Origin of the sequence: Acinetobacter sp. 3657, from assembly GCF_031456775.1 — a bacterium.
GTDB lineage: Bacteria > Pseudomonadota > Gammaproteobacteria > Pseudomonadales > Moraxellaceae > Acinetobacter.
This window is the reverse complement of the sequence record NZ_JAVDVH010000017.1, coordinates 1-56,591: the sequence shown is the minus strand read 5'-3', so window position 1 is coordinate 56,591 and position 56,591 is coordinate 1. Positions and strand designations below refer to the sequence as shown.

The following is a 56,591-nucleotide window of genomic DNA, read 5'->3' as shown; positions in this document are numbered from 1 at the left end:
TTCGCGGTTGTAAGTGCAGATTGAACATTTGTTTGAGTAAGACTCTCCCCCGAAAGTGAGATTAATTTATCATATGATTTAACATGTACAACTTGGCCCAGTTGGTCGTATTGCTTTTCTACAACAAAGCCTAACGCATCAATTTGATAAATCTGTTGTCCATCTTTATTGTAGATAAAGCGAGTTAGATTAGCTGTCGTTTTACTTACCGTAATCTCTGATGCAACAATGCTATCTTTACTTTCCCAAGTAGCCACATTCTGCAATGTCGTAAAATCATACCGTGCAACACTTCGTCCATTTAGATCATAGACATAACTCGTTGTAGCTCCCATACTATTTACAGTGTGGGTGAGTTGGTTTACAGCATCGTAAACATACCAAGTACTGTTGCCAGCTGGATCGATCTTTCGGGTCAAATTACCATTTTGATCATAACGGTATTCAATTTTTAACGCTTCTCCTGTCGGGTCTTTTAGCTCAGAAATCCGACGCCCCAATGCATCATAAGTATAAAGTGTCGTGATCCCTTTATCGACCACACGAATCTCACGCCCCATCTCATCATAGGCATATGTGGTTATGAATTTAAGACCCGTTGCATCTTGAATGACTGAAATCAAACGCCCTGCTTTATCATAATTGTATTGCGTCGAACGTTGATTAATCGTCCCATAAGCTTCTATAACGTCTAAACGTCGCCCTTGTCCATCATAACGATATTGCGTTTCGATGACTTCATCGTCTGAGATTTTAATGCGTTGAGATTGAATTCGATTAGCATCATCATAAATGTATTCTGTTTTAAGCCCTACAGCATTGGTTGTCTCTTTTAACAGCCCTGTGTTTTTATCATAGATATAGCTAGTAGATGCGCCAACAGCATTGGTTTCTTTAGTTTTTTGTCCATCTTTGTTATAAAGATATGAGGTTTTACCATTATTCGCTTCTGTGATATCTATTACATCGCCAAACTCATTGTAGCGGGTAATCGTCTGTAAACCTTCTGGGCTTTTTAAGGTTAAAGTTCTCGTTTTATCGTCATAGCTATACGTGGTGATGTTGTTATTGGTATTTACCGTGAGGATACGGTTCCACGCATCATAAGTGGTTTTAGTAAGACTGTTATTTGCAGATTTAACCTGTATGGTTCGCCCTTGATCTGCAACATAGTCATAGCTGGTAATATTACCTTTGGCGTCTGTTTCTTTAGTCACACGACCAAAGGCATCATACTCTTTACTCGTTGTCTGACTTAATCCACCCTGATCTGAGATAACACTTTTTAGTTCGCCGCGTTTGGTATAAAGGTAATTTGTCTGTACCAGTTTTTTAGTACCATTTAGGGTAATTTGTCGAGTTTCTAGCTCTAATTCACCATACTGATTGTAGCGATAATCAACACTATTTAATAAAGCATCCGTTTTCTTGCTGATATTACCTAATTTGTCATATTCGAAATTTTCAACTTTATCTTTCGTTGTATTCTTAATTGCTGTTACTAAACTCGTAAGGGTGGTCGTCAGCTCTCCACCTTTTAAGCGCTTACCCACCCCAACTGCATTTGTAAAAGCAGCAGGAATAGCAGCACCTGCTAAATCCGTTACATTCTCATTGGTTTTAGACAAACTATTCACATATTGAGTAGTTGTCTTCACTTCACCAAACAAGGTATAACTGGTTTCAACCACATTACCTTCAGCATTAATACTATGTGTCAGTCGACCAGATTTGTCATAATAAAAAGTCGTTAATTGACCTGCTGGATTGAGTACATGGCTCTTACGTCCAGCCGCATCGTAATAAGACTTAATCCCATATTGTTCATAAACCTGATCAACTTGTGCAGCAGTCATGCCTGTCTTAATTTCAAGCGCAAGCTCCCCCGCCAACACATGGGTGACATCACCAAAGGCATTGTAACGAGTATAGATACGTCTTTCGTTGCCACTACCCGTTGCCAGTGTTTCCGTAATGAGTCGACCTGCTTGGTCATAGTTATAGCTAGTGATACCCTGACGGGTATCACTTAACTTCGTTAAACGTCCCTGATTGTCATAATATTTGATTGTCTCTTGATAGGTATTGCTGACTGGAATTGCCGCAATAAAGTCAGCCCATACAGTATTACTACTTACTGCAACAGTCGTGGCAGTCGAATATTGACGTGTCGTAACCGTATTATTCACTTCATCATAAAAATAGGCCGTAATGAATTTCTTTTCATCAATTGAGCCTATTAAGTTACCTTGAGCATTGTAAAAAAATAGTGTACTACGTATAACGTTATCGGTACCTGTTGGTTTAAGCTGCGCCAAAGTCCCTGTCGCACGTAGACTTTCTGTCGTTAACTTACTATGACGGTTAACCTGAACTTTCTGCCCTACACTATTATAGATCGTTTCAACCAAATACCCTTCAGCATCTAAAGCACCCACCTGAAGGTTATCTTTATTGTAAAAATAACGACTAACTCTATCACCAACTTTTGTTTGAATGATATTACCAAAGTTGTCATAACTATATTCAGTTAACGTACCATTGGCCTGCTTAATACTCGCTAGCTGGTTACTACTGTCATAATCCTTTTGGATAATACGATCAAAGCTATTTACAGCTGGGCGAATATCCTCAATCCGTTTCTTCGTAACGCTGTTGTTGACTAACCATCCTGTAGGGTTTACTGCATTTGCGTAACGGGTTTCTTTGGTTTGTAGGTCATTTTTATTATAGGCATATTCAATTAATAGGCCTGAGCTATTCACAACGCCAACCAACCTGCCTTTTTTATCATAGAAATTGTATTGTTCATTGCCCGTAGGTTGCTTTGTATAAACCAATCGTCCTGCTTCATCATAAACATAATTAGTCGTTCGACTTGGTTGACTCGTTGCAGATTGTACAATATTAAGCAATCGACCATAGTTATCGAAGCTTTGTGTGGTAATCAGATTAGCCGCATTTGTTACGGTAATTTTACCCGCAGCATAACTATATGTCGTTGTTCCAGCTGCGCTGACCTCTGTCAGAATCCGACCCAAGCCATCATAGGTAAAGGATTGCATCGCTTGAGCTGAGGTTGCTGCTGCCGTTTGTCTGTTGGCACCGTGACGAATAATCTTTTGGAGTAACAGTCCTTTGGGATCATATACATAGTCAATCAGTTGCGTCGCGTCTTCGGACACCCCTTGGTTATTTACCAGTCCTGTTATAGCATCAACCTGCCGATTGATTGAACTATAATTGATCTCTCTTTTTAGATTACCTAAAACATCATATTCATAATTGCTTAGCTGGTTTCTGACGTTATTTTTTGCCCATGTTTCTACAGTTGTGAATGACACCCCACTGCTATATTTGTTTTGGTAGCTCGCCTTACCAATCAACTGACCCTGTGCATTATAAATATATTCAACAACCCCTCCCTCAGCACTAATAACAAAACGTAAGCGCTTAGAAGGGTCATAAACAGAGTTCGTATTCTTTGAGTCACCTGTTGGCATCACCCAATTACCATTGGCATCTTTAGTTGCTAAGGCGCTAAATTCTGTAATCGTGGCAAGTTGCGAGTTATTAACATAACTATATTTAATGGCTTTACCGTCATGGCTATATTCTTCTATTAAATTACCACTGCTATCATAGCGATAAGTAAGTTTATTCCCCTCATTATCTATTATCCCAATCACATTACCTTGACTGTCATAACTAAAGGATGACACCTCAGCATTGGCATTTTTAATACTAATCAGCTGTTTATTAGCATCGTAACTATATTCCCAAATTTCTTTTAAGCTATTTTCAACAGTGGTTTTATTCGCAGCATAGGTGAATGTAGTTAGACCCTGACTATCTCTAACTGTTTTTACTCGATGTGTATTCGTTACAATATCCAGCTCATAGGTAAATTGAACGGAACTGCCATCACTTTGGGTAATCGAAGCGATCCGACTTGAAGTGAGTTCATAGCTATAGCTGGTGGTATAGACCTTCTGGTCTGCAATACTATTATCATTCGGAGTTAAATCAGTGATAACTTTTGATAAACGATTTAAACTATCATATTCATAATAAACATTTTGGTTGGTGACACCATTTGCTTTGGTATCTATACGCTTGATTCGATTGCTTGTACCATCATAGTTATAAATCAACTCATTTAACGCGGTACTATTTAAATCCTTGATTGAAATTAACCGATCTAATGCGTCATAACTATAGGCTAGGTTGGTTCCGTTATTATCTTTAACAGCAATCAAGCGACCTGTTTTTAAAGTCGAATTATATTCATAAACTTCACTAGCTAGTGTTTTACCATCAGTAATCGTCCACGTGTTTCCATTTAGACTCAGTTTATCGTAGGCACCGTCACCTTCTGTAGAAACATAATTGTTAGTAGAACTAAAATTAAACGTAATTTGGTGTCCATCTTCTGCTGTAACCAGGATTTTACTGCCCGCAGTATTTAGAGTACCTACCAATGAAAGACGTCGACTCCACTCGCCCCCCCATTGTGCGTCTCCGCTTAAAACGCCCTTAGAGTTGTAGGTTTGAATTGACTGGATATCTTTCCCAATTGCCGAAAGCTTTTGGTCAAACTGACGAATAATCAGATTGCCATCTGCGATATTAATATAATTTTGAAGTTGAGCTTGTCCAAAGTTTGCATTTCCATGTACCCCTTGCTTACCTAGATTATTAAATGAGCTATTAAATAAACCTAAGCCATTTCCAGATACAATCGCAACCATGTTACAACCTCATTTTTATTTTTGATCTAAATTAGAATAAGTTTGAAATTATATACTTAAGATATTCTAAACAATCTAAATATATTGCATAAATTTCAACACAATATCCCATCAAACAGACCTCGTAGTCTAATATTTTTTACCATACTTTAAAATGCCCTATAAAAAATAATTTCGACATTTTTATATTAAAGTCTGTTGACTTTTTAGATGGGCTTTGTGCCAACCTGAATCATGCTTAAACCATAGATTCACTACCTTGAATCATTGGTTTATTTTGATGACAAAGCTGATAAGCGCATAACGATGCATAAATCCCTAATAAATAACCAGCGACATTTAGAGCTTTAGTTGTCACTAAATTGTATGTCCCTTTGAGTAAGCTAAGGAAAGCTTCTATTTTATTCAGCTGTTTTAAGTGATATTCATCTTCTTGTGATAATTGGACTTATTGCATGTTTTTACGATGATATGCAATCAAATCATTCTTTTGATCCTTCAGTTCTAATTCTTGACTGATATATCCACGATCAGCATAGAGTTTTGCTTTTAATCCGTCGATTAACTACTTGACCATTTTAATATCTACTGTATACCCGTTCGATAAAGCTCTACTCCCAATATTTCCCGACTGATTCATAATTAAATATAGCTCACAGTCAAAGAACCAGTCCATTGAGCTTTTAACGCGCGTTGCAATCGCCATCATAGACCTATACCTTTGAATTGTCTGATTTTACAGAGAGGTAGTATCGTCTAGTCAATCCATAGATAATTGCTCTCATACACTTTCATCAAAGCATGTAACACCAGTATTGATCCGATGCATTATACGTTGGTAACAATGTAGGCTTTTTCCATTCTACAAATCGCGCGGCCCAATCTAATCCTTGAAGATGAATGAGTGTTTAAACAGAGCCTGAGAGTATGCAAAAAATAAGCAAAAAAGGGATTAATTATCAATCAACATTAAATTGCAACAATCGAATAAGTGCCATTATGATCTTGTTTACCATTAGTTTCCGCACTCCATTGAGCTTTAGGATTAATCAAACCGTGATGCTTTCAGAATGAATAAAGCTCAATTGTAGGCAGAACAATTAATTTTACGGTGGATTTCAGGTTTACGCTTATTCATTGCAAACTAGATTACCAAACAAACCACTGGAGACAAATTCCTCCTATAAGATATTGATATTATCAAATATTTTTTAATAAACAGCTCAGGAAATTCTTAAATTAAGATGACCTGAGCTAGACCAACTCATAAGTTATACCGATTGCTTCGGATGTACCATGTTTTTCACAGCTAAGATATCTGCCAAGACTTGATCAGATATTAAGTTCTCAGCTTTAATCAAAGCCAGCACGCTTTGTCCCGATTCGTTGGCTTGTTTCGCAATACGAGTGGTCGTTTCGTAGCCTAAATATGGGTTAAGCGCAGTAATGATACCAATTGAATTTTCAACCTGTGACTGACAAAGTTTGGCATTGGCACGAATCGTTTCAATGCACTTGTATTGGAACATCTGCATCGCTTTGCCTAATAGCTCGATTGATTCAAACAGTTTAAATGCAATCAATGGCTCCATCGCATTCAACTGTAGCTGACCCGCTTCCGCAGCTAGAGTAACCGCCAAATCATTGGCAATCACTTGATAACAGACCAAATTCATTGCCTCAGGGATCACAGGATTCACTTTACCTGGCATAATCGAGCTGCCTGGCTGACGCGCTTCTAAATAAATTTCGTTTAAACCTGCACGTGGACCACTAGATAATAAACGTAAGTCATTTGCGATTTTTGAAAGTTTGGTTGCTGTACGTTTTAACAAACTCGACAACAATACGAAATCGCCCATATCCGATGTTGCTTCGATTAAATCAGGGGCACTGCTAATGTTTCGCTGGGTAATCTCTGACAATGATGCAATGGCATATTCACGATACTGCGTTTCAGTATTGATGCCTGTACCGATTGCAGTTCCGCCTAGATTAACCACACTTAAAGCTTCAGGCATAATTTGATTCAATTTATTTAAATCATTTTGTAAAGTCGTTGCAAAAGCACCAAACTCCTGCCCTAAAGTCATAGGTACAGCATCTTGTAGCTGGGTACGACCCATTTTTAAGATATTGGCAAACTCATCCGACTTGGCTCTGAAGCTTTCAATTAAATCCTTGAATGGTACATTTAATTGTTGAATTGCAGTGATTAATCCAATTTTTATGGCTGTTGGGTAGACATCATTGGTTGATTGAGACATATTTACATCATTATTTGGGTGTAAATATTGATACTCACCTTTTAAATGACCAAGATATTCTAAGCCTACGTTTGCAACAACTTCATTTATATTCATATTGGTTGAAGTTCCAGCACCACCTTGAATCATATCCACCATAAATTGTTCATGATACTGATTATTTAAAATCTGTTGGCAGGCATATTGGATTGCATTGTTTTTATTTTCTTCAATTTTATTGAGTTTAAAATTTGCATGTGCGCATGCAGACTTCACCATTGCCAGTGCTTTAATAAAAGCGGGAAATTGACTCAATTTATTCTGACTTAGATTAAAATTCTCAATTGCTCTTAAAGTTTGAACACCATAATAACAATGTGATGGAATTTCTTTATTACCTAATAAATCTTTTTCAGTCCGTGTATTAATCTTAACATTCATTTAAATAGACTCTGCTTAACAATGAATTTATATTAGTGGACAGATTGATTTTTTTCTAATGTAAAAAAATATTACTACATGCATTTTTTGCATAATAGATTATAATGTATATAAGCAGGCGTTAAGGATAGGTTATGACCTTGGAAATTCGATGGATTGAAGATTTACTTGCACTCGAGCAAGAAAAATCGATCTCCCAAGCAGCAGAGATGAGACACGTCACACAATCTGCCTTTTCACGTAGAATTCAAAATATTGAAACAGCATTGGGTTTCCAAATTTTAAAACGGCATAGTAAAAATATCGACTTCACCGAAGCTGGACAAATTTTATTGGCTTCAGCAAAAAATATCCAAAACCAACTTGAAACAACAATTAACTATCTAGAAAAAAACATTAAAAACAATGAATTAACAGTTAAATTTGCAGTATCACATTCATTAATAACGCAATTTTTCCCAAGATTTATCCACGATTTGTCACTCAATTTAGCAGACTTAAAATTAGAAATTATTGCAGCCAACCAGAAACAAGGAATGCGTTTACTTAAGGATGGATCATGTGATTTTTTAATTTGTTATTGTGATCAAAAAACGTTACAGCAACTTGACCCTTCCCTTTTCGCTTTCCATAAAATCGTAAAAATGGAAATACTCCCCGTTACCGCACTCAATAATAACCAACCAAAATTTTCATTTGATCAGCTTTTTCCACTCTTGGCTTATAGTAAACAAGCTTATTTAAGAAACTGTGTCGATGAGGTTATTGAGAATAAATTAAATTACCGTACATTATATGAAACAGACAATGCTGGCGACTTAAAAGAACTCGCTTTACAAGGATTGGGTATTGCGTGGTTACCAAAACTACTTATTGAAAAAGAAGTTAATGAAAAAAAATTAATGATTGTAGATAAGGAAAATTATCATACATTTCAAAACATATATATTATCAGACGTGAAATAATACTTTCAAATCGAATAGGCTACATTTGGAACTCATTAACTTCTCGTTAATTTCAATACCTTTCATATTCCTTTAAATTTATTAAATTAACAAAATATACAATATAAAAAAGTGATTGTTTAGAAATTATATTTTGGATTAAGACCCCAAAAACTAGACAATCACTATAAATAAAGCTTTTAAAAAAAATACAAACTATTCAATAGACCGCTCTCATAAGTATTTTTCTTCACCTGATTGGAGAAAATCAAAAGGCTACAGAATGATGAAAGAGGTCTATTTTATAGAAATAATTTAAATCTTAACTATTATCTGCCAATCGACTGACTGGAATAATTGGTTCAACCATGACCTCATCTTGCTCTTCAACCTCATGCTTATCACCTTCAGTTCGCGCGATAACCGCGGTTGCAATACTATTTCCGATGACATTGGTTGCAGTACGCCCCATATCTAAAAATTGATCAATTGCAAGAATTAATAAAATACCGGCTTCTGGAAGTTGAAACATAGCGAGTGTCGAAGCAATCACCACAATAGATGCGCGCGAAACGCCAGCAATGCCTTTACTTGTGATCATCAAGGTTAATAAAATCAAAGCCTGCTGAGCAAAACTCAAATCCACATTATAGGCTTGTGCAATAAACAACACCGCAAAAGCCATATACATCATTGAACCATCGAGATTAAATGAATAACCTAAAGGTAATACAAAGCTAGTAATACGTTTCGGCACACCAAATTTATCTAAAGCTTCCATTGTTTTTGGATATGCAGACTCACTGCTGGCTGTTGCAAACGCCAACATAGTTGGCTCACGAACCGCTCGCATCAATCTAAAAACATCTCGTCTCAAGAAGATATAGCCAAACGAAATGAGGATCATCCAAAGGATCAATAGACCAATATAGAACTGCCCAATGAAAATACTATAATCAAGAATTAATTTAGGCCCCTGAACTGCAATTGCTGATGCGATTGCTGCAAATACCGCGATCGGTGCTGCAGCCATGACATAGTCGGTAATACGGAACATGACACGGCATAATTCATCAATGATTCGACCAATGACTGAAGCACCCGTTTGATGCTGTACATATGCTAATGCTGAACCAAAGAAAATTGAGAACACCAAAATTTGCAAAATTTCATTATTTGCCATCGCTTCTGCAAAACTACGCGGGAAAATATGCGTAATAAATGTCTGCAAGCTTAAGCTGGAAGCACTCACGCCAACATCCACAGCTTCTTGTGGAATACTGAGATTCATACCTGCCCCAGGTTGGAAATAATTGGCTAAGCCCATCCCAAGCAAAAGAGAAATGAACGATGCACCAATAAACCAAGTCATTGCTTTGAACGTAATCGATCCGAGTGAGGATGATTTCCCCATTGAAATTAGACCTGAAACAATGGTTGCAAACACCAAAGGTGCAATAATCATTTTAATTAATCTTAGAAATACATCGGTAACGATCTTAAAATAACCCGCGATGTCTGTTGTTTGTGCAGTGCTTAAAGTGCTATGACATACCCAGCCTACTAATATTCCTGTGATCATCGCAATCAGAATATATTTGAGCAGCTTTTTTTGATTCATAATAGTTATTCCTTCCCTATTTCGCTTAGCATCAAATCACAAACATACATTTGATCTTTGATGACTATCCATGCTGATCTCATCAGATAGGCTGTGCCTTTCTAGAAGCACAAACCAATTGACTCAACAATTAGCAGAGGCAAGTGTTACTTTTTTTCAAAAAAAACGACAATGCAAAAATTAAATATTTCATGCAAAAAATGCATAATTTTGAATGTTTTTTGAGTGATATAAATGAAGTAAAATTCAGATTCAAAGCTCAAATAAGCAAGACTTGGTAGATGAAATACGAGTTATATTTATTTGATAAATTAAGTAAATTTTTCACACCTTTTATAACGATCTTGTAAAAAAGCGCTTTAGGATAAACTCGACAATCACGCTTCATGACATGCTAAATCGACTCCCCACTATAAATAATGATTCTGTATCTATAACTATTTATTGGAGAACATCGCCATTCATTTTTTATTTTAATCCGCACTCAAGGATTTGCTCTAATCCATACTTTTGATATGGGCTATAAAAGTATAGATATAAAAAAAGTCCTTGTTTACACAAGGACTTTTTGAATTTGGCGGAAGCGGTGAGATTCGAACTCACGGAGGACTCACACCCTCGTCGGTTTTCAAGACCGGTGCATTAAACCGCTCTGCCACGCTTCCAATGGCGGCTATCATATAAATAAAACCGCGCCTTGGCAAACCTTTTATGCAAAATCATGCATCAAATGATCAAAATAAAATCAACACTCTGTTATTTTAACAATTTTCGTTTTTTTCATAGCGAATTGAGTTGATATACCATACTTTTTTTCCAAGCGGCGTATGTACTTCAACATCATCATCAACGGCTTTACCAAGTAATGCACGAGCCATTGGTGATTCAATCGAAATATGCTGAGGGTGATGATCGTAGATCTCATCAACACCAACGATACGCAATGTTTTCTTCTCACCAGCATCATTTTCGATCTCAACCCAAGCACCAAAATAAACTTTTCCTTCTTGTTCGGGTACATAATCGATGATCTTCAATTCTTCTAGACGTTTTCCCAGATATCGAACACGACGATCAATTTTCCTAAGTATTTGTTTATTATATTGATAATCTGCATTTTCAGACCGATCGCCTAAACTAGCAGCCCAATTTACTTTTTTAGTAATCTCAGGGCGTTCTTCATGCCAGAGCTTTTTTAACTCTGCGACCAACAAATCATGTCCATTACGAGTAATTAAATTTGATTTCATAAGAAAAAAATACGCTAATATAACAGTCTGTTTACAAGTCGTTGCATTGTATTCCTTATTTCAACACCACTAAAGTGTATAAATTTTATTCTTTTTCAAATCATGCGGTTGTGATGAATCTCTCAGTATTTTATTGTTCAAAATTTGACAATCCTATTTTTGCCGCTTATTATGCGCCCCTAAGTTAACTTTTTGTTTATTTTTTATACACTTTGTGAATGATGTGTAACACGAACATCATTTTTCCAGATTAATTCAATGTCATTTTGAATGGCGTCATGATTTGCCCACCCTTATTGAATTTATCAACTTTAAAAAGTTAGAGCATTTTTTTGCTGAACTTTTAGGGCATAAATTACCTGTAGCGGAGACAACATGCACAGTAATTCAAGTTCTGGGTCGAGGCTTAGCCTTAACTCTTTATCTTCCAAACTTCCATTTCAAGCTTTAGCATTAGGTGTGGTCATTCTCCCTTTTAATAGCTTGAGCGCAGAAAAATCACATCAATACAATAGTGTTTTGGCAAGCAATGTATTAACAGTGGTTGCAGTTGAAAATCCAACGATCGTATTTAAAGAAGATCAGTTTTTACATGGTTTTGGCTATGATTTAGCAAGAAACTATGCACAGAGTTTAAATGTAAAGCTCGATTTTAAAACAGTTCCAGATAATGCAACTGCATTAAGATGGATCGCCCAAGGTAAAGCCAATCTGGCCATGACGACAGCGAATCTAAATCAGATTGAAAATAAACAATTGGTTTCTTTTTCAGCAAGTTGTGGCGATCAAGATAGCTTAAGCAAAAATGGTTTAAATCCTCAATTCAATTGGGTGTTTAAACAAGCTGATGATCCACTCACACTGACAGCAAGTGGTTTTATTTGCCAAAGTAAACAACTGGGTACAACACAGCAGCTTGCTTCTTTTTACAACCGCAATGTGGTTAAACCAGAATCTTGGTCAACGATTCAAAAAGATTTGAATCAACGTTTACCCATCTATAAAGCGAGCTTTAAGAAAAGTGCATCTAAATACAATTTAGATTGGCATTTATTGGCAGCAATTGGTTATCAAGAATCTTATCTTAAACCCACTTCAGTGTCGCCTACTGGCGTACGTGGCTTAATGATGCTGACGAATAGTACGGCTCAAGCGATGGGTGTAACCAACCGTGTTGATCCTGTACAAAGCATCCATGGTGGTGCCAAGTATTATGATCTGATGCTGGATCAATTTGCCAATGTTCCCTACCCTGACCGTAACTGGTATGCCTTAGTGGCTTATAATATGGGACCAGGTGCAGTAAGTCAGGCACAGAAACGGATCAAAGCACAAGGTAAAGACCCAAATCAATGGGTAAATTTATATGATTATTTACAGCGTAACCAAGCTAAAAATGGTCGACACAAACAAGCCGTTCAATACGTCAAACGTATTCGTGCTTACTTAGAACACATTAAAACCAGTGATCTAATTAATATTTAAAAATAAAAAAAAGCTTACCGAATGGGTAAGCTTTTTTTTAAAAGAATTTAAGCAGTTTGCTCAAGTACTTTCTTGAATAAGTCTTTTTGTTCTTGGCTTGGCTTAGCCGTTTGTAAAGCCATAAGTTGAGACATATCGCCTTGTACTTTGATTTTACCTGTCATGAACGCCTGCATTGCAGCAGCCATATCAAACTCTAAGAATACTTTACGTAAAGTTTCAGCATCCATGTTTAAAGTTGTTTTAGCCTTGGTTGATAATCCTTTTTGGATTTTACCAGCATCTAAAGCCAACTCTGTATTACCAGCTGCATCTGTTACAACCAAGTTAATTGCCAAATTCGCCAGTGCTGGTGGCAAGTTTAAATCACCTGCTTCAGCAGTAAGTGTATCGACAGTTGCAAACCAATCATCAGTTAAAAATGCAGCCATGATTATTCCTCAAATGTATTTGTTCAATTTCTTGTGCCATCTATCCAGACGACATCACATGAAGCAATTTGCTTGTGCCATGTTATAGCACGTATATTTTATTTTAGGCTATGACTTTTTGTACGTAGGATTCAATTTTTAAAAATTTTATAAAGAAAAGGCACTTAACAAAGTGCCTTTAAAAAATTTCTTACATTTTATTCCGCAGCGAAGCTTAAATTCACCACATCTAGACGATTTTTCAATTCTTCTGGATCTTTCATATCGAACTCACGCTGTTCATCCAAAGCTTCAAAATCAAATAACTCTCGATCAGCCAGCTGCGATGGTGATACATTTTGTAATGCGCCAAAAATACTATGTAAACGTTTAGGGTATTGCTTATCCCACTCACGCAACATGTCATTCAGAATCGCACGCTGTAAATTTTCTTGAGATCCACACAAGTTACACGGAATGATCGGGAACTGACGCATTTCTGCATATTTGATAATGTCTTTTTCTTCAACATAAGCCAAAGGACGAATCAAAATATTCTTTTTATCTGAAGAAAGCAGTTTCGGTGGCATCGCTTTCAAACTACCGCCATGGAATAAGTTCAGAAAGAATGTCGCTAAAATATCATCACGATGGTGACCTAAAGCCACTTTCGTTGCACCAATCTCTTGAGCAAAACCATAGAGTGAACCGCGACGTAACCGAGAGCATACGGCGCAATAGGTCTTACCTTCAGGTGTTAAGCGCTTGGTAATGGTATAGGTATCTTTTTCAAGGATATAATATGGAATATTATTTTCTTCCATATAACGTGGCAAAACATCCTCAGGAAAGCCAGGTTGTTTTTGATCCAGATTAACGGCAACAATATCAAAATTAATCGGCGCAATACGTTTGAATTGCAGCAAGATATCGAGCAAGGTATAACTGTCCTTACCACCCGATACGCATACCATGACTTTATCGCCATCTTCGATCATCTTGTAGTCACGAATTGCATGCCCCACTTGGCGACGTAGTTTTTTCAACAAGCGATAATAGGCCGAACTAGTAGGAAGCTCTGGCTTGAAATTAAATCCTTGGTTGGACTCCACTGGCGCGTACATAGACGTGATTTACTCATAAACAAAATACCGCAAGATTTTATCCCATTCCGAAAAAATGCGCACCTAAAGAATTTTTCAATTTCTCTCAATCGTCATATTTGAGTTTCATACTGGTAAAATTCTGATCAAAAGTTATCAAAATCGTCTAGATTGCTTATATTTCAGACTTCTCCACAGTTTTCCACAAAAACTGTGGATAAAATTGTGGATTTCTTCGCTATTGACAAACTTTTTTTATCTTAGAATAAGGCTTTCAATCAAATTGATCATTTTTTAACCAATCATTTTACTCCATTAAAAACAATAGCTTACATAAGTCAACACTTAAATTTTAAAAAAAATTTAATTTTTTTTTTGCTGAACATTCGAGCAAAAGGACTTGATTTTTTGTTAGACAGTAGAAAAATAAAAAAATGTAGCGAAAGTACTTTTTTGAGATTTTTTTGTTACACTGCTGAAATGAATTAAAGCTCATCTTTTGTGAATATTATAACGATGAACAAAATAACTTATTTTTTTATGTTGTATTTGGGGACAATCGGTTTTTTTAATACAACAGTATCTGCACACGCTGGCCAAACCATCTATCAATTTAAAGATAGCAATGGTACGACACTGCTGACCAATAAAAAGAAAGCAGAATACAGCCATTTAAAAGTGGTTAAAGCAACCTATTATCCCGATAGCAATATCCATAGCTATCGTAATTGGGGCAATAGCGAAGCTTCAGTTCTACCCAGTTATAGCCGTAACCGAAATACTTTCGACCATTTAATCCGTCAAGCAGCACAACAACATGGTGTTTCAGAAGGCTTAATAAAAGCGGTAATGCACACTGAATCTGGTTTCAATGTCAATGCACGCTCACCTGTGGGTGCTCAAGGCTTAATGCAGTTGATGCCAGCGACAGCTAAACGCTTCAATGTCTCGGATGCGTACGACCCTCAGCAAAATATTTTTGCGGGTGCAAAGTATTTAAGCTGGTTACTGAAACGCTTTAAAGGTGATACACGCTTGGCCTTGGCTGCCTATAACGCAGGAGAAGGCAATGTCGATAAATATAAAGGCATCCCCCCATTCCGAGAAACACAGGATTATGTTCGTCGTGTCACTAGTCGTTATCAAAACCTCTATGTATCAGGTTTAGGGACCAATTTATCTCAACCGACAGCTCATTCAACCAATGGGCAAGTGATCGCACAATCGGTTAATTATTCGGGCTCAAATAGCAGTACAAATGCCGAAACCGCATCAACATCAAGACAGTACAATCGACAAATCATCACTTTGGCTGATGGTACTTTTACAGATGCGCCAGCAGGCAGCTACTCCACAGCGAATGCCACTGCTTCTGCACATATCCGTTTAACCGATTAATATGTACATTAAAACAACGATAACTAGCAATTATTTGTTACTTTTTTCACGCTAAAATTAGTTTTAAGTGCTTGTTTCTTTGTAGATTCATTATTTTGTTTGCAAACATGCAATAACAGCTATTTTTTCCCTTGAATTTTTGGGGTTCAACCTGCATATTATTGGGGTGATTTATATTTATAAATCAGATCACTTTTTCTTTATAAGAGGGTTTTCTCAATGATGCGGATTGGTTTGTTCTTGCTAACCAACCTCGCGGTACTGGTTGTAGCTGGCATTATTTTGTCACTCTTCGGTGTCGGTAGTTACCATGGCGCGGGTGGCTTAAATCTAGGCAACCTAATGGTTATCTGCCTTGTCTTTGGTATGGTAGGTTCTTTGATTTCCCTATTCCTATCAAAGTGGATGGCTAAAAAAACCACTGGGACCGAATTAATCGACCCGAATGCACCTCGTAATCAAGCCGAAGCGTGGTTATTACAAGAAGTTGCTCAATTATCCCAACGTGCAGGTATTAAAATGCCTGAAGTTGGTATCTTCCCATCTTATCAATCTAATGCATTTGCAACAGGTTGGAATAAAAACGACGCACTAGTAGCTGTTTCAACAGGTCTATTAGAACGTATGAACAAAGATGAACTTCGTGCTGTACTTGCGCATGAAATTGGTCACGTTGCAAATGGTGATATGGTTACCCTTGCCTTGATCCAAGGTGTAGTCAATGCCTTCGTTATGTTCTTTGCGCGTATTGCTGGGGACTTTATTGACCGTAATGTATTTGGTCGTGAAGATGGCGAAGCGCCAGGAATTGCCTATTTTGCGATTACTATTGCTTTAGATATCGTATTTGGTATCTTGGCATCAACCATCGTGATGTGGTTCTCTCGTCAACGTGAATACCGTGCTGATGAAGCAGGTGCACGTTTGGCTGGTAAAGATGCAATGATTTCTGCACTACTTCGCTTACAAGCAGAATCAGAAATGCCAGATCAAATGCCGAAAGAAATGAAAGCATTTGCAATCGCGGAAGGTAAAGAACAAGGCTTTAGCTTAGCTGCATTGTTCCACACCCACCCAAGCATTGAACAACGTGTTGCTGCATTAAAGCAATTAAACGTTCACTAATCCAAACAGATACACCAATAAAGCCTCCAAGATGGAGGCTTTATTTTTTACAATATCAATGTTTTTAAATATTTCGGATTGATGAATACTAAAAATCAAGCAACCTAGGGTAAATCAGAAATATAAGCTCAAATACAAGAATAAATTACTTTACTCCGAATCATCATCTTCAATTGTTTTTTTCCAATCATTAAAACTTCTAAAAAGCAAAGTTGATGGCAATATCGGGTTAGTTTCATGGTTCCATGTTAAATGAACCTCAGCATATTGATCTTCCTGATTCTCAAAGAAGAATAAAATATCATCCTCTCCCTCTTTTCGGGCAATGGCTACTGCTTTTTTGTCAAAAAGCACATGCCCCAATATAAGCTCACGTTTAAGTTCATTAGAGAATACTGATTCTTTATCTTCTTGTATAAGTACCCAATTTTTCGGCAACTTATCTTTGAGATGACTCATATATTAATCTCTATGAAACAAAAGACTTATACAACTGCCACGCGTAACTCAGGCCAAGCCAAAGTGCAAGTACAAGTAAAATCAAAACGGCGATGCCGAGCAAATCAGGTATCCGCAGCCAAATCCAGCTCACAATCGGATTACGCCAAAATGCTGAGGTTTTCTGTTTTTGCTCTAGAGATTCATGTAAAAATGGATGCACCACATGGATATCACTGTGTACCTGATATTCCTCACGGATATGATTATGCACAATCTCAAGGGTCTTGCGACTTGGCCGAATAAATACGTCAAATAAAGTCCCTACAATCGGTACAAAACCGACCAACATATCTAAGATCGCAAGTTTCACCACGCCATTGAGTTTGTGTTGTGGAACACCCACTTCTCTGGCTTTTTTGAAAGCATATAAAGTCAGAACAAAACCTGCTATATCGCCCGCAAAAGGAATCGTACTCAATGCTGCATCCGCACCGACACCTTGCTTAGTGAACGGAATTCGTACCAAGCTGTCCATCGTATTGGCGAATTTCGCCAAATCACGCTCCACAACGATTGCTTGCTGCTGAGTTAATTTTTTTTGTTCTGACATTTGCCCAACCTTAAACCAAGTTTATAGCTTGATCATAAATACTTTTTAAATCGAGAGGGTATTATTTTTACAACTAAAATAAGATCATAGAAGCAATAAATAGATAGACAATCACTCCAGTCGCATCACATATTGAAGTGACCAATGGCGCTGACGCACTTGCTGGATCTAGCCCAAATCGATTTAGAATAAATGGCAGACTCATACCAATCAAACAGCCCATTAACACGATTCCCATCATACTCAATGCTAAAACCAGTGCGATTAATTCATCTCCACGGAAATAACCCAATAATGATACGGCGATCGCCATCGTGCCACCTAAGCAGAAGGCAACTAAGCTTTCCCGACCGAGCAGCGCAAACCAATCTTTAAATTGCACATCCCCCGTTGCCAAAGCACGTACCATCAAAGTTGAAGATTGAGAACCTGCATTCCCTCCACTACCGACCAGAAGAGGTAAGAAAAAGACCAATACTAGATTTTGTGCAATGACATCCTCGTAATGTGCAATCCCAATCCCAGAAAGCAAACTACCAAATACTAAAAATACCAACCAAAAAACGCGCTTTTGATACAGTTGTAAAATTGGGGCTGTTTTAATGCTCAGTTTCGAAGATGCATTCACCGCACCGACTTTTAAGAAATCTTCAGTTGCTTCTTCACTGGCGACATCCATCGCATCATCATAGGTCACGATCCCGACCATCATGTCTTGATGATCAAGAATTGGGAGTGCCAATAAGTCATATCTTGCGATGGTTTTAGCAACCTCATCTTGATCGGTATCTACATAAGCAGTCAAAACATGGGTAACCATCAGCTCACTAATATTCTGCGTTGCAGGTGCAAGGATCAACTGTTTTAATGACAAAACTCCTAATATTTTTCGTGCATCATCCAATACATAAGCAAAATAAATGGTTTCTGTATCTGGTGCTTCAAGACGCAACATTTTAATTGCATCTTTGACCATAATATTGGGTTTTAAGGTCGCATATTCGGAGCTCATAATCGCCCCTGCTGTTCCCTCTAGATATGATGAAAGTTGACGAATGTCTTCTCTTTCAGCTTGGGCCAGTGCAGGAAGCAATGCTTTTTGTTGTTGTTTATCTAAGCATTTAAAAACATCAGCTCGTTTGTCCGATGACATTTCACCGACGATTTCAGCCAGAATATTTCTTGGCATTGCTTTGGCGAGTTTGACTTGTTCATTTGGCGGAAGATAAGAAAAAACATAAGCTCTATCAGGCAAATGCTTCAATAACAATTGGCTTTGTTCGATTGGAAGCTGCGTCAAAAGATCAGCAATATCAACTGCGGGGAAAGTTTCAAGCGATGCAAGTGCAAGTTCAACATGGTTTTTTTCTAATGCATCTTGCAATAAATATAAAAAGTTGTTGTAGCTCATCTCTACCTCTTCACTACAATAGATCAGCAATGAAGAGTTAGACACAGCATATTATTTTACTGTCGAATAACGACCTTCATTCTGATTTTTATGAAAATAATGTGTAATTCGTAATAAACTACAACTCTGCGTGTCCATTTAGGCAATTAATCCTCAATTAACCGTTTATACGGCGCGTGCATAGTAAAGGCTTGAGTCAAGCGGACGCAAGCCTTTATCTACATGGAATATGTGATTTTTTGTTTCTATCAAAAATATTTAAGCGCAAAAATATTTAAAAACTCAACTCACTGCAACGGTTTTTCCTTTAAAAATTGATCTGATCAACACATACATTAAAGGAATGAAAATAAGAACAAGCACTGTGCCAAAGACAACACCACCAAAAACACTATAGCCAATGGCTTGACGGCTGAGTGCCCCTGCACCTGTCGAGAACATTAATGGAATCACCCCAGCACCAAATGCAATCGAGGTCATGAGGATCGGACGTAAACGTAGTCCAGCAGCATAAAGCGCAGCATCAAGAACATTGCGTCCCCGCTGTTGTAAACTAGCTGCAAACTCAACCATTAAGATGGCATTTTTACAAGACAACCCAATTGTGGTGAGCAATGCGATCTGAAAGTAAATATCATTGGCAAAACCAAACCAGTAACTAAATAAGATCGTCCCCCCGATACCGAGCGGAATAGCCGCCATGACCACCGAAGGGATAGACCAGCTTTCATATAAAGCAGCTAGGCACAAGAAAATAAAAGCAATCGAAATCAAATATAACCAAATCGCTTGATTACTTGATTGCTGTTCTTGATAGGATAGACCACTCCACGCCAATCCCACTTCAGGCATTTGTGCCACAATATTTGCCATTGCTCGCATGCCTTGACCACTACTAAAACCACTGGCGGCATCTGCTTCTAATTCAATCGCTGGATAGCCCATAAAACGTTCCAACAAGGGTGGTGCGCCCTGCCATTCAACTTGGCTAAATTGAGTAAAGGGAATCATCTGTCCTTGTGCATTTTTCACGTGCCAAAAACTCAAGTCTTCAGGTTTAGAACGATAAGGTGCATCCCCTTGTAAATAAACACGTTTGATTCGACCACGATCAATAAAATCATTGATATAGCTTCCACTCCAAGCCGTCGAGATCGTACGGTTAATCTCATTGATATTTAAACTGTGTAGCATCGCAGTACGATGATCAATCTTAATATTGAGAACAGCCTGATCATCATTGCTTTTTTTATCAAGGTTTTCGATGCTATTTAATGCATTGCCCTGCTGTTGAAGATTTTCAAAAGACCGAATTAGGCTATCTCGCCCAGAGCCTTGGGTATCTTGTAGCCAAAAATTGATTTTGTCAGAATTGCCCAACCCGCGTATGACCGCAGGCATCAATACCATAATACGTGCCTGATTATTCTGAGCAAAATGCTTCATGGCACGTGCACGAATTTCTTGTGCACTATTTTTCACACCTGGACGATCATCCCAATGTTTCAAAGAAACAAAGGCTTGCCCTAGGTTTTGACCTGAGCCTGAGAAGTTGCGTCCATGTATCACCATGATGCCATTTAAATTATCTTTTTCTTCTGCCAAGAAATAGTCTGAAATTTGTTTGCCGATAACTTGGGTTTGACTCATCGGCGTGCCTTCAGCTAGGCGAAACTGAACACCCAAGATCCCCTGATCTTCTTGCGGTAAAAAACTGGTGGGTAATTCACGATAGGTCCAAGCAAAAGCACCAACCAAAAACAATAAAGCGACAAGCGACAGAAATTTAAGCTGTATCACCTTTTTGGCGACATTCAGATAAAAACTTCGAACACGATCTAATCCGCGCTCAAAGTACACGGCCCATTTGGCTTTCTGTTGCTGTGGTTTTAATAAAATCGCACATAAAGCAGGGGTAAGAATCAATGCCACCAGCAATGATAAAGACATCGCTGCGACTAAAGTAATCGAAAATTGGCGATAAATAATCCCCGTTGCACCGGTAAAAAATGACATTGGGATAAATACTGCTGTCAATACTAAGGTAATCCCAACCAATGCCCCGCTAATTTCTTGCATAGACTGAATACTGGCTTGTTTGGCATCCAGCTTCTGCTCATGCATGATCCGTTCAACATTTTCAACCACAACGATTGCATCATCCACCAACAACCCAATCGCAAGCACCATTGCAAATAGCGTCAAGGTGTTAATGCTCATTCCCAATACAGCAAGCACTGCAAAAGTCCCTAAAATCACCACTGGAACCGTTACCGCAGGGATCAAGGTTGCTCGCCAATTCTGTAAGAAAAGGAACATCACCAGTACAACCAAAATGATCGCTTCAACCAGTGTGGTCACCACCTGAGACATTGATTCTTTTACAAAGGGAGTATCATCACGTGGATAGACCACGAAATAACCTTCAGGCAATCCTTTTTTTAACCGTTCTATTTCTTGGTAAACTAAATCCGCAGTTTGCATCACATTGGCGCCCACAGCCAATGAAACTGAAAGCCCCGAAGCGGGATAACCGTTGATCCGGTTAAAAATCTGATAGTTTTCTGCACCAATCTCGACTCGGGCAATATCTTTTAGATAGACCATGCCGCCATCGCTATTTGCTTTGAGAATAATGTTTTCAAATTGTTCAGGCGTACGCAATAAAGAGCCTGAGGTGACTTTGGCATTTAAATATTGATCATCTACACTCGGTAACTGCCCAATCGCACCTGCTGCCACTTGAGCATTCTGATTTTCTAAAGCCGTACGGACTTCACTGACACTGAGTTGGTATTGTTGTAATTTTTTAGGATCCAACCAAATACGCATCGCGTACTGTGAGCCAAAAACACTGATTTCCCCAACACCTTCGAGACGACTCAGATTTAACTCAAAATGATTGGTTAAATAATCAGAGATATCGATATTGGTGGAACGTCCAGAAGCATCGGCTAAGCCAATGACCATAAAAGAATCACTGAGCGATTTGCGAACATTCACCCCCTGTCTTTGTACGTCGGCTGGTAAACGATTGATTGCACCATTAATTGCATTTTGAACTTGCACTTGCGCCTGATCAGGATCAGTGCCTTGCGCAAAAAACAAACTAATCCGACTGTTACCATTAGCATCACTACTTGAACTAAAATAAAGAAGATGGTCAATTCCTTTAATTTGTTGTTCTAAGACTTGCGTAACACTGTCTTCAACCGCTTGTGCATCTGCACCACTATAATTGGTAGATACAGTGATTCTAGGCGGAGCAATATCGGGATAGCGTTCTACAGGTAAATTTAGAACAGCAAGTAACCCAACAGCCATCACGATAATCGCTAAGACACCTGCAAAAATGGGACGATCAATAAAAAATTTAGATAACATGGCTGTTCATTCCATTCCTGAAACAGTCAATTTGTCAAAAAGATAGATAAAATTGGCAAATATAAACGCTGATCATTACTGAGCCAATAAGGAAACACTATCCCTATTAACATATCATTGCAAAAAGCCAGAATTACGAAGAAATTATGGATTTTTCACGCACATTAAAACAGATCCATAGCAAAATAAACTGATTAAATTCAAACAACTAAAAAAATGAGAAATTGAAATTACTTTGCGATCAATGAGTTCCTAAATTCAGATTGACAACAGCGAATCTAAAACCGATAGTAGCACGCTTATTGCGCTCCCTAATCTTATTAAACATCTATGAAGGTCACTCTGAAGAACTTTAATATTCTCTTATTCATTTTGCTACCAGCTCTGATTACTGGCGGCTTATTAATTTTTTCAGGTAACTTGTCTGATGGCTTAAGACTTGGTTTTTTATCACTACCCGGTGCGATTTTTTTATATTTGGCAGCCATTCAAAATAAAAAATCTTGGTATATTCTGTCCATCATTTGGTGGCTGATTTTCTGGTTCGACTCACTGTTACGCTCCAGTACTTGGATTTTATTTAGCAGCGACAATGAAGCCTATTTTATTATTGAAGCGATTGCGAATACCAGTTATACCGAAACTTGGGAGTTTTTTCAGCTTCACGCGATCAGCATTATCGCTGTGCTGGTAGGTTTAGTTTCGCTGACGATCGCCTATCACTATATTGCATTTAAGTATTTAAAAACTGAAAACTTCAAACAACTTTGGCACAGCCATTTTTATCGTGCATGGATCATCTTTTTGGTCCTTCTTACTTTGACTTGCTATCTAATGAAACCATCACGTAACGTTCATCCGATTGTATTTTGGAGTAATTATCAGGAAAAAATTGAAAATTTCAGAGATCGAATCACAAAACATAAAGATGTTCACCATCAATGGGATCGTAGTGCGAAACAAAATCTAATCGTTGTAGATCCAACTAGACAGAAGCAAACCCATGTATTGGTCTTGTCTGAAAGTATTACCAGTCTTGATCTCGGCCTATGTGGTTATACGCGAGACACCACACCAGAACTTTCAAAAAGAATCAACCAAATTAAAGTGTTTTGTAATGCTTTTTCACCATCGCCCTCAACCATTAATGCATTACGAGTACTCTTAACTGAAAGTCCTGCGTCTGAACATGATCGTTACTCACCCGAAAGCATACTTGCTTATGCAAAAGCAGCGGGTTATAAAATTTACTGGCTCAGCAATCAAGATGATATTTACCTTTCCTCATTGTTCGGTTCTTATGCGGATAAAGCCGTGTATAAAAATACACGTTCTGGGCGTAGCAGCAGCTCTTTAGATGAAAATCTCATCCCTGCTTACGTGCAAGCGCTTGCAGACCCTGAGCCTAAAAAGTTAATCATTCTTCATATGATTGGCACACACCCAAACTATAAAGAACGCTATCCTGCCGCTTTTAATAAATTTAGCGCTGACAGTAATGATGCGGTCGAAATGCTACTCAAGAAAAATGATATTGATCCATGGATACGTTCTATGCGTAACCACTACGACAATGCGATCTTGTATCAAGACAGTTTATTGGCTCAGATTTTAGATAAACTTATCGCTGAAAAGAACCAAGACTTTAGATCATTTACCGTTGTTTCAGATCACGGTAATGAAGTTGGTCATGAGATGGATTATGCCGGACATAGTCCAAATACCAAGGCTGGTTATCAAGTTCCAGTCATTATGTGGTATGACCATATGCCATCAACAGGTGTAGATCGAACTCAAACCATCAACACCGCTGAACTCGATAATAATCTCATGCAAATCATGGGACTCAAAGATAAATATGCTCCGCCTCAGTCATACTGGCTGGACCAAAACAATCACTTTAGCCCTGAAATCAATTGGCCCTATTGGGAAAAAAAGCATTAGATTTTGATTGATAGAACATTCTTTTTAACATTGAGTAAAATTAGATACTCAATTTCGATTGTTTTATCTAAAAATTATTTGTAATTTCATCAAACGATCATCTCTTTGTCATCCATTTGATAAATTCAATCAGCACACTAACGACTCAAATAAAAACACATGAGTTTATGTATGTTAAAGCAAACAGTCGCGAGTCTCTGTCTGATCGGCCTTGTGGGTTGTAACAATGATGACAATGCTTCATCCAATTCCAATCAACCACAATATCAATTGCCACAAATTTTAGTGGTCGGACATCGTGGTGCAAGTGCGCTTCGACCTGAACATACCCTTGAGGCCTATCAAAAAGCGATTGATGATGGCGCGGATTTTATTGAACCTGATCTGGTCTCAACCAAAGATGGAGTCTTGATCGCTCGCCATGAAAATGAAATCAGTGGTACCACCAATGTTGCCAGCCTGCCAGAATTTGCCGATCGTAAAACCACGAAAATCATTGACGGCGTCACTTTTGAAGGTTGGTTCACCGAGGACTTTAGCCTCAAAGAATTACAACAACTTAAAGCACGTGAACGTATTCCACAATATCGACCAGCCAATCAACAATACAACGATTTATATAGTATACCGACCTTAGAGCAAATCATTGAACTGGCTGAAGCACATTATAAAAAAACAGGTAAAATCATTGGTTTATATATCGAAACCAAACACCCAACTTTTTTCCAAAAACAGAATTTGGTAATGGAAGATACATTACTAAAAACATTAGCCAAATATAAATATAGCCGTGACATTGCTCCGATCTATTTACAATCATTTGAAGTGGGCAATTTAAAATATTTAAAAAACCAGTTGGACTTACATAAAAGTGTCAAACATGCACAGTTAATTCAACTTTATGATAATAAATCAAAAAAACCTGCAGATTATGATGACCAAAATATTTCAACTACTTATGCAGATATGGCAACCATAGATGGACTAAAGGCTATTGCTAAATATGCCGATGGTGTTGGTCCATGGAAAGAGACTTATATTTTCGAAGATAAAGATACCCTAAAAAAACCAACCTCTTTTATAAAAGATGCACATCAAGCGGGTTTAAAAGTACATCCTTATACTTTCCGCCCTGAGAACAACTTCCTGCCAGCTTCCTTAAAATGTAGCATCGACCCAGCTAAAGCAGCCGAGCGTTGTCCAACAGGATCAATCAAAGAATTACAGCTTTATTTCAAAGCAGGTGTGGATGGTGTATTTGCGGATGATCCAGCGATTGCACGTCAAGCAGTAAAAGAATATCTCGCAACACCGTCTAAATAATCGAATCACTCAATCATAAGGACAGCCCAACTCGGCTGTCCTTATTTATGCTTGTTTCATCAACTGCTTTCGTTGCACCTGTTGCCACTGCCACCAACCATAAGTCGCCAAGCCCACAAATGCGGCATATAAAGCTGCTGTTAAAAACAGTTCTTTGTAAATAAACATGCCCACATAAACAATATCCACAAAGATCCAAAGTAGCCAAGTTGCAATATGTTTTTGGCTGGTCCAATAGGTTGCAAGTAAACTAAATGCAGCAAGCTGAGAATCTAACATCGGTACAGCAGCATCCGTAAAATGCTTTAAAATGAGACCCAATAATAATCCGCCCATTGCAGCCAAACACATTTGAACAATTGCCATTTGAATGCCGATCGGCTCAATCCGAATCTCATGGTCTTGACGTTTACCTTTTAACCAAAAATAAAAACCATAGCAATTGAATGCGATAAAGAAGAATTGCAGAATGGTTTCGGCATACAATTTATAGGTGAAAAAAAGATAAGCATACAATGCACAAGCCAAAATATTGAAACCCCAACACCACATATGACGTTGAATGGTCAAGGTGACACCGATAATACTCATCAAGACGGCAATGATTTCTAAAGGAGACAAGGGAAAACTTCTGTTTAAATATCGAATACTGTCATTATGAAAAGATCTTAAATTTAAGCAACTATAAATCTTCAAGCTGCATTGATATATTTTCAAGCTTATTGAGAACAATGACTATTTTTTATTCAGACCTTATGCTATAAAAATCTTAAGCTTATTTTTAATATAACTCGCATGAACAAAGTACCCGCTCTAGATCTTGCATGTATCGCAGATTGCATTCTCGCCAATGTAACGTGGCGACGTGTCTGCATGTCTATACGAGGAGGCTTTGCAATGTTATTTGACCCGATGATGCGTTAAAAAATAACATTACATGAAACATAGGTCGCCTCAATGGCGGCCTTTTTTTCGCCCTGAATTCTGGACCTTCAAACCTACTGTTGTTTTTACTGGAGCACCCCATGTCACAATTGCATGAAAAAAGTTTTATACCCACGCCACAGATACAACCGACTGTCGCCTCTACTTCCCCACGCCCAGCGCCAGTCGGTCAATTTATTGCAGTTGTTCTGATTTGGTCATTTACCCCGTTAGCAGCGGTATGGACAGTGCAAGATATTCATTGGGCTTGGGGTTTGTTTCTACGATACAGTCTCGCCATTCCACTTACCTTTGTTTGTCTGTTTTACTTTGGACTCAAACTCAGCATAAATTTCAAAGCAATCACCAGTTATACAGCAGGTGCAATTGGGTTATTTGGTTCTATGACTTTTTGTTATATGGGCGCGACACGTGTGCCATCGGGTATGATTTCAATTATTTATGGCACAGCACCATTATGGTCGGGTTTGATAGCGGTCTTTATTTTAAAACGTGAACACTTTCATCCACGTCAATGGTGCGGTTTAATTCTGGCCTTTCTCGGCTTAATACTGACAATGGGTTTAGCTACAGATGATATTCAGCACGATATGCTCGGCATTGCCTATGAAATTATTGCGGTTTTGCTATATGTACTCTCGATGTTAGCCGTTGCAAAAGTAGGTGCAGAGGTTCATCCAATCACTCAAACCGCTGGCTCGACCTTAATTTCATGGATCGGCTACCTCTGTTTATTACCCTTTTTTATCTCAGAAATTCCAACACAACTGCCAAGTCCACAAGCCACTATGGCATTGCTGTATAGCGCATTATTTTCCTCAGTCCTTGCTATGATTTTTTATTATCATTTAATTCAAAAACTGAATCCGACCACAGTGATGCTCATCATGATCATAACTCCTGTATTGGCAACACTTTGGGGAATCACGCTCAACCATGAGCCACTCAGTTCACATTTAATTATGGGCTTGATATGCCTATGCTGTGGTCTATTTTTATATGCATATCGCAAGCAATCACCGAATGTATAAGACAGTAAAACCGATAGATCAGTAAAATGATCTATCAGTTTAGATTATAGTATCTGATCATTAGACTTCTCAAAGATTTATTCAAGGATGAAAGAATCTATGCGTACTTACCTTTTATGGATATTTTTGAGCTTTGCGTTGATCATACAAGGTTGTGCTTATCACTCACCGACGCCCATTCACGCGCATCAGAAAACAGTCGAGTTAAAGCAGCGTTATTATCAGGCCAAAACCATCAGCTCGGATGGAACAGTGTTGGCTTTTACTGTCTATCAGCCGCATTTAAAAGTTGGACAAACAGCACCTTTACTCATACATACCCATGGCTTTGGTTTATCTCGGATGAAGCGTCCTGAACTGAGTTTATATGGCTTTCTATTGCCTACTGGACAAGTCGCCAAAACTGCATGGAAACAAGGCTATTGGGTGATTAGTTATGACCAGCGAGGACATGGTAATAGTCAAGGTAAAATCCGTCTGGCTGATCCAGATAAAGAAGCACAGGATGTGATTAGCATCATGAACTGGGCTGAAAAGCATCTGCCTCAATTGGCAGAAAACCAAAACGGCGTTCGTGCTGGCATGATCGGTGAGTCTTATGCAGGTGGCGTACAGTATCTCGCATCGGCATTGGACCCACGCTTACAAGCGATTGTTCCGATTACCACTTGGTATGATCTCATAAATAGTCTTGCGCCAAATGGTGTTCCTAAAAGCAACTGGATTGGTTTCTTAAATTTAATCGGCGATTGGTGGAATTGGAATAAATTTGACCCCGAACTTAAACAAGCCTATCGAGAAACACAACAAGGGCAACTCAATGCCTCATCTTATGATTTTCTAAAAACACATCAAGCACGCTGGTTTTGTGAACATGACCAAGCACCTCAAGCAGACGCACTGATTATTCAGGGGTTTAGAGATATATTATTCCCGTTCAATGAAGGCGTAAAAGCCGCTGAATGTATCAAACAGGCGCGGCACAAAGTCCATTTAATCGGGGTACAAGGCGGACATCTGCAACCATTGGCACAACAATCGCCATCAGGTCAAACACCTTTTTGGTATATCGGAAAATCTGTGCGTTGTAGCGACAAACAAGACCATAACTTGCAAGATACGATCTTAATGTGGTTCGATCAGAAGTTAAAAGATAAAACACCAAAAATGAAACTGCCTGAATTATGCGTGGATCATAGCCCAGTCACACATCTCACTGATTTAAACCCAACCACCTCCTACACACTAAATAGAACATGGATCGCAGCAACCACAACCCAAGCTGTATTTGTCCCGATTCATGTGGCACAGCAAGTTACGCATATCACTGGTGCGCCTCGCTTAAGCTTAAATGTCGAAGCAAAAACTGAATCAAGTGACCCCGTGCTATTTATATCTGTTGCAGTAAAATCTAAAGAAACGGGAAAATATGTTGTTTTAAATGAACAAACTTCCCCTTTTAATCAAGGCAGAAAACAAATTTATGATCAGATTACCTTAGACTTAGCAGATCGCAATAAATCACTACAAAGCATTGAGCTACCGAGTATAAATGGGGAGCTGAAACAGGGTGATACCTTGGGTTTACTGATCAATAGCGAAAGTATTTATTATCAAAAGTTTCAACAAGCTAAAATAGAAGCGTGGATTTCAGGACAAATTATTTTACCCAAACTATGGATAGATGCTCATTAGAAATTTTATTTGAAACTGAAGATCGAGAGTGACATCTACCACTCTCGATTCACAATTAATTCTTCCATTTCAATATCGAAATAACCCGCTTCTTGCACGATCATCATCATTGCTTCAGCAATATAATCCGCCGCAGCATCATCTAAAGATGAATCTAGCTCTTCGAACTGCGGTTTCATTTCATTAATTTCGATGATAGTCCGATTCGCAAAACGATAAATCTCAGTTTCAGATAAGCCAGAACGACTGACTTTTTTTGCGAACTGATGTATATGTTGTTTGAGTTCAGCAACCAGAATATCAGGATAATATTCATCATCAAACATGGGGAGGAGTAAATTTTCAAACATAAAAATAATATGCCAATAAAACGCCATGCTTATACCACAATCCCGCAAAAATCACGATATTTAGGCATAAAAAAAGCGGTTTTTCCGACCGCTCTAGATCAATTTACCTTATTCGAATTCAACATCTCCCATTGTGGGGATAAGGAAAAATATTGCTAAAGCTAATTGATACATTTACACCACTGTTTCTACAGAAAATTGCTCAGCATATTTTGTAAGCTGTTCAAAGGTAATAGATGCGCCACCACATACGATCACCAGTACATCTTCTGTTGGTGCAAAACTAATTTTTTTATCATACAAAATGGATAATGTTGCGCCACAAGCAGGCTCAACCAATGTTCGATGATCATCTAAAAATTTCAGACATGCAGTTACCGCATCTTGATCCGAAACCGTCATACCTTGAACATTTTCACTTTGCGAAATGAGAAATGCATTTTCACAGACTTGTTTTGCTGCAAGTGTTGTTGCAATCCCCGTCACTTCATCTAACTTTATATGCTTGCCCATCTTCATTGCGGTATTCAAAGAAGCTGTTCCATCCGTTTCAATCGCATAAATTGGAATATCTAGATGATTCCGTTTTAAACCTTGATGAATTCCAGAGATTAAACTACCACCTCCTACTGATAAAATGACAGCATTCGGATAGATGCCGTCTGCAACGACTTCATCAATAATCGTTGCAACACCATCCCATAAATATTGATCATCGAAGGGATGGATATAAACAGCCTCATCATTCACCAATGAAAGTGCCAGTTCATTGGCCTCCACCCAAGACTCACCTTGGACAATCACCTCGGCTTCTTGTTGCAGCATTAAATCAATCGCTTTTTGCGAAGTCGTTTTAGGCACAATAACAGTGACAGGGATATTAAGTACTTTTCCCATATAAGCGACTGAAATACCTGCATTGCCACCAGAAGAGCTAATGAATTTCTTTGCCCCTTTTTCTACGTATTTTAGACAAGCATTGCCGATACTTCTTTGTTTAAAAGAACCTGTAGGCTGAGCAGACTCCATTTTCAACCAGACATTACAGTTATTGAGTTCGCTTAATTCACTTGATCTAATTAATGGTGTTTTCATCGTGATTGTTATTCCATCCTGCTATAAACATGTACCATTCATGGTCGGTTAACTCATCGTTACCGACCACTTTTATAACATGAATATTCAATCTTTTTTAGCGCTTAAACTTTTAGCAATTTTAGCAAGTTCGACAAACTCCTCACGCATTTGATACGGGTCAGGTTGAGCAGACTGTTGTGCCAGTTGAATAATCTGATCCCATCCGACTGAACCATTGTATTGCCCACCTTTGAGTTGTTGGGCATAAGAGGCAACAGCGACCGCAAAACGAGTATCACTATGCGCTTGGGCAAGCGGTTTACTGCCCATTTTCACGGCTTGATTCAATAAAATGCTCTTGTCTTGATTCGGTAGCTTATAGCGTAAATTCACAAAAGCGTATTCTGATTTTTTAGCGGCATCGGGCTTTGTTTGTGCTTGATAGCGTGAGTCATTTAACCAGCCCTGCTGACCCACGGGAATAATTTCATAAAATGCGGTCACACGATGCCCTGCACCGATATCCCCCGCATCTACTTTATCATTATTAAAATCTTCTTGTTTCAACATGCGATTTTCATAACCAACCAGACGATACTCTTTGACCGTTGCAGGATTAAACTCGACCTGAATTTTTACATCTTGCGCAACCGTTGCAAGTGTCGATGAAAGCTGACGCTGTACTACTTTTTTGGCCTCATTTTTATTGTCGATATAGCTATAATTGCCATCTCCTGCATCAGCCAATTGTTCCATTAACTGTTCGTTATAATTTCCAGTACCAAAACCCAGCGTTGTTAAAGAAATACCACTTTTGCGCTTTTCAGCCACCATGCCTTTCAAAGTACTAAAATCGGTGATTCCCACATTAAAATCGCCATCGGTGGCTAAGAGAATACGGTTAATGCCATTTTTCACAAATGCCGTCTCAGCTTGCTGATATGCCAGTTGGATCGCTCGCTCACCTGCGGTTGCACCATCTGCTTTTAATGCATTAATGACACTTAAAATCTTATCTTTTTGATCACCTGAAGTCGGTTTAAGCACCAGTTTTTCACCACTGGCGTAGGTAATAATCGTGACTTTATCTTGTGGTCGTAATTGTTCAGTCAACAAGCGTAATGTTTGCTTCACCAATGGCAACTTATCTGGCGCACTCATACTCCCCGATACATCTACAAGGAAAACTAAATTTGCAGGTGGCAGTTGTGCAAGTGCTAAATCCTTGGCCTGAATCCCGATTTTGATGAGTTTGGCATTTTGTTTCCATGGTGAATCTACTGTTTCAGTGGTCACAGAAAATGGATGCACACCTACAGGCTGTGGATACTGATAATCAAAATAATTCAGCATTTCCTCTACGCGCACAGCATCTACAGGTGGTAAGCGTCCGTTATTTAAAAAACGGCGAGTATTACTATAACTACCTGTATCGACATCTATACTAAAGGTGGAAATAGGTTGCTGGCTCACACGAACAACAGGGTTGACTTCATTTTTTTGGTACTGCTCTGTATCTTGTTCTAGGCGCTGCTGTTCCGATATGGGGATAGGCATAACAGCCTGTGCAAAACGTGGTGCTTGCGCCAGTTCATATACTCCCACCCCGATCATATGTTGCTGAGAACTCGACATCGGTTGGCAAGCTGCGATCATACAACCGAGTAAGGAAAGTGAAAATATTTTTGTGCCTTGATACATTTTATAATTCCCAAGTTTTATTTTGTCTTTTCAAATGAATAGCGGTATTCAAATTGTTGTATGCAAAAATAAAGATTCATCGTATTTAAATGTATCCCTAGTTCCACCCTTTCTCTGTAACAATTATGCTAAACGCATTGCATTCCAAACTTTTACAGCATCACTTGTTGCTTTCACGTCGTGTGCTCGCACAATGCTTGCCCCTTGTTGAATACTGAGCAAATGCCCCATCACACTACCGACCGCTCTCTCTTGGGCAACAACACCATTTAATGCTTCACCAATAAAACGCTTTCGTGACAAGCCTGACAAAATGGGATAGCCCATTTGAGCCAGTTTCCAAAACGCATTAAGCAGTTGAAAATTTTGTTGTGCATTCTTGGCAAAACCAAACCCCGGATCAAGAATTATATGTTCAGGTCTAACCCCAGCAGTTAGTGCTTGATCTAATCGTTGTTGTAGTTCATTTATCACATCTTCAGTGACATCGTCATACTGATCAAGTTGATTCATATTGGTCGGTTCGCCACGCATATGCATCAATACCACTGGAATGTTGAGTTCAGCAGCCGTTGCTAAGGCTTGCGGACGAGTTAATGCGCGTACATCATTCCAAATATGTGCACCTGCTTGAATGGCTGCGCGAATGACTTCAGGTTGGCTGGTATCAATCGAGATGATCACATCATATTCTGATAGTGCCTCTACGACAGGAATCACACGGCGGATTTCTTCTTCTATAGCAACTGGTGATGCATTCGGACGAGTAGACTCACCACCTATATCAATAATAGTTGCACCATCCTCAATCATTTGCAGCGCATGTTTGATGGCTTGATCTCGGTGATGATGCTGCCCACCATCGCTAAATGAATCTGGTGTGACATTGAGGATTCCCATGATGTGAGGCTGAGATAAATCCAATGTAAAACGACCACACTGTAACTGCTGCTGTGGTAATGGCATCAACTTCATCAAAACGCTCCTCACTTTAATCGCATTATAGTAACAAGAACAATGTTTAATGTTTGATGATTTATTTTCAGCTTAGGTCAAAACCAAGACAAAAAAAGAGCGACCTAAGTCGCTCTTTCATTTTCAAATCTTTTAACCCATTGCTGGCAATGGTGGTGGTGTAGATGGGCCATCTTTAGGCGGTTCAAAATCAGCCACTGGATTTTCAGCCACATATACTTTTGGTGGTTGTGGATCACGGCCTTCCATGATGTCACGGATTTGATCGCGATCAATCGTTTCCCAATCCATCAATGCTTTTACCATTGCATGTGCAATATCTTGATTACTTTCTAAGATATCACGAGCAACTTTGTACTGCTGATCGAGAATACGGCGTACCTCTTCATCCACCTTTTGTTGTGTGGCTTCAGAAATAGTGCGACTACCGACATTACCGAAGAATCCACTTTGGTTTTCATCTTCATACACCATTACACCAAGTGCATCAGACATTCCATACTTGGTCACCATTGCACGTGCCATTTTCGTTGCACGCTCAAAGTCATTCGATGCGCCAGTAGACATTTGATTAATGAATACTTCTTCGGCTATACGACCACCAAATAAAATGGAAAGTTCATTCAGCATCTTGTCTTTATAATGACTGGTTTGGTCTTGTTCAGGAAGCTGCCAAGTAACACCTAGCGCCCAACCACGCGGCATGATTGTAACCTTATGAACTGGATCTGTGCCCGGTAAGATTTCAGCAACAATCGCATGTCCTGCTTCATGATAAGCCGTAGCACGACGTTCTTCTTCGCGAAGCACCATCGATTTACGTTCAGGTCCCATATAGATCTTGTCTTTAGCATCTTCAAAGTCATGCATATCTACCGTATTTTTATTACGGCGAGCAGCAAACAATGCAGCCTCATTGACTAAGTTTGCGAGCTGTGCACCTGAGAATCCTGGTGTACCACGTGCAAGGATTTTAAGATCCACACCTGTTACAGAAGGAAGCTTCTTCAAGTGTACATTGAGGATTTGCTCACGACCACGGATGTCAGGCAAACCGACCATCACCTGACGGTCAAAACGTCCCGGACGAAGAAGTGCTTTATCGAGAACATCAGCACGGTTGGTAGCAGCAATAACGATAACGCCTTCGTTGCCCTCAAAACCGTCCATCTCGACTAACATTTGGTTGAGTGTTTGCTCACGTTCATCATGACCACCACCTGTACCTGAACCACGGTGACGACCAACTGCATCAATCTCATCAATAAAGATGATACATGGTGCATTTCGTTTTGCTTGTTCAAACATATCACGAACACGCGATGCACCCACACCAACGAACATTTCGACGAAATCAGAACCTGAAATACTAAAGAATGGAACTTTGGCTTCACCAGCAATTGCTTTTGCTAATAAGGTTTTACCTGTACCAGGAGGACCAACCATTAACACGCCACGTGGAATTGTTGCTCCAAGACGTTTAAATTTGGATGGGTCTTTTAAGAAATCAACGATTTCAACCACTTCTTGTTTTGCTTCATCACAACCAGCAACATCAACAAAAGTGATCTTGATCTGATCTTCAGATAGCATTTTCGCTTTTGACTTACCAAAACTCATTGGGCCATTCTTACCACCGGCACCGCCCCCCATGTTGCGCATAAAGAACATGAACAACAAAATAATGAGCAATATTGGGAAACTTGCGATGAGAAGTTGCATCAAAATGCCTTGGCGTTGTGGCGCAATGCCCTCAACCACGACATTTTGTTTGTTTAAGCTTGGTAGCAACTGAGTGTCTTCTACTTGTGGACGAACGGTCTCAAATGGAGAACTATCAGTTTTTTCACCACTGATATTTAAACCATCAATGGTGACTTGTTTAATTTGTCCAGCATTCACCGCTGCAACGAAATCAGAGTATTTCATCGCCGCAGGCTTATTTCGGTCACTGACGTTGCTAAAAATCAAAATCAGAACACCGAGTATGACGAGCCACAATACGGCATTCTTGAAGTAATCGCTCAAGGCTTTATTCCCATATCAATCTAATTTGATCATACCTAATCTTGGCTGACCTTCACAAAAACAGCAATGAATTTGCGTTGCAAAAAACTTAAAAGGTACAAAATGCACAATTTTTAACAACTTGGCAAGTATACTTTTTATTTCAAGGCCTTTTTACGACCTTGTCCAATCAAAAAAACCTCTTTTGATCGAGCACGCGATGCCGCTGGTTTAGCTGTTTTTAACACATCAAAACTATCGACCACCTGTTTTCTAAACTCATCAAATCCAGTACCTTGGAACACTTTAACCAAAAACTGGCCATTCGGTCCTAATACCTTCTGAGCAAAGTCCAAAGCCAATTCACATAAGTAAATTTGACGTGGTTGATCAACAGCCTTATTACCTGATGTATTGGGGGCCATATCTGAAATTACAATATCTACTTGACGCCCATTTAAAATATTTAACAATTTTTCGAAGACTTCTTCTTCGCGGAAATCACCTTGTAAGAAGGTTACATCGGGCAATGCATCCATTGCTAAAATATCCGAAGCAACAACCAAACCGTTCGCGCCGACTAATTTACCCGCAATTTGCGACCAACTACCCGGTGCTGCACCTAAATCAACCACCGTCATACCCGGCTTGATCATTTTATATTTTTCTTGGATCTCAAGTAGCTTATATGCTGCACGTGCACGATAACCTTCCTTTTGCGCTTTTTTTACAAAAGGGTCATCTAAGTGCTCTCTCATCCATACACGACTGCTTTTCGACAATTTTTGATTGGTAATGCGTGTCGCCATAACTCTCTAAATTTCAAAAAACCTCTGATTGATCATTGTACGTGAAAATTCAGCTTATTACAGTATCGAAGCTATTCAATGCGACGATCTTTTGCAGTTTTTTGATCATCATCATGGCTCATTTCAGCAGTTTTCCATACATTTACCGCAAGTGCTTGCATCCTGAATCTATCTTAGAATCGGGATGCAAGCTATACTAGGTCGTTTTTCAAATCAGGTATTTTCAATGGCAGCTTTATCTATCCATGAACGTAAACGTTTACGTCAAATCGGTCATGCACTTAATCCAGTTGTCATGATTGGTGGTCAAGGGCTTACAGAAAGTGTAATTGAAGAAGCGCATCGTGCGTTAAATGATCATGAATTGATTAAAGTAAAGATTGCAGGTGAAGATCGCGAAGCGCGTGCAGCTGTGGTTGATGCAATTGTTGAAGCTACTGGTGCTGAAGCAGTACAAAAGATCGGTAAAATCGTTTTGCTCTACAAAAAAGCGGCAAAACAAAATCAACACTTATCTAACCTCGTTCGTTTTGCTCACCTAAGTCAGTAATCGCAATGGCAAGTTATGATCTTTCTGCTTTTGATCGTTTTCACAGTATTACTGTGGTGGGAGCGATTGAGCAGCAAACCCCAGCAACCTTAAATGTTGCTTTCTGGGTGAGTGATCCAAATCAGTTTTTGATTTATCCAGAAAAAGTCGCGGCACATCCACGGCAGGACTTTTTGTGGGAACACACTTGTTTTGAACTTTTTGTGGGTGTGAAAGACCAAGATTTCTATCGTGAAATCAACCTCTCCCCTTCGCAAGCTTGGCAAGTGTACCAATTTGAAGAATACCGCTTTCCTGAAGATATGCCGCCGGTTGCAGCATACGACATCGAGCTAAATCATTTACAACGCACTCATTATGGTTTGAATGTCAGCTTAGATTTATCCAAATTTATGCAACAACATCAATTAAAATGGTCTGACTTATATTTAGGCTTAACAGCAGTAATGAACACCACTCAAGGCGTTCAGTATTTTGCGATGCAGCATAGTAGTCCCCAAGCAGACTTCCATAATAAACGAGATTGGTTACATCAATTTTGATTTTAAAACAAAAAAGCGAGAAATAAATTTCTCGCTTTTTTCATTCTAACTTAGTGCTTAATTTGCACGTACTTTGTTCCAAGCTTCAACCGCTTGACCTTTAGTACGCTTAAAGCTATCCACCAAAGTATCTTTATGTTTCACTGAAATTTGACTAATGTCATCTTTAAGCTCTTTGCTTACTTTGGTTAAATCTTCGATTAAAGTATTTAACTCAGTTTTCAATGCATTTTTGAGCTCAACCAAGTTACCTTGAGACGAGTTCAATTGAGTCTTGATCACATCAATACGCTGTAAGATATCTTGCTTGATTTGCGTAAGTTGAGTTTGAATATTTTGATTCAACTCTTTTGCTTCAGTTTCAATTTTTGCTTGAGTATCGGCTAAAGCTTCTTTAACCTGCTCTTGAGTCTCAGCAATCACTTCTTTTGCTTGCTCTTGAGTCTCAGCAATCACTTCTTTTGCTTTTGCTGTTTTTTCTGCAACAACTTCTTTCGCCTTAGCCGTTTTCTCAGCTACAACTTCTTTCGCTTTTGCAGTTTTTTCAACAACAACGTCTTTCGCTTCTTCAGCTGCTGCTGTAGTTTGATTCTCAGCCATTATGATTCCCCTCTATACTGATTGTTGATTTTTTGGCTAAAGATAAGATAAAACGCTTTTGTCTAAAACCACCAATAAATTGTTAGACAATTTGCATAATATCTCACGATGTCGATCTAAAAATGACGGATTTTGCAATAGACACCAATCCACGTCTACACAGTTAAAGAAATCCAGCATTTCCTGCTTTTAATAAATAAAACTCATAGACTTCTGGCACACTCATGCGTATAATGCGCTGTTAAGTTATAAGCGAGCAGACCAGAAGGAGGCCATGTTTTTTTAAAGACAGCCTGCCTTTTTTTATGTCTTCTCGCTTTTTTACAGCCTTATTTTTGTGGTTTTAGTTCAGGAGCTTTGGTTTGAGCATCCCCGCCATTTTAGCCCTCGCTGATGGAACGGTCTTTAAAGGAACGTCTATCGGTGCATCGGGAAATACGACTGGTGAAGTCGTTTTTAATACCGCCATGACTGGCTATCAAGAAATTTTGACTGATCCAAGTTACGCACAACAAATTGTGACGCTGACTTATCCTCATATCGGAAATACAGGCTGTAATAGCGAAGACGTTGAATCAGGTCGTATCCATAAAGTATGGGCGAATGGTTTGATTATTCGTGATCTTCCTTTATTACACAGCAATTTCCGTGCTGAACAATCTCTAAGTGAATATTTGCAACAACACAATGTTGTTGCAATCGCTGATATTGATACACGCAAACTGACACGTATTTTACGTGACAAAGGTGCACAAAATGGTTGCATCCTTGCTGGCGAAAATATTACAGAAGAAGAAGCAATTGCCAAAGCACGTGCATTTGGCGGCTTGACTGGTTTAGACCTTGCTAAAGAATGCTGTGATCCAGAAGGTTTTGAATGGACTGAAGGCTCTTGGGTTTTAAATCAAGGCTTTACTCAACCTGAAATGAAGTTTCATGTTGTGGCATACGATTATGGTGTCAAAACCAACATCTTACGTATGCTTGCGGATCGTGGTTGCAAACTGACGGTTGTTCCTGCGCAAACCCCTGCTGAGCAAGTGCTCGCGTTAAATCCAGATGGCGTGTTCTTATCAAATGGTCCTGGTGATCCAGCAGCATGCGATTATGCGATTGCAGCAGTGAAAACCATTGTTGAAACAACAAACTTACCTGTGTTCGGTATTTGTTTAGGTCATCAAATTTTAGCACTCGCTTCTGGCGCAAAAACCATGAAAATGAATCATGGTCATCATGGTGCCAACCACCCTGTACAAAATCTTGAGAAAGGTACAGTGATGATTACCTCTCAAAACCACGGCTTTGCTGTTGATGAAAGTACCTTACCAACAAACTTAAAAGTGACTCATCGCTCACTGTTTGACGGTACAAACCAAGGTATTCATCGTACTGACAAACCAGCATTCAGCTTTCAAGGTCACCCTGAAGCGAGTCCTGGCCCACATGACTGTGCTCCATTATTCGATCATTTTATTGAATTAATTGAAGCATCTAAACAGTAATCAAGAGCGAGTAAATTATGCCTAAACGTACGGATATTAAAAGCATCTTAATTATTGGTGCAGGTCCAATTGTCATTGGTCAAGCATGTGAGTTTGACTACTCTGGTGCACAAGCATGTAAAGCCCTTCGTGAAGAAGGTTACCGCGTTATTTTGGTCAACTCGAATCCAGCGACCATCATGACCGACCCTTCAATGGCAGATGCAACGTATATTGAGCCAATCACTTGGCAAACTGTTGCACAAATCATTGAAAAAGAACGCCCTGATGCAGTCCTCCCAACAATGGGTGGTCAAACAGCATTGAACTGTGCACTAGCGCTTGATGAGCATGGTGTCCTAGAAAAATATAATGTTGAATTGATCGGTGCATCAAAAGAAGCGATTGAAAAAGCTGAAGACCGTAAACTGTTTGACATCGCAATGCGTAAAATCGGATTGGAATGTCCTCGTGCTGATGTTGCTGAAAGCATGGAACATGCACTGGAAATTCAATCACGTTTCGGCTTCCCAGTGATCATTCGTCCATCATTTACGATGGGTGGCTCTGGTGGCGGTATTGCATATAACAAAGAAGAATTTATTGAAATCTGTGAACGTGGTTTCGATCTTTCTCCAACCAAACAATTATTGATCGATGAATCTTTAATTGGTTGGAAAGAATACGAAATGGAAGTTGTTCGTGACAAAAACGACAACTGTATTATCGTATGTGCGATCGAAAACTTTGACCCAATGGGCGTACACACTGGTGACTCAATTACCGTTGCCCCTGCTCAAACACTAACAGATAAAGAATATCAAATCATGCGTAATGCATCGGTTGCTGTTCTTCGTGAAATCGGTGTAGAAACAGGTGGTTCAAACGTTCAGTTTGGTATTAATCCAGTCGATGGTCGTATGGTCGTGATCGAGATGAACCCGCGTGTTTCTCGTTCATCTGCATTGGCTTCGAAAGCAACAGGTTTCCCTATTGCGAAGATTGCTGCAAAACTAGCAGTCGGTTATACGCTTGATGAATTGAAAAATGACATCACGGGTGGTATCACACCTGCAAGCTTTGAACCAGCAATTGACTATGTCGTTACCAAAATTCCTCGTTTTAACTTCGAAAAATTCCCGCAAGCTGAGCCTGTATTAACAACCCAGATGAAATCTGTGGGCGAAGTCATGGCGATTGGTCGCAACTTCCAAGAATCTGTGCAAAAAGCACTTCGTGGTCTTGAAGTGGGCGTAAGCGGCTTTGATGAAAAAATCGAAGTCGGTGCTGCCAATGCAAAAGACGTTATTCTAAAAGAACTTAAAGTTCCAGGCCCTGAGCGAATTTGGTACGTTGCTGATGCATTCCGTCACGGTTTCTCACTTGATGATGTATTTGAAGCGACTAAGATCGACCGTTGGTTCTTGATCCAAATCGAAGATATCGTTAAAGCTGAAGCTCAAGTAAAAACTTTAGGTTTTGGCGACTTAAACGCTGACAATATCCGTTCATTCAAACGCAAAGGTTTATCTGACCTTCGTATTGCAGACTTGATGGGTATTTCACAAAAGCAATTCCGTAAACAACGTTGGAACTTGGGTGTATATCCAGTTTACAAACGTGTTGATACCTGTGCTGCTGAGTTTGAATCTGACACAGCTTACATGTACTCAACTTACGATGAAGAATGTGAAGCAAATCCATCAAATCGTGACAAGATCATGGTGATCGGTGGTGGTCCGAACCGTATTGGTCAAGGGATCGAGTTTGACTACTGCTGTGTACATGCTGCTCTTGCAATGCGTGAAGATGGTTATGAAACGATTATGGTCAACTGTAACCCTGAAACGGTTTCGACTGACTATGACACATCTGACCGTTTATACTTCGAGCCAGTAACACTTGAAGATGTACTCGAAATCGTTCGTATAGAGAAGCCTAAAGGCGTGATCGTACAGTACGGTGGTCAGACACCATTAAAATTGGCACGTGCTTTAGAAGAAGCAGGTACACCAATTATCGGTACATCACCAGATGCGATTGACCGCGCAGAAGACCGCGAACGTTTCCAGCAAATGATTCAACGTTTACAGCTTCGTCAACCAAACAACAGTATTGTTAAATCGGCTGAAGAAGGTATTTCTGAAGCGGCTAAAGTCGGCTATCCATTGGTCGTTCGCCCATCTTATGTATTGGGTGGTCGTGCAATGGAAATCGTCTATAACGAAGATGAACTTAAACGCTACCTTCGTGAAGCAGTACAAGCGTCGAATGAAGCCCCTGTCCTCCTTGACCGTTTCCTTGATGATGCAACTGAAGTTGACGTTGATTGTGTATCTGACGGTAAAGACGTTGTAATTGGCGGCATCATGCAGCATATCGAACAAGCAGGTATTCACTCAGGTGACTCTGCATGTTCAATTCCGCCGTACTCGCTTTCACCAGAAGTTCAGGATGAAATGCGTCGTCAAACTGTTGCAATGGCAAAAGAACTTGGCGTAATCGGTTTAATGAACGTCCAGTTTGCGGTTAAAGGCAATGACATTTATATCCTTGAAGTGAACCCACGTGCATCACGTACAGTTCCATTCGTTTCTAAATGTATTGGTGAATCGTTAGCAAAAGTGGCTGCACGCTGTATGGCAGGTCAATCACTTGAATCACAAGGTTTCACTAAAGAAATTATTCCAACACACTTTGCTGTAAAGGAAGCTGTATTCCCATTCGCTAAGTTCCAAGGCGTTGATCCAATGCTTGGTCCTGAGATGAAGTCTACTGGTGAAGTGATGGGTGTTGGTCAAACTTTTGGTGAAGCATTCTATAAAGCGGTACTCGGTTCAAATGAACGTTTACCGGGCCTACCAACTGAAGGCGAAGTGAAACATGCTTTCTTATCTGTTCGTGAATCAGACAAGAAATATATTGCCAATATCGCTAAACAGTTAATCGCTTATGGTTTCAAACTCATTGCAACCAATGGTACTTACCAAGTCCTTAAAGAGGCTGGATTAGCGTGTGAAGCGGTCAATAAAGTAACTGAAGGCCGCCCTCATATTGTTGATCGCTTGAAAAATGGTGAAATTCATCTTATTGTCAACACAACTGAAGGCAAACAAGCTCAATATGATTCTGCCATGATTCGCCGTGCAGCCCTACAAGGCAAGGTGTATTACACCACGACGATCAATGGTGCAGAAGCCGTTTGCCAAGCATTTGCTGTGAAATTGCCAATGGATGTATACCGCTTGCAAGATTTACAAACTGTAGGTTAATTATTTACCGATAAGTCCCGCCACCTTATTGGTGGCGGGCTTTTTCTTTTTTTAATCCTGTATTTTCCCAACCCATTTAGAGGGGACTAGAATGCAACGTTATCCGATGACTCCCGAAGGCAAAGTTGCCTTAGAGAAAGAATTACAAAAGTTAAAAATGGTTGATCGACCACGTATCATTCAAGCGATTGCGGAAGCTCGTGAACATGGTGACTTAAAAGAAAATGCTGAATATCATGCTGCGCGTGAACAGCAAGGTTTTTGTGAAGGCCGTATTCAGGATATCGAAGGTAAACTCGGTGCAGTACAAGAAATTGATGTCAAAACACTCGAACAAAATGGTCGTGTGGTATTTGGTGTGACAGTAACCATTGAAAACCTCGATACCGAAGAACGTAAGACTTATAAAATCGTCGGTGATGATGAAGCAGATTTTAAAATTAATAAAATCTCGGTGAACTCACCTATTGCCCGTGGTTTACTTGGTAAAAGCGAAGGCGATGAAGCCAAAATCCAAACACCACAAGGTGAAGTTGAATATGAAATCGTGAGTGTGGAATATCTTTAATATTTCATATTAACTTAACCCCTCTTTAGAGGGGTTTTTATTCAGCAAGATTTATAATGCTTTTGGAGTCAACATGGACACAACACTAATCAATACGCCGTTAAAACATTGGTGTGAGTTCGAATTTATTTCCAAGACTGTTAAAAATCCAAATATTCATATCAAAGGCAATTATAGTTATTACTCCGCCTATTGGGATCAAGGTTTTGAACGTTGTGTGGTACGTTATTTACACGACAAACCATCAACACAAGAAAAGCCTATTGATCAGCTTTGTATCGGTAATTTCGTCTGCTTTGGTGCCGAGTGCGTGATTATGATGGGTGGTAACCAATTACATCGCCCCGATTGGATATCGACTTTCCCGTTTGATACCCGTAGCTTTCTACCTGCTGGCGATACCATTATCGCAGATGGCTGCTGGATTGGCAGTCGTGCCATGATCATGCAAGGGGTTAAACTCGGTGAAGGTGCTGTGATCGCAACAGGCGCTGTAGTAACACAAGATGTGCCCGCTTATGCGATTGTCGGTGGTGTTCCTGCAAAAGTGATTAAATATCGATTTCCTCCAGAGCAGATAGAAAAGCTATTGGCCTTGAAGCTTTATACCTTAGATGAAAAGAAAATCTTAAAAATACGCGACCTGTTACAAACAAACGATATTGATCAATTGGCCGATTATCTTAAAGAAAATTGATCAATTATCACCCTAAGCCATTGATATACAATCACTCTAATTTTTGAAAGAATTTTCATTTATTTTCAACTGTATCATTGCTTCACGATAAGCGCATAAACAACAACTATCCCTATAAAAATACTAGGTTTTATTTTATAAATAACAGGTTTAATATAGAAACTATAAAGCATATTTTAAACAAAATTTTATAAGCTAATTCAATAGAACATCGTAAATACAAGGAGTAATAAACATGACCTATCAAAACATTTTAGTCGCTATCGATGACTCAGAAACTGCAAGCAATGTGATTCGGGAAGCTGCTCAACTGGCCAAAGCATTAGACAGCCAAATTACAGTCGTTGGCGTCGTGACACTAGATCCATATTTAGCCGATACCTACCTCCGTTTTGGTCAAAGCAATGAATTGATTGAACGCGTTAAAGGCTATGTGCAAGACAATCTGACGAAAGCTGAAGAGAAATTTGAAGCGTTAGGCGTTACAGTGAGCACCCGAATATTGGAAGGTCTTTCTGTTCACCAAGAAATTATTGGTGCTGCACAAAATCTAGGCACAGACCTCATTATTATGGGTTCACACGGACGGACAGGTTTTAAACAATTCGTTTTGGGCAGTGTTGCTCAAAAAGTTTTAGCCGAAAGCCATATTCCAGTGCTCATCATCCGTTAAATCTATAAAGCACCAACACCCTGCTTTTCTTCCACATTTAACTGAATAAAAGTAACAACGGTTCAGCCAATAAAAAAGCATGGTAATTATATTTACCATGCTTTTTTACACTGATAGACCAACAAACTTAATTCATCGGGATCGGTTTTGCTTTATCTAAAACATCTTTTGGTAGCTCGGTCGTCGAAACAATTGTTAATGATTGAGCATCGACGTTTATATCGCCTTTATTCAAGGCATTTAGCACAATATTTGTCTCTTTGGTACTCAAGCTATACATCGCACCTGTTGCAGGATCAACGATTAATAAGCCAATCAAACCGCCAAGTAGAATATTCCCCACATACCAGCCATTTACATGAGAGGAAACATTAATTGTTTTTTTCTCATATCCTTCTTTTTCAAATACAACCGTATAACGCTCAGGAACAAAGAAGCCCGCACTGCGCTTTAGGTTTACCGTAACCGGTGCTTGACCCACATGTACCTTTTTTCCAGCTTTATTAAAAATTGTAATATCGCTAAGTTCTGGTGTACTTTCAAAGGTCATGGTTTGAGTTCTGCCAGACATGATACTTGCACAGCCCGATAAACTAAGCGCAACAACCCCAAAAACAATAGATAATTTTTTCATTTCAATACCAAAAAACATACGTAACATTATGTATGCCGATTGTATTTAAAACGTAATTTAGATTCAATATATTGGTGGTGTTTTAGCTTTATTTTTTATCAAATAGTCCAACCATAAACCTTCAAATTCACTTTGCCATTCAGCAAATATACCCCCTCCTGCTCCAACAAGCTTTGTTGAATATTTTCACCTTTATCGTTTATTCGTAACACACTGATTTTCCCTTGCGCGTTAATGACTCGATGCCAAGGAATCTTGCTGTCTTTATCTAAATGCTTTAAAACGTAACCCACTAATCGCGCATGTTTAGGCAGACCCGCCAATTTTGCAATTTGCCCATAACTTGCAACTTTGCCATTGGGAATCAGTGCAATAACTTCTAAAATCTGTCGATGTAATTCATGGTCATTCAACGTGAAAAAACCTCAAAAAATTGCTATTATGAGTCAAAAATCACATACAACAATACTCGCAATCTATATAAAACTTAACTACGCAAGAGAATCAAATTATGTCATATAAAAAAATTACAACGTTCATCCTTTTGAGTTTTATTTGTGTTGCGTGCAGTACACAGGAGAAAAAATATATAGCATTAGAATCATATCCTTCAAAAGTTCTAAAAGAGGAAGACCATACTTTACCTGTCGTCTATGTAAGTTTCGTCTATACAACCAATACTCCTAAAGCAAAAGAGTTTGATAATAAAAATCAAATGCTGAGAGAAATCAGTATATTAAATCAATACTTTGTAGATGAAAATAATCAAAAAATATTTAGATTTAAACCGTATCGATATTATTCATATCAAAACTTCAGCCAACGTAAATGTGATCTTGCCTATCAGCTAAACCAACCTAGATCTCTAGTAACAGAAAACATCCCTGATGCTGTAAAACGCTGTTTTCCACACCGAAAAGAAAAAGAAGTTCTTTTCATTATTTATGATTCATATAACGAAAAATTTAAATATAGGGATGTGACAAGCTGGGGATTCCGTAATGGAGGACAACCTTTTATTTTAATTGACTGGCAAAGATTAAATTATCGAATTCAAGCGGCCACTCCTCATGAAATGGGGCATGCTTTTGGCTTAAGACATGTTTGTGCACCAGATGCCAAGCTAAAAGATTCTACAAATATCATGACCAGTGCTGACTGTAAACTTGGTAGCGGTGGACAGCGTAATATTGGATTTAATCGTGAGCAAGTCTCGACAATTTTGGAGTATTACCAAAGGGCAAAGTAGTTTTCTACTTAGTAATATAAATTTTTGTTTTCATTTTCTATAAACCAATCAATATTTTTTTGAACTGAAATGGCTTCTTTTTCAAAAAATATTCTTAATTTATATAAATTAATACCATGAGAAGCTTTTAATACTAATAAACAACCATCAGAAATATAATCATTTATGCATGTTATAAACTGATCTATATTTAGAAATGATTGCATAGTATCAGTTTTTTGACATTTATGAAAAACCTCACCAATCAAAACAATCCTACTAAATTGATTTAATAGGTGATTTTCTAGAACTTTTTGATGTAATTTTTCACTATCAACGCCTAATTCTAGCATATCACCTAATACTAAAATTTTTTCTTTAACCTCTCTAATCTCTATTGACTCTAATAATGACTGAATAGATATAGGCGATGAATTATAAGCATCATCAATAAGTTCAAAAGTTATATTTTCTTTGTAACCTATTCGATTACGATCAAAGCGTCTTGGCAAAGGCTTATAAAATCTAGATAAACTATTAAATTTAGAACAGTCAATACCTAAATTACTTAGTGCAGTAAACACATATACTGCATTTATTAAATCAGCTCTATTACCTTGAGGAATTTTTAATTTCAGTAATTCTCCATAAAAGCTCACATCTACAGTTGACTCCCTTTTTCCTAAATTACAACTTAATATATCTATATCAGTTCCATTTCCAACAGCAATAATTTGTACATCCGCCCTAATAGTATATTTAATATTTCTAATCATTTTCAATGTATTAGAAGATATAATTAATTTTCCATTTGGACGCAAAGTTTCAATAATACTTGCTTTTTCGATAATAAGATCATTCACCGTTGGATATTTCTCTTGATGACTAAAATTCACATCAAGTAAAATTGATATCGTGGGACAAACTACTTTCATGGGTATTGACAAGGTTCCTATACCCGATGCTCCTGTTTCCAATACAACATATTTTGTATTTTTTTTAATATTACATAAAGCACAATATATTCCTAGCCAAGCATTTTCATTACCAAGCGTATGAATCACATGTGCATTCATAGACAATATCATTGAAAGCATATTCTTTATGGAGCTTTTTCCTACACTTCCAGTTATAGCAACAACCTCTCCCTCAAAAAAACTTCTTTTATAACTCGCTAATTCTAATAATATTTTTTTTACAGAAGAGACATAAATAACTCTCCCCCCCTCTAAATCTATATTTCTATATTTATCTTCGCTTGTTATGACAAAAGCACCTTTTTTTAATGCTCTATCAATAAAATGTAAATTATCGCTTCCAGTTTTCCAATGAAAATATAAATGATCCGTAGATAAGTTATCTATATGGATACTAAAATTTAATATCTGCTTATTATGATATTTTTTATCAATCTTGAAAGTACTTTTAGAAATTTTTAAAATCTCTGACAAAGTTAAATCTAACATCAGAATTCCACCTCTAAATAGTATCCATATTCATCTTTATCTATTTTCAATTTATTATGAACTCTATCCAACAGTACACTAAGTGCTAGATCAAAATCCTCTTTACTTACGCTAAATGGTTGCCAAAATGTCTTTAAATTATTAGTAAAAATTGGATAAATCTTTAACGACTGTTTATCCATATCTAATCTAACAACGCAACCAAAAGGCAATGCTTGATGTTTTTCGTACTCTCCATTACTATTAAACACTCCATTTCCTATACTATAAATAATTGGTTTTCCATCAATATATTCAATAGGTTGAATGGTATGTGGACCATGACCGACAATCAAATCAGCGCCACAAAAAACAAGCAAGTTTGCAATTCGAGTCTGCTCGTCTTGAATCGGTTTAAAATCCACTCCCCAATGACTAATCACCATAATTTTGTTGTGAGGAAAGCAACTTCTATATGCTTTTATCTGTTCGAGAAGAATACCATTGGTACAAGCTACACCATCACGATGCCCTAAAGCATAGAAATCAAATTTGTTGTAAGCAGTATCCCTATGCCAATAACCATTAAAGATCGCTAGTTTCTTACCTTTCCAATCAATTTCAAAATACTCATGTGCTTGATTTTGATTACGCCCAGCACCTATATACGCGATCGACTTCTTGTCAAATTGGTCTAAAGTAAATTCTAGGCTTTCACTCCCATAATCTTTTAAATGATTATTCGCGAGTACGACATGATTGATATTTCTATGTAAAAACTCATTTAAGGTTTTTTCGGCATCTGCACCTAAAATAAAAGGTTTAATTTTTTCTAAAGGTGATTGCTCTGTATCACTAACTGTAAAAACTGCTTCAAAGTTTGCAATATTAATATCTTCTTTAGCAAAGAATGGAGCTATTTTCTCGAACGAGTGTGTATAACCATACTTTTGTAATGCATCTATTGCCCCCCTTCTCTTTCTAATTTTTGTATAAGACTCACCAAAGTAAGTATCACCTAAGATATTAATAAAGGGGCTTTTTGCACGTATTTTTTTAGGGCCTGGCAATTCATCAAAAGCTTGGTAATACGGTAATACATGCTCAATCTTTGCATTCTCCCCATCTGTATAGTGAATGCTTATTTTTTTATGTGTTTGCTGACTATAGCCCACATAGACTCGTCTACTTCGATCACCTACAAATAAAAAACCATCTAAGCTAACATCAGAAGCAACGGCTGTGACTGGTCGTAAAATTGCGCCCTTAAAATAGGTAATATCTACAAAAAATTCATTCCTAAAATGAGCAGGTAACTCAAATATTTTTTTACTGACTTTAAAAATTTCTAAAAATGTTTTTGTTTGAGCGACATCTCTTAAATTTCGGCCCGTCACATTCAGAATTTTATTTGGATCGATACCCAAAATTTCCGCTTCTTTCTTTATCTCTTTTAATGCCTCTCCCGTAGTTTGATATAAATGTTCTGCAAGCGCTAAAATACAGTCTGGTTTTTGTGTCAAAATTGCATATTGTAGTATTTGACAGAAATAGTAACTTTCCCCTAAAAACAATCCTAAAGCATTGTTTCCTTTTGCTTCCCTATTTACATTTGCAGTGACTTTATAAATCGAATTCAATTGAACTTCGTCTAAAGCATATTTCCTTAAAGCCAAATAAATTAAAACGAGTGGACCAATCCCATACTCTGTTTTAGTCTGCCATATTTCTTCTGAAAAATTCGAATGAGATAAATTTGCAGCCACATATTGATTAAAATTATTGTTTAGTTGAGTACTCGCTGGTTCTGGAACAGCAATCAGACTAGGGATCGTCGCAATGGTTGAGTTTCGTCTTGAGCCTTTAACAAGTACAACATCATTTACTTGCAAAATACTTCTGACTTGTTTGGCGCATTGCTTTGCATCAGTAAAATGCCCCAAATTTCGATCTTTGGGCAAAAGTTGATTTAAGTAAAATGTATCCTTACCAAAAGTAGCGATCTGTTCGAATTCATTTTCAAGTATTGGGCTAAGTAAACCCTCATGAACCTCTCTAGACTTATCAGCTAAATTAATAATATCTCCAACGATCAATATCTTTCTATTATTCTTAAATTTATTGTGACAGAACTTAAACGCATTAAGCATCGAAAGATATTCTGCATTATAAGTATCATCAATTAAGTAAGCATCTTTATCTTTAATACAAGAGACTGCTAATGTCGAGTCCTTATTGTTTATCTTATTAAATAATTTCAAAACTTTATTTAAATCAAGATCGAGTGCATATAACGTGGCTAACGATGCTGTCATATTACTTAATGTACCATCATCTACATAATGATCTATCTGAACATGGTGTTTTTCTTCTTTTATTTGAACAGTAAAGCCATCTTCTACTCGTTCTAAACGAATATCAGCATCAACATGTTGACCATAACTTAAAATATTTTTGCTATAACGATGAACATACTGAACTAACTGAGCATAGTTTTTTATATCTCGATTTAATATAACCAAACCATTTTTACTTAAACCATCAGCAATTCGACTCTTAAAATCTGCAGTTTTATCTTCATCACACCCCTTCTGACCTACACCAATTTCGGTAATAATCGCAATATCTGGCCGTGATAAATGACTAATACCACCACTTTTCACCCATAATGCAGACATTGCAGTTTCGATAATCAAATAATCTGGTTCAAACATGGCATTTGATATCGTCAATTTTACGCCTGTTCTTGAGTTATGGTTTCCAATCGTTGCATAAGTTGAACCATAAGCTTGCAACAACATATTTAAATAGTTCTTGGTACTACTTTTTCCAACAGTTCCAGTAATTGCAATCGTTTTACTGTTTATATTATTTCTTGTATGTTCTGCGCAACCACTAATAAAATCGTATGAATTTTCTACGATATATTGTGGAATATGTTCAGGTAACTCTGGAACAGGACGTTGAGCAATCACCCCTTTTACATGATCTGAAAAGGTATGAACTAGCTCATGCGTATCAATCCATTTTGCGTAAACTCCAGTATTTCCAGTTCCTTTTAGCCACGTTTCTTTATCCATAGCAATAAAGAGCGTTTCGTCTTTTTTACAATTTAATTTATTCTCTGAAATATGTTTTACACACCAATTCTCTTGGGGTTCTCTATACCAAGTACCTGGTATTATTTTTTCTATCATATCTTTATTTAGCAACAAGATACCCACCATCTTTAAAATAATTTACATAGGCAACATATCCAGATAAATTATGTTCTTGATCATCTATACGTGTTCTAAAACGGTCATGACGCACATAAAATGCATTTAACATTTTATCTGGTCGTTCCATATACATTGCAACTTCCGGATAAAAGAAACCACTCCGCTGAAATTCACTTCTTATTTCAATCAGTTCTTTTAATTTTTCAAATTCAGCTTTGTCGTATAGATCTTTATATCCTTGTTCTTCTAAACGGTTGACCATCTTATAGGCAGACATTAACATCTCTAGAAATGTTGCGTAAGCCGTTTTTCTATTTTTAATGAAATTCATATGTTTTAAATAATTATTCAGACCAAATTGAAAGTATTTTTCTTCAGGACATATTTTTGTTAATTCATTGGTACAATAACTCAACCAATGGTCATGGTATTTATCATATTTTTTTTCAATAAAATGCTCGAACATTAATTTTACTGTAGCCAATAATTTTTCATCATGGTTAAGTTGATATAAACGTAATAATGCTAATGCGGCTTCTCCATCATAATAAACGATACGGAATTTTTCTTTTATTTCATAACTTGGGTAATGTAATACATGTGTGGTCTGCCCTTCTGCATCGATCATTGCTAAAATGCCATTGGCAATTGCCTCTGCGTATTTTTGATAGCGATCATCTTGGGTAAGCTCCTGATATTTCGTGAACATCAAAATTGCAGCCGCATTTGACCCTAATTTAATTTCTTGGTCTTTTTCCCCATCAATCATAAATGCGACATTTTCTTGTTTTTCTCGATAGAAAGTATCTATCGCATATTGAATGGCTTTGTATATTTTTTCCCAATATTCTTTTTGTTCTTTTACCTCAAAACTTTCTATCAAAGCATATACAGAAGTACAATGACGTACCGTATTATAGCTTTTTAACTCACGATCAAAAGCAGGGAAATAACCGTAAATAAAACGTCCATTTTCCTGAATTTGCTGATATAAAAAATTTGCATTGTTTTCAACTAAGCTCGTTAAATGCTCTTTTTTATTCTCAGTTAACACCCTAACACCATTCTGACAGTCACCACTTTGTAACTCTACAAATTGATTGGCTTCATAAATAGCACCGTAGGTTTCAAAGGTCCATACAAATTGAAGTTGATCTAAGGTAATTTTTTTCTGAATATTTGGATATTTTTTCTTGATCGCATTATTTAGATTTTGTTCATCAAAGAAATTGGCTTGATCATAGCGCAATCCTCGTATAATTGCCCGACCATAAATCTCTTGTTCCATAAAAGCAATATTGAAGTTTTCATCCAAGCTAATACCTTTACGAAAATGATTATTATGCTCTTGGTTGATGACTTGATAAACAACACTTGGCCAAGGCTGTTTTTCTACGTTATGCGCAAAATCAATTTTTATAAACTTAAGTAGTTTCTTATTTTTCTCAAAGATTTTTTCTATAAAGCTCAACAATCTTTTTACAACCAACTTAATATTAGTGTCTACATTATTCCAAACGTTACACCTTTGGTTGCTATCTCCATAAGATAAAAAAATACAATAGGCTTGTTGATTTATTTTATTACTTTGTATTTGTTCATCAATCCACTTCTCTAAATTTTTTTTAAAGTCTTGTAGTTCATTATAAGTTTGAACGGTCATATCTTCCACTTTATTGTTTATAAACATTTATCCTGATTCAAAATATAGCATATAACACTGATTTTAAAATATGCGTTTACTTTTTTTATTAAAAAAAAGAGGACCCGAAGGTCCTCTTTTTTGATCAATTTAGATTAGAACAAAAGCTGATTGTTTTGTAGTAGCTCATCTAAAGAGGTATCTACATTTTTCAATGTAAGAAGCTCTGTTGAGCTATGTACTCCAGCCCCACCGTCTCGATCTATACTAATAATCGTATCAGTACCATCGAAGGTGACATTCACATAAGCGCTTAGGGATGCTTCACTTCCATCACCAGCGTAACCAATCAACAGATCACTGATATCAATCTTATCAGCTTCACCATCTATAGAAGTATCTCCAACATGGAAATTCTCCCAAGTATCACTTCCATTTCCACCTGTACCATCTGCAGCATTCAACAGATCAAAGATTAAGGTATCAGAACCACCATTTGCAGTATTGATCGTATCATTTCCTGCTCCCGCATAGATCAGATCATCACCAGCACTGTCAGTAATGATGTCATTACCTGTACTGCCTTGGATCGTGTAACCAACATTGATGTTCAATGTTGCTGTCACTGTTTCACCATTCAAGTGAGTCAAGGTATAACTGAAGCTTTCACTGCCACCGGTAGTACCCGATGTTGGTGTATAAGTGTAATCACCATTTGCACTAATCACTAGATTACCATGTAGGCCTTCGATCACAGTGCCATATGAAACATCGATTACATTGCCATTTGCATCTGTTACTTGTAGTTGAGTGAATGTAGAACCTGTTGAATCATTACCGAAGATATTACCTTCAGCAACAATTGTGTCAGCTACTACAAACTGGTCAAGATAAGTAACATTTACATCAGTATTGATACCAACTAATGCTGCCAATCCACCGAACAATGGTTGTTGCATCGTAGTTTGGATACGGTAGGTTCCAGCAGCTAGATCTAAAGTAGATAGATCTAGTGATGCCAAAGTACCAAGTAACGAGATTATTCCAGAGTAATTATCATTCGCTACTGTTGTCCAAACACCACCTATATTCATCTGTAGATTTAAATTAATGTTAACACTTCCTGCAGTTGCCAAAGAGTTAACTGTAATCAATCCATTCGCATCCATATTAGAATCTAATGTGAATGTGCCTGACGTATAGGTCTGTGTGGTTGCTAAAATACCTAACAATGAAGCCGAGGCATTAAAGTAGTCATTGTCCACTTCATTTACCATCAACAGTGATGCAGTATCGACATCATCGGTTGCAGTAAATGTGAATGTTGCAGGTTCTGATGGATCCGCTGGATTCCAAGTCATATCTACAACACTACTATCGATATGGAAGTACAGCGTTGCACTTGCCGCATCAGCTCCACCAATAGGATCCGATAAGGTATAAGTGAATTGATCCACTTGACCTAAGCCAGTTACATCATTGAACGGTGTATAGGTGTAGCTTCCGTTTGGTTGAATGACCAAGGTACCGTAAGTGCCGTCTATGGTTGTTCCACCAGCAACAACTGCTACGCCATTGACACTGCTAACAGTCGTAAATGGTGTCGTAACATCGGCATTACCATCAATACCATCATCAGTAATGACATTACCTGATGCCGCTACCACTTCATAACCACCAACTTGCGATTGATCATAAAGATCCATGGTTGCAGACAAGGTGCCTACTAAACCTAAGCCAAACAATCCATCGAAGGCCATGAAGGCGCGGTATTGACCAGCCTCAAGTCCATCAACAGTGATCGTTGTTCCACCGAACAGTGCCAAACTCAACAGATCAGCATCACCTGAACCTGTGATCGAAGTCCATTGTCCTGTTTCTTCATCAAACTTCTGAATACACAGTACGTAGTCTGCTAATAAATCTCCACTAATCAATGCACTGTAGTTGAATGTCATATCACCAGTATGACCGTCATCAATATTGAAGTTGATACCTGCTGAACCTACTTGTAAATCTAGACCAGCTAGAGAAGTAAGTAACAAGTAAGTATGACTACCTGATGGAATATCATCACCGACAAGCAATGCTTGTGGATTGATTTCTGCAACATTCAGATCATCTGTTGCAACAATATCTACTGTTGCAGGTTGAGATGGATCTGCTGGGTTCCATGTCATATCGACATCATCACTATCTATATGTAGATAGAGGGTTGCACTTGCAGTTTGGCCTGTTACAGGATCAAATAAGGTATAAACAAATGGATCCACTTGACCTAAACCTGCATCACCACTAAATGGTGTGTAGGTATAACTGCCATCTGGATTGATCACCAAGGTACCATAGGTTCCATCAATGGTTGTTCCACCATCTACTACGGCTACACCATTTACCATACTGACAACGGTGGTGTCTGTAATAACATCAACGTCACCATCAATACCAGCATCAGTAATGACGTTACCTTCAGCGGCTATAACTTCATAACCACCAATTTGTGATTGATCGTAAAGATCTGCAGTTCCTGACAAAGTACCTAGCAATCCTACGCCAAGCAATCCATCAAAGGCCATGAAGGCACGGTATTGACCTTCTTCAAGTCCATCAACCGTTACTGTAGTACCACCAAACAATGACAAGCTCAATAGATCAGCTTGACCTGGACCAGTCACTGCAGTCCATTGTCCTGTTTCTTCATCAAATTTTTGAAGAACAAGTACATAGTCAGCCAACGCATCCGCACTAATCAGTGCACTGTAGTTGAACGTCATATCACCTGTATGACCTTCATCAATGTTGAAACCAATGCCTGCCGAGCCAAGCTGTAGATCAAGCCCTGCTAGAGAAGCGAGTAACAAGTAAGTATGACTACCCACTGAAACATCATCTCCAACTTGCAACGGTAGAGCATTAACAAACGCATCATCCACATTGTCGAATGCAATTAAAGGTGGGGTTGTATCCACAATCGCTGTTGCTGGATCAGAGGTGTTGCCTGCTGGGTCTGTTGCAACCGCAGTAACTTCGTCTCCGTCTACTAGATTGCCTGGGTTTGGAACACTCCAGTTACCATCTTCGTCAACAACCGCTTCTGCTTCGCTGCCGTCTGGGAAGGTCACTGTAACTGTCGTACCAGGTTCTGCTGTACCCGTAATCGGATCAGTGCCATTGATTGGATCAATCACTGGTGCGTCTGGCGCAACTGTGTCAATCGTGATCGTACCAGTGGTGCTGCCTTCGTTACCCGCTGCATCTGTTGCAGTAACTGTAACTTCGTGATCACCATCTGCTAGTTCTGCAACAACATCATCCGCAAGTGTCCATGTGCCATCGCCATTGTTCACTGCTTCGTAATCAACACCATCAATGGTGACAACTACTGTTGCTTCAGGATCATCAATTGTGCCTGTCAATTCAGGGGTGTTGTCGTTGGTGACCACTTCATCAAGCGTGACCACTGGAGCTGTCGCATCTACAATCGCTGTTGCTGGATCAGAGCTGTTGCCTGCTGGGTCTGTTGCAACCGCAGTAACTTCGTCTCCATCTTCTAGATTGCC

Annotated in this window: 39 protein-coding genes, 1 tRNA gene and 2 pseudogenes; 16 read left to right on the top strand and 26 right to left on the bottom strand. The window is 38.4% G+C overall.

Annotation, left to right across the window (positions count from 1 at the left end; all coding sequences use genetic code 11):
- From J2Y37_RS14535 to J2Y37_RS14525, 3 genes and pseudogenes are all read right to left on the bottom strand, one after another.
- Nucleotides 1-4,751 (bottom strand): hypothetical protein (locus tag J2Y37_RS14535; RefSeq protein ID WP_349033273.1); only part of this gene is annotated, 4,751 nt, incomplete at its 3' end.
- Nucleotides 4,752-4,989: 238 nt separating this feature from the next.
- Nucleotides 4,990-5,607, bottom strand: a pseudogene (locus J2Y37_RS14530) (transposase); the annotation flags it as partial.
- 415 nt (nucleotides 5,608-6,022) lie between these two features.
- Nucleotides 6,023-7,438: an aspartate ammonia-lyase gene (locus J2Y37_RS14525; RefSeq protein WP_349033272.1), complete on the bottom strand. Its 1,416-nt coding sequence runs from the start codon at nucleotides 7,436-7,438 to the stop codon at nucleotides 6,023-6,025.
- A gap of 134 nt (nucleotides 7,439-7,572) precedes the next feature.
- Here J2Y37_RS14525 and J2Y37_RS14520 point away from each other — a divergent pair, with 134 nt between their 5' ends.
- Nucleotides 7,573-8,454: a LysR substrate-binding domain-containing protein gene (locus J2Y37_RS14520; RefSeq protein ID WP_349033271.1), complete on the top strand. Its 882-nt coding sequence runs from the start codon at nucleotides 7,573-7,575 to the stop codon at nucleotides 8,452-8,454.
- Between the two features lie 251 nt (nucleotides 8,455-8,705).
- On the opposite strand, the gene J2Y37_RS14515 is transcribed toward J2Y37_RS14520, so the two are convergent.
- From J2Y37_RS14515 to greB, 3 genes are all read right to left on the bottom strand, one after another.
- Nucleotides 8,706-10,004, bottom strand: a complete 1,299-nt coding sequence (locus J2Y37_RS14515) for a dicarboxylate/amino acid:cation symporter (protein WP_349033270.1) — start codon at nucleotides 10,002-10,004, stop codon at nucleotides 8,706-8,708.
- A gap of 575 nt (nucleotides 10,005-10,579) precedes the next feature.
- Nucleotides 10,580-10,669, bottom strand: a tRNA-Ser gene (locus J2Y37_RS14510).
- Nucleotides 10,670-10,765: 96 nt separating this feature from the next.
- On the bottom strand, nucleotides 10,766-11,254 hold the full coding sequence (greB, locus tag J2Y37_RS14505; protein ID WP_349033269.1) for a transcription elongation factor GreB: 489 nt from the start codon (nucleotides 11,252-11,254) through the stop codon (nucleotides 10,766-10,768).
- 375 nt (nucleotides 11,255-11,629) lie between these two features.
- Here greB and J2Y37_RS14500 point away from each other — a divergent pair, with 375 nt between their 5' ends.
- Nucleotides 11,630-12,739, top strand: a complete 1,110-nt coding sequence (locus J2Y37_RS14500) for a transglycosylase SLT domain-containing protein (RefSeq protein WP_349033268.1) — start codon at nucleotides 11,630-11,632, stop codon at nucleotides 12,737-12,739.
- 47 nt (nucleotides 12,740-12,786) lie between these two features.
- Here the strand turns inward: J2Y37_RS14500 and J2Y37_RS14495 are convergent, their stop codons facing one another.
- Nucleotides 12,787-13,170: an SCP2 sterol-binding domain-containing protein gene (locus J2Y37_RS14495; protein ID WP_004669116.1), complete on the bottom strand. Its 384-nt coding sequence runs from the start codon at nucleotides 13,168-13,170 to the stop codon at nucleotides 12,787-12,789.
- Nucleotides 13,171-13,367: 197 nt separating this feature from the next.
- Nucleotides 13,368-14,273 carry a tRNA 2-thiocytidine(32) synthetase TtcA gene (gene ttcA, locus J2Y37_RS14490; RefSeq protein ID WP_005195634.1) on the bottom strand — a complete coding sequence of 302 codons (906 nt, stop codon included), beginning with the start codon at nucleotides 14,271-14,273 and terminating at the stop codon, nucleotides 13,368-13,370.
- Nucleotides 14,274-14,768: 495 nt separating this feature from the next.
- On the opposite strand from ttcA, the gene J2Y37_RS14485 reads away from it, so the two are divergent.
- Nucleotides 14,769-15,650 (top strand): lytic transglycosylase domain-containing protein, encoded by an 882-nt coding sequence (locus J2Y37_RS14485; RefSeq protein ID WP_241324068.1) that lies wholly within the window; start codon nucleotides 14,769-14,771, stop codon nucleotides 15,648-15,650.
- 219 nt (nucleotides 15,651-15,869) lie between these two features.
- A complete protein-coding gene (htpX, locus tag J2Y37_RS14480) occupies nucleotides 15,870-16,775 on the top strand; it encodes a protease HtpX (RefSeq protein ID WP_004669119.1) in 906 nt (301 codons plus the stop codon).
- Between the two features lie 150 nt (nucleotides 16,776-16,925).
- On the opposite strand, the gene J2Y37_RS14475 is transcribed toward htpX, so the two are convergent.
- The 4 genes from J2Y37_RS14475 to J2Y37_RS14460 all read right to left on the bottom strand — a co-directional run bounded on the left by J2Y37_RS14475 (nucleotide 16,926) and on the right by J2Y37_RS14460 (nucleotide 22,621).
- Complete coding sequence (locus J2Y37_RS14475) at nucleotides 16,926-17,234, bottom strand: hypothetical protein (RefSeq protein WP_349033267.1); 309 nt, start codon at nucleotides 17,232-17,234, stop codon at nucleotides 16,926-16,928.
- A 10-nt stretch (nucleotides 17,235-17,244) separates the two neighbouring features.
- The gene (locus tag J2Y37_RS14470) at nucleotides 17,245-17,826 is read right to left on the bottom strand and encodes a DUF4112 domain-containing protein (protein ID WP_005195631.1); all 582 of its coding nucleotides are present in this window, start codon (nucleotides 17,824-17,826) and stop codon (nucleotides 17,245-17,247) included.
- A gap of 73 nt (nucleotides 17,827-17,899) precedes the next feature.
- Nucleotides 17,900-19,237, bottom strand: coding sequence for a magnesium transporter (gene mgtE, locus J2Y37_RS14465; RefSeq protein ID WP_349033266.1), 1,338 nt, complete (start codon nucleotides 19,235-19,237; stop codon nucleotides 17,900-17,902).
- Nucleotides 19,238-19,519: 282 nt separating this feature from the next.
- Complete coding sequence (locus J2Y37_RS14460; protein WP_349033265.1) at nucleotides 19,520-22,621, bottom strand: efflux RND transporter permease subunit; 3,102 nt, start codon at nucleotides 22,619-22,621, stop codon at nucleotides 19,520-19,522.
- Between the two features lie 330 nt (nucleotides 22,622-22,951).
- On the opposite strand from J2Y37_RS14460, the gene J2Y37_RS14455 reads away from it, so the two are divergent.
- Both J2Y37_RS14455 and J2Y37_RS14450 read left to right on the top strand, forming a co-directional pair.
- Nucleotides 22,952-24,565, top strand: a complete 1,614-nt coding sequence (locus J2Y37_RS14455; RefSeq protein WP_349033264.1) for a phosphoethanolamine transferase — start codon at nucleotides 22,952-22,954, stop codon at nucleotides 24,563-24,565.
- A 171-nt stretch (nucleotides 24,566-24,736) separates the two neighbouring features.
- A complete protein-coding gene (locus J2Y37_RS14450) occupies nucleotides 24,737-25,888 on the top strand; it encodes a glycerophosphodiester phosphodiesterase (protein WP_349033263.1) in 1,152 nt (383 codons plus the stop codon).
- A gap of 45 nt (nucleotides 25,889-25,933) precedes the next feature.
- Here the strand turns inward: J2Y37_RS14450 and pnuC are convergent, their stop codons facing one another.
- Nucleotides 25,934-26,509 (bottom strand): nicotinamide riboside transporter PnuC, encoded by a 576-nt coding sequence (gene pnuC / locus J2Y37_RS14445; protein ID WP_004669128.1) that lies wholly within the window; start codon nucleotides 26,507-26,509, stop codon nucleotides 25,934-25,936.
- A gap of 404 nt (nucleotides 26,510-26,913) precedes the next feature.
- On the opposite strand from pnuC, the gene J2Y37_RS14440 reads away from it, so the two are divergent.
- Both J2Y37_RS14440 and J2Y37_RS14435 read left to right on the top strand, forming a co-directional pair.
- Nucleotides 26,914-27,864: a DMT family transporter gene (locus tag J2Y37_RS14440; RefSeq protein WP_349033262.1), complete on the top strand. Its 951-nt coding sequence runs from the start codon at nucleotides 26,914-26,916 to the stop codon at nucleotides 27,862-27,864.
- Nucleotides 27,865-27,963: 99 nt separating this feature from the next.
- Nucleotides 27,964-29,559, top strand: coding sequence for a CocE/NonD family hydrolase (locus tag J2Y37_RS14435; protein WP_349033261.1), 1,596 nt, complete (start codon nucleotides 27,964-27,966; stop codon nucleotides 29,557-29,559).
- A 35-nt stretch (nucleotides 29,560-29,594) separates the two neighbouring features.
- Here the strand turns inward: J2Y37_RS14435 and J2Y37_RS14430 are convergent, their stop codons facing one another.
- From J2Y37_RS14430 to rlmE, 6 genes and pseudogenes are all read right to left on the bottom strand, one after another.
- Nucleotides 29,595-29,936, bottom strand: a complete 342-nt coding sequence (locus J2Y37_RS14430; RefSeq protein WP_349033260.1) for a DUF5713 family protein — start codon at nucleotides 29,934-29,936, stop codon at nucleotides 29,595-29,597.
- A gap of 147 nt (nucleotides 29,937-30,083) precedes the next feature.
- On the bottom strand, nucleotides 30,084-31,004 hold the full coding sequence (locus J2Y37_RS14425) for a pyridoxal-phosphate dependent enzyme (RefSeq protein WP_349033259.1): 921 nt from the start codon (nucleotides 31,002-31,004) through the stop codon (nucleotides 30,084-30,086).
- A gap of 87 nt (nucleotides 31,005-31,091) precedes the next feature.
- Complete coding sequence (locus tag J2Y37_RS14420) at nucleotides 31,092-32,543, bottom strand: VWA domain-containing protein (RefSeq protein ID WP_349033274.1); 1,452 nt, start codon at nucleotides 32,541-32,543, stop codon at nucleotides 31,092-31,094.
- A gap of 267 nt (nucleotides 32,544-32,810) precedes the next feature.
- Nucleotides 32,811-33,662: a dihydropteroate synthase gene (gene folP, locus J2Y37_RS14415; RefSeq protein ID WP_349033258.1), complete on the bottom strand. Its 852-nt coding sequence runs from the start codon at nucleotides 33,660-33,662 to the stop codon at nucleotides 32,811-32,813.
- 213 nt (nucleotides 33,663-33,875) lie between these two features.
- Nucleotides 33,876-35,690 (bottom strand): annotated as a pseudogene (ftsH, locus tag J2Y37_RS14410) (ATP-dependent zinc metalloprotease FtsH); the annotation flags it as partial.
- Nucleotides 35,691-35,827: 137 nt separating this feature from the next.
- On the bottom strand, nucleotides 35,828-36,478 hold the full coding sequence (gene rlmE / locus J2Y37_RS14405; protein WP_004669142.1) for a 23S rRNA (uridine(2552)-2'-O)-methyltransferase RlmE: 651 nt from the start codon (nucleotides 36,476-36,478) through the stop codon (nucleotides 35,828-35,830).
- A 226-nt stretch (nucleotides 36,479-36,704) separates the two neighbouring features.
- Between rlmE and yhbY the strand changes: the two genes are divergently transcribed.
- Both yhbY and J2Y37_RS14395 read left to right on the top strand, forming a co-directional pair.
- Nucleotides 36,705-37,028, top strand: coding sequence for a ribosome assembly RNA-binding protein YhbY (gene yhbY / locus J2Y37_RS14400; RefSeq protein WP_004669144.1), 324 nt, complete (start codon nucleotides 36,705-36,707; stop codon nucleotides 37,026-37,028).
- 5 nt (nucleotides 37,029-37,033) lie between these two features.
- Nucleotides 37,034-37,570, top strand: a complete 537-nt coding sequence (locus tag J2Y37_RS14395) for a DOMON-like domain-containing protein (RefSeq protein ID WP_004669145.1) — start codon at nucleotides 37,034-37,036, stop codon at nucleotides 37,568-37,570.
- Nucleotides 37,571-37,627: 57 nt separating this feature from the next.
- On the opposite strand, the gene J2Y37_RS14390 is transcribed toward J2Y37_RS14395, so the two are convergent.
- On the bottom strand, nucleotides 37,628-38,170 hold the full coding sequence (locus J2Y37_RS14390) for a hypothetical protein (RefSeq protein WP_349033257.1): 543 nt from the start codon (nucleotides 38,168-38,170) through the stop codon (nucleotides 37,628-37,630).
- Between the two features lie 362 nt (nucleotides 38,171-38,532).
- On the opposite strand from J2Y37_RS14390, the gene carA reads away from it, so the two are divergent.
- From carA to J2Y37_RS14365, 5 genes are all read left to right on the top strand, one after another.
- Nucleotides 38,533-39,672 carry a glutamine-hydrolyzing carbamoyl-phosphate synthase small subunit gene (gene carA / locus J2Y37_RS14385; protein ID WP_121928563.1) on the top strand — a complete coding sequence of 380 codons (1,140 nt, stop codon included), beginning with the start codon at nucleotides 38,533-38,535 and terminating at the stop codon, nucleotides 39,670-39,672.
- A 17-nt stretch (nucleotides 39,673-39,689) separates the two neighbouring features.
- The gene (carB, locus tag J2Y37_RS14380; RefSeq protein ID WP_004669153.1) at nucleotides 39,690-42,923 is read left to right on the top strand and encodes a carbamoyl-phosphate synthase large subunit; all 3,234 of its coding nucleotides are present in this window, start codon (nucleotides 39,690-39,692) and stop codon (nucleotides 42,921-42,923) included.
- Nucleotides 42,924-43,014: 91 nt separating this feature from the next.
- Nucleotides 43,015-43,491 carry a transcription elongation factor GreA gene (greA, locus tag J2Y37_RS14375; protein WP_004669155.1) on the top strand — a complete coding sequence of 159 codons (477 nt, stop codon included), beginning with the start codon at nucleotides 43,015-43,017 and terminating at the stop codon, nucleotides 43,489-43,491.
- Between the two features lie 73 nt (nucleotides 43,492-43,564).
- Nucleotides 43,565-44,188, top strand: a complete 624-nt coding sequence (locus tag J2Y37_RS14370) for a CatB-related O-acetyltransferase (protein WP_349033256.1) — start codon at nucleotides 43,565-43,567, stop codon at nucleotides 44,186-44,188.
- 235 nt (nucleotides 44,189-44,423) lie between these two features.
- Nucleotides 44,424-44,861 carry a universal stress protein gene (locus tag J2Y37_RS14365; RefSeq protein WP_004669163.1) on the top strand — a complete coding sequence of 146 codons (438 nt, stop codon included), beginning with the start codon at nucleotides 44,424-44,426 and terminating at the stop codon, nucleotides 44,859-44,861.
- A 127-nt stretch (nucleotides 44,862-44,988) separates the two neighbouring features.
- Here the strand turns inward: J2Y37_RS14365 and J2Y37_RS14360 are convergent, their stop codons facing one another.
- Both J2Y37_RS14360 and J2Y37_RS14355 read right to left on the bottom strand, forming a co-directional pair.
- Complete coding sequence (locus tag J2Y37_RS14360) at nucleotides 44,989-45,495, bottom strand: hypothetical protein (RefSeq protein WP_349033255.1); 507 nt, start codon at nucleotides 45,493-45,495, stop codon at nucleotides 44,989-44,991.
- 98 nt (nucleotides 45,496-45,593) lie between these two features.
- On the bottom strand, nucleotides 45,594-45,908 hold the full coding sequence (locus J2Y37_RS14355; protein ID WP_349033254.1) for an MGMT family protein: 315 nt from the start codon (nucleotides 45,906-45,908) through the stop codon (nucleotides 45,594-45,596).
- A gap of 98 nt (nucleotides 45,909-46,006) precedes the next feature.
- Between J2Y37_RS14355 and J2Y37_RS14350 the strand changes: the two genes are divergently transcribed.
- Nucleotides 46,007-46,744: a hypothetical protein gene (locus J2Y37_RS14350; RefSeq protein ID WP_349033253.1), complete on the top strand. Its 738-nt coding sequence runs from the start codon at nucleotides 46,007-46,009 to the stop codon at nucleotides 46,742-46,744.
- A gap of 8 nt (nucleotides 46,745-46,752) precedes the next feature.
- On the opposite strand, the gene J2Y37_RS14345 is transcribed toward J2Y37_RS14350, so the two are convergent.
- From J2Y37_RS14345 to J2Y37_RS14330, 4 genes are all read right to left on the bottom strand, one after another.
- Nucleotides 46,753-48,189 carry a Mur ligase family protein gene (locus tag J2Y37_RS14345; RefSeq protein WP_349033252.1) on the bottom strand — a complete coding sequence of 479 codons (1,437 nt, stop codon included), beginning with the start codon at nucleotides 48,187-48,189 and terminating at the stop codon, nucleotides 46,753-46,755.
- On the bottom strand, nucleotides 48,189-51,383 hold the full coding sequence (locus tag J2Y37_RS14340; protein WP_349033251.1) for a CapA family protein: 3,195 nt from the start codon (nucleotides 51,381-51,383) through the stop codon (nucleotides 48,189-48,191). The genes J2Y37_RS14345 and J2Y37_RS14340 overlap by 1 nt, the downstream gene beginning before the upstream one ends.
- Complete coding sequence (locus tag J2Y37_RS14335; protein WP_349033250.1) at nucleotides 51,370-53,052, bottom strand: hypothetical protein; 1,683 nt, start codon at nucleotides 53,050-53,052, stop codon at nucleotides 51,370-51,372. Before J2Y37_RS14335 ends, J2Y37_RS14340 begins: the two co-directional genes overlap by 14 nt.
- Nucleotides 53,053-53,186: 134 nt before the next feature.
- A partial coding sequence (locus tag J2Y37_RS14330) for a BapA/Bap/LapF family large adhesin (RefSeq protein WP_349033249.1) occupies nucleotides 53,187-56,591 on the bottom strand: 3,405 nt, incomplete at its 5' end.

Excerpts from the sequence above, each read along its gene's own strand:
- J2Y37_RS14525 (WP_349033272.1), bottom strand. The coding sequence starts at position 7,438 with ATGAATGTTAAGATTAATACACGGACTGAAAAAGATTTATTAGGTAAT.
- J2Y37_RS14520 (WP_349033271.1), top strand. The coding sequence starts at position 7,573 with ATGACCTTGGAAATTCGATGGATTGAAGATTTACTTGCACTCGAGCAA.
- J2Y37_RS14515 (WP_349033270.1), bottom strand. The coding sequence starts at position 10,004 with ATGAATCAAAAAAAGCTGCTCAAATATATTCTGATTGCGATGATCACA.
- greB (WP_349033269.1), bottom strand. The coding sequence starts at position 11,254 with ATGAAATCAAATTTAATTACTCGTAATGGACATGATTTGTTGGTCGCA.
- J2Y37_RS14500 (WP_349033268.1), top strand. The coding sequence starts at position 11,630 with ATGCACAGTAATTCAAGTTCTGGGTCGAGGCTTAGCCTTAACTCTTTA.
- J2Y37_RS14495 (WP_004669116.1), bottom strand. The coding sequence starts at position 13,170 with ATGGCTGCATTTTTAACTGATGATTGGTTTGCAACTGTCGATACACTT.
- ttcA (WP_005195634.1), bottom strand. The coding sequence starts at position 14,273 with ATGTACGCGCCAGTGGAGTCCAACCAAGGATTTAATTTCAAGCCAGAG.
- J2Y37_RS14485 (WP_241324068.1), top strand. The coding sequence starts at position 14,769 with ATGAACAAAATAACTTATTTTTTTATGTTGTATTTGGGGACAATCGGT.
- htpX (WP_004669119.1), top strand. The coding sequence starts at position 15,870 with ATGATGCGGATTGGTTTGTTCTTGCTAACCAACCTCGCGGTACTGGTT.
- J2Y37_RS14475 (WP_349033267.1), bottom strand. The coding sequence starts at position 17,234 with ATGAGTCATCTCAAAGATAAGTTGCCGAAAAATTGGGTACTTATACAA.
- J2Y37_RS14470 (WP_005195631.1), bottom strand. The coding sequence starts at position 17,826 with ATGTCAGAACAAAAAAAATTAACTCAGCAGCAAGCAATCGTTGTGGAG.
- mgtE (WP_349033266.1), bottom strand. The coding sequence starts at position 19,237 with ATGAGCTACAACAACTTTTTATATTTATTGCAAGATGCATTAGAAAAA.
- J2Y37_RS14460 (WP_349033265.1), bottom strand. The coding sequence starts at position 22,621 with ATGTTATCTAAATTTTTTATTGATCGTCCCATTTTTGCAGGTGTCTTA.
- J2Y37_RS14455 (WP_349033264.1), top strand. The coding sequence starts at position 22,952 with ATGAAGGTCACTCTGAAGAACTTTAATATTCTCTTATTCATTTTGCTA.
- J2Y37_RS14450 (WP_349033263.1), top strand. The coding sequence starts at position 24,737 with ATGTTAAAGCAAACAGTCGCGAGTCTCTGTCTGATCGGCCTTGTGGGT.
- J2Y37_RS14440 (WP_349033262.1), top strand. The coding sequence starts at position 26,914 with ATGTCACAATTGCATGAAAAAAGTTTTATACCCACGCCACAGATACAA.
- J2Y37_RS14435 (WP_349033261.1), top strand. The coding sequence starts at position 27,964 with ATGCGTACTTACCTTTTATGGATATTTTTGAGCTTTGCGTTGATCATA.
- J2Y37_RS14430 (WP_349033260.1), bottom strand. The coding sequence starts at position 29,936 with ATGGCGTTTTATTGGCATATTATTTTTATGTTTGAAAATTTACTCCTC.
- J2Y37_RS14425 (WP_349033259.1), bottom strand. The coding sequence starts at position 31,004 with ATGAAAACACCATTAATTAGATCAAGTGAATTAAGCGAACTCAATAAC.
- J2Y37_RS14420 (WP_349033274.1), bottom strand. The coding sequence starts at position 32,543 with ATGCCTATCCCCATATCGGAACAGCAGCGCCTAGAACAAGATACAGAG.
- folP (WP_349033258.1), bottom strand. The coding sequence starts at position 33,662 with ATGAAGTTGATGCCATTACCACAGCAGCAGTTACAGTGTGGTCGTTTT.
- rlmE (WP_004669142.1), bottom strand. The coding sequence starts at position 36,478 with ATGGCGACACGCATTACCAATCAAAAATTGTCGAAAAGCAGTCGTGTA.
- yhbY (WP_004669144.1), top strand. The coding sequence starts at position 36,705 with ATGGCAGCTTTATCTATCCATGAACGTAAACGTTTACGTCAAATCGGT.
- J2Y37_RS14395 (WP_004669145.1), top strand. The coding sequence starts at position 37,034 with ATGGCAAGTTATGATCTTTCTGCTTTTGATCGTTTTCACAGTATTACT.
- J2Y37_RS14390 (WP_349033257.1), bottom strand. The coding sequence starts at position 38,170 with ATGGCTGAGAATCAAACTACAGCAGCAGCTGAAGAAGCGAAAGACGTT.
- carB (WP_004669153.1), top strand. The coding sequence starts at position 39,690 with ATGCCTAAACGTACGGATATTAAAAGCATCTTAATTATTGGTGCAGGT.
- greA (WP_004669155.1), top strand. The coding sequence starts at position 43,015 with ATGCAACGTTATCCGATGACTCCCGAAGGCAAAGTTGCCTTAGAGAAA.
- J2Y37_RS14370 (WP_349033256.1), top strand. The coding sequence starts at position 43,565 with ATGGACACAACACTAATCAATACGCCGTTAAAACATTGGTGTGAGTTC.
- J2Y37_RS14365 (WP_004669163.1), top strand. The coding sequence starts at position 44,424 with ATGACCTATCAAAACATTTTAGTCGCTATCGATGACTCAGAAACTGCA.
- J2Y37_RS14360 (WP_349033255.1), bottom strand. The coding sequence starts at position 45,495 with ATGAAAAAATTATCTATTGTTTTTGGGGTTGTTGCGCTTAGTTTATCG.
- J2Y37_RS14350 (WP_349033253.1), top strand. The coding sequence starts at position 46,007 with ATGTCATATAAAAAAATTACAACGTTCATCCTTTTGAGTTTTATTTGT.
- J2Y37_RS14345 (WP_349033252.1), bottom strand. The coding sequence starts at position 48,189 with ATGTTAGATTTAACTTTGTCAGAGATTTTAAAAATTTCTAAAAGTACT.
- J2Y37_RS14335 (WP_349033250.1), bottom strand. The coding sequence starts at position 53,052 with ATGACCGTTCAAACTTATAATGAACTACAAGACTTTAAAAAAAATTTA.